This window comes from Brevibacterium sp. NPDC056726, from assembly GCF_042790515.1.
Lineage (GTDB): Bacteria > Actinomycetota > Actinomycetes > Actinomycetales > Brevibacteriaceae > Brevibacterium > Brevibacterium sanguinis.
The window spans coordinates 225,114-281,439 of record NZ_JBHTYZ010000007.1; the positions used below are offsets into that span (position 1 = coordinate 225,114).

General features: G+C 68.0%; 50 protein-coding genes, 1 other RNA gene and 1 pseudogene (2 of these 52 only partly in view). 24 read left to right on the top strand and 28 right to left on the bottom strand.

Annotated features, from left to right (window positions below; translation table 11 throughout):
• The 6 genes from ACFQ91_RS16015 to nrdH form a co-directional block, all read right to left on the bottom strand.
• Window positions 1-1,065, bottom strand: partial view of a multicopper oxidase family protein gene (locus ACFQ91_RS16015; protein WP_232623919.1) — the 5' portion only. Its footprint begins 474 nt before the window's first position; 1,065 of the gene's 1,539 nt are visible here — the first part of the coding sequence; its start codon is at window positions 1,063-1,065; its stop codon lies off the left edge, out of view.
• 395 nt (window positions 1,066-1,460) lie between these two features.
• Window positions 1,461-2,012: a hypothetical protein gene (locus ACFQ91_RS16020; protein WP_198499307.1), complete on the bottom strand. Its 552-nt coding sequence runs from the start codon at window positions 2,010-2,012 to the stop codon at window positions 1,461-1,463.
• A gap of 206 nt (window positions 2,013-2,218) precedes the next feature.
• Entirely contained in the window at window positions 2,219-3,190 is a 972-nt protein-coding gene (nrdF, locus tag ACFQ91_RS16025) for a class 1b ribonucleoside-diphosphate reductase subunit beta (protein WP_137826161.1), read from the bottom strand.
• A 90-nt stretch (window positions 3,191-3,280) separates the two neighbouring features.
• Window positions 3,281-5,407: a class 1b ribonucleoside-diphosphate reductase subunit alpha gene (gene nrdE, locus ACFQ91_RS16030; RefSeq protein WP_198501017.1), complete on the bottom strand. Its 2,127-nt coding sequence runs from the start codon at window positions 5,405-5,407 to the stop codon at window positions 3,281-3,283.
• Window positions 5,408-5,412: 5 nt separating this feature from the next.
• Window positions 5,413-5,826 (bottom strand): class Ib ribonucleoside-diphosphate reductase assembly flavoprotein NrdI, encoded by a 414-nt coding sequence (gene nrdI / locus ACFQ91_RS16035; protein ID WP_137826159.1) that lies wholly within the window; start codon window positions 5,824-5,826, stop codon window positions 5,413-5,415.
• Window position 5,827: 1 nt separating this feature from the next.
• Window positions 5,828-6,076, bottom strand: a complete 249-nt coding sequence (gene nrdH, locus ACFQ91_RS16040; protein WP_284710982.1) for a glutaredoxin-like protein NrdH — start codon at window positions 6,074-6,076, stop codon at window positions 5,828-5,830.
• A 618-nt stretch (window positions 6,077-6,694) separates the two neighbouring features.
• Here nrdH and ACFQ91_RS16045 point away from each other — a divergent pair.
• Genes ACFQ91_RS16045 through ACFQ91_RS16075 form a run of 7 tightly spaced genes read left to right on the top strand, consistent with a single transcriptional unit; the run spans window position 6,695 to window position 13,165 of the window.
• A complete protein-coding gene (locus tag ACFQ91_RS16045) occupies window positions 6,695-7,690 on the top strand; it encodes a MoxR family ATPase (protein ID WP_198499308.1) in 996 nt (331 codons plus the stop codon).
• Window positions 7,691-7,702: 12 nt separating this feature from the next.
• Window positions 7,703-8,587, top strand: coding sequence for a DUF58 domain-containing protein (locus ACFQ91_RS16050; protein ID WP_198499309.1), 885 nt, complete (start codon window positions 7,703-7,705; stop codon window positions 8,585-8,587).
• On the top strand, window positions 8,574-9,026 hold the full coding sequence (locus ACFQ91_RS16055) for a hypothetical protein (RefSeq protein WP_232623649.1): 453 nt from the start codon (window positions 8,574-8,576) through the stop codon (window positions 9,024-9,026). Before ACFQ91_RS16050 ends, ACFQ91_RS16055 begins: the two co-directional genes overlap by 14 nt.
• On the top strand, window positions 9,017-9,991 hold the full coding sequence (locus ACFQ91_RS16060) for a VWA domain-containing protein (protein WP_198499310.1): 975 nt from the start codon (window positions 9,017-9,019) through the stop codon (window positions 9,989-9,991). The genes ACFQ91_RS16055 and ACFQ91_RS16060 overlap by 10 nt, the downstream gene beginning before the upstream one ends.
• Window positions 9,988-11,232 (top strand): VWA domain-containing protein, encoded by a 1,245-nt coding sequence (locus ACFQ91_RS16065; RefSeq protein ID WP_198499311.1) that lies wholly within the window; start codon window positions 9,988-9,990, stop codon window positions 11,230-11,232. Before ACFQ91_RS16060 ends, ACFQ91_RS16065 begins: the two co-directional genes overlap by 4 nt.
• Window positions 11,229-12,035, top strand: a complete 807-nt coding sequence (locus tag ACFQ91_RS16070; RefSeq protein WP_198499312.1) for a tetratricopeptide repeat protein — start codon at window positions 11,229-11,231, stop codon at window positions 12,033-12,035. Before ACFQ91_RS16065 ends, ACFQ91_RS16070 begins: the two co-directional genes overlap by 4 nt.
• 20 nt (window positions 12,036-12,055) lie before the next feature.
• Window positions 12,056-13,165, top strand: coding sequence for a histidinol-phosphate transaminase (locus ACFQ91_RS16075; protein ID WP_198499313.1), 1,110 nt, complete (start codon window positions 12,056-12,058; stop codon window positions 13,163-13,165).
• A 57-nt stretch (window positions 13,166-13,222) separates the two neighbouring features.
• Here the strand turns inward: ACFQ91_RS16075 and ACFQ91_RS16080 are convergent, their stop codons facing one another.
• Complete coding sequence (locus tag ACFQ91_RS16080) at window positions 13,223-14,632, bottom strand: PucR family transcriptional regulator (protein WP_198499314.1); 1,410 nt, start codon at window positions 14,630-14,632, stop codon at window positions 13,223-13,225.
• Window positions 14,633-14,782: 150 nt separating this feature from the next.
• Between ACFQ91_RS16080 and speB the strand changes: the two genes are divergently transcribed.
• The 3 genes from speB to ACFQ91_RS16095 are packed head-to-tail and all read left to right on the top strand — an operon-like array spanning window position 14,783 to window position 18,989.
• The gene (gene speB / locus ACFQ91_RS16085; RefSeq protein ID WP_198499315.1) at window positions 14,783-15,793 is read left to right on the top strand and encodes an agmatinase; all 1,011 of its coding nucleotides are present in this window, start codon (window positions 14,783-14,785) and stop codon (window positions 15,791-15,793) included.
• Window positions 15,786-17,447, top strand: a complete 1,662-nt coding sequence (locus tag ACFQ91_RS16090) for a thiamine pyrophosphate-binding protein (RefSeq protein ID WP_198499316.1) — start codon at window positions 15,786-15,788, stop codon at window positions 17,445-17,447. Before speB ends, ACFQ91_RS16090 begins: the two co-directional genes overlap by 8 nt.
• A gap of 42 nt (window positions 17,448-17,489) precedes the next feature.
• Complete coding sequence (locus ACFQ91_RS16095; protein WP_232623650.1) at window positions 17,490-18,989, top strand: sodium:solute symporter; 1,500 nt, start codon at window positions 17,490-17,492, stop codon at window positions 18,987-18,989.
• A 16-nt stretch (window positions 18,990-19,005) separates the two neighbouring features.
• Here ACFQ91_RS16095 and ACFQ91_RS16100 read toward each other — a convergent pair whose 3' ends face one another.
• The 5 genes from ACFQ91_RS16100 to ACFQ91_RS16120 all read right to left on the bottom strand — a co-directional run bounded on the left by ACFQ91_RS16100 (window position 19,006) and on the right by ACFQ91_RS16120 (window position 22,950).
• Window positions 19,006-19,641 carry a signal peptidase I gene (locus ACFQ91_RS16100; protein WP_198499317.1) on the bottom strand — a complete coding sequence of 212 codons (636 nt, stop codon included), beginning with the start codon at window positions 19,639-19,641 and terminating at the stop codon, window positions 19,006-19,008.
• On the bottom strand, window positions 19,638-20,522 hold the full coding sequence (locus ACFQ91_RS16105; protein WP_198499318.1) for a hypothetical protein: 885 nt from the start codon (window positions 20,520-20,522) through the stop codon (window positions 19,638-19,640). The genes ACFQ91_RS16100 and ACFQ91_RS16105 overlap by 4 nt, the downstream gene beginning before the upstream one ends.
• A 56-nt stretch (window positions 20,523-20,578) precedes the next feature.
• Window positions 20,579-21,721, bottom strand: coding sequence for a hypothetical protein (locus tag ACFQ91_RS16110; protein WP_376871572.1), 1,143 nt, complete (start codon window positions 21,719-21,721; stop codon window positions 20,579-20,581).
• A gap of 8 nt (window positions 21,722-21,729) precedes the next feature.
• On the bottom strand, window positions 21,730-22,281 hold the full coding sequence (locus ACFQ91_RS16115; protein WP_198499320.1) for a hypothetical protein: 552 nt from the start codon (window positions 22,279-22,281) through the stop codon (window positions 21,730-21,732).
• 81 nt (window positions 22,282-22,362) lie between these two features.
• Complete coding sequence (locus ACFQ91_RS16120) at window positions 22,363-22,950, bottom strand: alternate-type signal peptide domain-containing protein (protein ID WP_198499321.1); 588 nt, start codon at window positions 22,948-22,950, stop codon at window positions 22,363-22,365.
• 749 nt (window positions 22,951-23,699) lie between these two features.
• On the opposite strand from ACFQ91_RS16120, the gene ACFQ91_RS16125 reads away from it, so the two are divergent.
• A complete protein-coding gene (locus tag ACFQ91_RS16125) occupies window positions 23,700-25,352 on the top strand; it encodes a thiamine pyrophosphate-binding protein (RefSeq protein WP_198499322.1) in 1,653 nt (550 codons plus the stop codon).
• 121 nt (window positions 25,353-25,473) lie between these two features.
• Here the strand turns inward: ACFQ91_RS16125 and ssrA are convergent.
• The 6 genes from ssrA to prfB all read right to left on the bottom strand — a co-directional run bounded on the left by ssrA (window position 25,474) and on the right by prfB (window position 30,755).
• Window positions 25,474-25,851, bottom strand: a transfer-messenger RNA (tmRNA) gene (gene ssrA, locus ACFQ91_RS16130).
• A 130-nt stretch (window positions 25,852-25,981) separates the two neighbouring features.
• Window positions 25,982-26,452 carry an SsrA-binding protein SmpB gene (smpB, locus tag ACFQ91_RS16135; RefSeq protein ID WP_137826747.1) on the bottom strand — a complete coding sequence of 157 codons (471 nt, stop codon included), beginning with the start codon at window positions 26,450-26,452 and terminating at the stop codon, window positions 25,982-25,984.
• Window positions 26,453-26,615: 163 nt separating this feature from the next.
• Entirely contained in the window at window positions 26,616-27,845 is a 1,230-nt protein-coding gene (locus tag ACFQ91_RS16140; RefSeq protein ID WP_198499323.1) for a M23 family metallopeptidase, read from the bottom strand.
• Between the two features lies 1 nt (window position 27,846).
• The gene (gene ftsX, locus ACFQ91_RS16145) at window positions 27,847-28,761 is read right to left on the bottom strand and encodes a permease-like cell division protein FtsX (RefSeq protein WP_198499324.1); all 915 of its coding nucleotides are present in this window, start codon (window positions 28,759-28,761) and stop codon (window positions 27,847-27,849) included.
• Window positions 28,758-29,447, bottom strand: coding sequence for a cell division ATP-binding protein FtsE (gene ftsE / locus ACFQ91_RS16150; RefSeq protein ID WP_137826750.1), 690 nt, complete (start codon window positions 29,445-29,447; stop codon window positions 28,758-28,760). Before ftsE ends, ftsX begins: the two co-directional genes overlap by 4 nt.
• A gap of 189 nt (window positions 29,448-29,636) precedes the next feature.
• Window positions 29,637-30,755, bottom strand: coding sequence for a peptide chain release factor 2 (gene prfB, locus ACFQ91_RS16155; RefSeq protein WP_198499325.1), 1,119 nt, complete (start codon window positions 30,753-30,755; stop codon window positions 29,637-29,639).
• A gap of 259 nt (window positions 30,756-31,014) precedes the next feature.
• On the opposite strand from prfB, the gene ACFQ91_RS16160 reads away from it, so the two are divergent.
• The 8 genes from ACFQ91_RS16160 to ACFQ91_RS16195 all read left to right on the top strand — a co-directional run bounded on the left by ACFQ91_RS16160 (window position 31,015) and on the right by ACFQ91_RS16195 (window position 39,709).
• Window positions 31,015-32,238 carry a CpaF family protein gene (locus ACFQ91_RS16160; protein ID WP_376871580.1) on the top strand — a complete coding sequence of 408 codons (1,224 nt, stop codon included), beginning with the start codon at window positions 31,015-31,017 and terminating at the stop codon, window positions 32,236-32,238.
• Window positions 32,235-33,161, top strand: a complete 927-nt coding sequence (locus ACFQ91_RS16165; protein WP_198499327.1) for a type II secretion system F family protein — start codon at window positions 32,235-32,237, stop codon at window positions 33,159-33,161. Before ACFQ91_RS16160 ends, ACFQ91_RS16165 begins: the two co-directional genes overlap by 4 nt.
• Window positions 33,161-34,090 carry a type II secretion system F family protein gene (locus ACFQ91_RS16170; RefSeq protein WP_198499328.1) on the top strand — a complete coding sequence of 310 codons (930 nt, stop codon included), beginning with the start codon at window positions 33,161-33,163 and terminating at the stop codon, window positions 34,088-34,090. The genes ACFQ91_RS16165 and ACFQ91_RS16170 overlap by 1 nt, the downstream gene beginning before the upstream one ends.
• Window positions 34,091-34,213: 123 nt before the next feature.
• Window positions 34,214-34,471: a hypothetical protein gene (locus ACFQ91_RS16175; RefSeq protein WP_198501020.1), complete on the top strand. Its 258-nt coding sequence runs from the start codon at window positions 34,214-34,216 to the stop codon at window positions 34,469-34,471.
• The gene (locus ACFQ91_RS16180) at window positions 34,468-35,007 is read left to right on the top strand and encodes a TadE/TadG family type IV pilus assembly protein (RefSeq protein ID WP_232623652.1); all 540 of its coding nucleotides are present in this window, start codon (window positions 34,468-34,470) and stop codon (window positions 35,005-35,007) included. Before ACFQ91_RS16175 ends, ACFQ91_RS16180 begins: the two co-directional genes overlap by 4 nt.
• Window positions 35,000-35,518: a hypothetical protein gene (locus ACFQ91_RS16185; RefSeq protein WP_232623653.1), complete on the top strand. Its 519-nt coding sequence runs from the start codon at window positions 35,000-35,002 to the stop codon at window positions 35,516-35,518. The genes ACFQ91_RS16180 and ACFQ91_RS16185 overlap by 8 nt, the downstream gene beginning before the upstream one ends.
• 7 nt (window positions 35,519-35,525) lie before the next feature.
• Window positions 35,526-35,981 (top strand): pilus assembly protein TadG-related protein, encoded by a 456-nt coding sequence (locus tag ACFQ91_RS16190; RefSeq protein ID WP_198499329.1) that lies wholly within the window; start codon window positions 35,526-35,528, stop codon window positions 35,979-35,981.
• Between the two features lie 134 nt (window positions 35,982-36,115).
• Complete coding sequence (locus ACFQ91_RS16195) at window positions 36,116-39,709, top strand: FtsK/SpoIIIE domain-containing protein (protein ID WP_198499330.1); 3,594 nt, start codon at window positions 36,116-36,118, stop codon at window positions 39,707-39,709.
• On the opposite strand, the gene ACFQ91_RS16200 is transcribed toward ACFQ91_RS16195, so the two are convergent.
• Window positions 39,670-40,698: a GNAT family N-acetyltransferase gene (locus tag ACFQ91_RS16200; RefSeq protein WP_198499331.1), complete on the bottom strand. Its 1,029-nt coding sequence runs from the start codon at window positions 40,696-40,698 to the stop codon at window positions 39,670-39,672. The two genes, ACFQ91_RS16195 and ACFQ91_RS16200, sit on opposite strands and share 40 nt — an antisense overlap.
• A 46-nt stretch (window positions 40,699-40,744) precedes the next feature.
• Between ACFQ91_RS16200 and ACFQ91_RS16205 the strand changes: the two genes are divergently transcribed.
• From ACFQ91_RS16205 to ACFQ91_RS16215, 3 genes are all read left to right on the top strand, one after another.
• Window positions 40,745-41,554: a purine-nucleoside phosphorylase gene (locus ACFQ91_RS16205; protein ID WP_198499332.1), complete on the top strand. Its 810-nt coding sequence runs from the start codon at window positions 40,745-40,747 to the stop codon at window positions 41,552-41,554.
• A 17-nt stretch (window positions 41,555-41,571) separates the two neighbouring features.
• Window positions 41,572-43,371, top strand: a complete 1,800-nt coding sequence (locus tag ACFQ91_RS16210; protein WP_198499333.1) for a phospho-sugar mutase — start codon at window positions 41,572-41,574, stop codon at window positions 43,369-43,371.
• A gap of 197 nt (window positions 43,372-43,568) precedes the next feature.
• The gene (locus ACFQ91_RS16215) at window positions 43,569-44,072 is read left to right on the top strand and encodes a helix-turn-helix domain-containing protein (protein ID WP_198499334.1); all 504 of its coding nucleotides are present in this window, start codon (window positions 43,569-43,571) and stop codon (window positions 44,070-44,072) included.
• Between the two features lie 233 nt (window positions 44,073-44,305).
• Here the strand turns inward: ACFQ91_RS16215 and ACFQ91_RS16220 are convergent, their stop codons facing one another.
• The 9 genes from ACFQ91_RS16220 to ACFQ91_RS16260 form a co-directional block, all read right to left on the bottom strand.
• Entirely contained in the window at window positions 44,306-44,707 is a 402-nt protein-coding gene (locus ACFQ91_RS16220) for a type II toxin-antitoxin system VapC family toxin (RefSeq protein WP_198499335.1), read from the bottom strand.
• Between the two features lie 5 nt (window positions 44,708-44,712).
• Complete coding sequence (locus ACFQ91_RS16225; protein WP_198499336.1) at window positions 44,713-44,943, bottom strand: hypothetical protein; 231 nt, start codon at window positions 44,941-44,943, stop codon at window positions 44,713-44,715.
• A gap of 245 nt (window positions 44,944-45,188) precedes the next feature.
• A complete protein-coding gene (gene deoC, locus ACFQ91_RS16230; RefSeq protein WP_198499337.1) occupies window positions 45,189-45,842 on the bottom strand; it encodes a deoxyribose-phosphate aldolase in 654 nt (217 codons plus the stop codon).
• Window positions 45,843-45,948: 106 nt separating this feature from the next.
• Window positions 45,949-47,238: a thymidine phosphorylase gene (locus ACFQ91_RS16235; RefSeq protein WP_376871995.1), complete on the bottom strand. Its 1,290-nt coding sequence runs from the start codon at window positions 47,236-47,238 to the stop codon at window positions 45,949-45,951.
• Between the two features lie 34 nt (window positions 47,239-47,272).
• A complete protein-coding gene (locus ACFQ91_RS16240) occupies window positions 47,273-47,758 on the bottom strand; it encodes a cytidine deaminase (protein ID WP_198499339.1) in 486 nt (161 codons plus the stop codon).
• 26 nt (window positions 47,759-47,784) lie between these two features.
• Window positions 47,785-49,071, bottom strand: coding sequence for an ABC transporter permease (locus tag ACFQ91_RS16245; protein ID WP_198499340.1), 1,287 nt, complete (start codon window positions 49,069-49,071; stop codon window positions 47,785-47,787).
• Between the two features lies 1 nt (window position 49,072).
• Window positions 49,073-50,305, bottom strand: a complete 1,233-nt coding sequence (locus ACFQ91_RS16250; protein WP_198499341.1) for an ABC transporter permease — start codon at window positions 50,303-50,305, stop codon at window positions 49,073-49,075.
• Window positions 50,302-51,915, bottom strand: a complete 1,614-nt coding sequence (locus ACFQ91_RS16255) for an ABC transporter ATP-binding protein (protein ID WP_198499342.1) — start codon at window positions 51,913-51,915, stop codon at window positions 50,302-50,304. Before ACFQ91_RS16255 ends, ACFQ91_RS16250 begins: the two co-directional genes overlap by 4 nt.
• Window positions 51,916-51,989: 74 nt before the next feature.
• Window positions 51,990-53,066 (bottom strand): BMP family protein, encoded by a 1,077-nt coding sequence (locus ACFQ91_RS16260; protein WP_232623654.1) that lies wholly within the window; start codon window positions 53,064-53,066, stop codon window positions 51,990-51,992.
• Window positions 53,067-53,353: 287 nt separating this feature from the next.
• Between ACFQ91_RS16260 and ACFQ91_RS16265 the strand changes: the two are divergent.
• Window positions 53,354-54,673, top strand: a pseudogene (locus ACFQ91_RS16265) (ABC-F family ATP-binding cassette domain-containing protein); the annotation flags it as partial.
• Between the two features lie 134 nt (window positions 54,674-54,807).
• Window positions 54,808-56,326 carry the 5' portion of an ABC-F family ATP-binding cassette domain-containing protein gene (locus tag ACFQ91_RS16270; protein ID WP_162229533.1) on the top strand. The gene runs 290 nt beyond the window's last position, so the window shows 1,519 of its 1,809 coding nt (coding positions 1-1,519); its start codon is at window positions 54,808-54,810; its stop codon lies beyond the right edge, outside the window.

Sequence of the window (56,326 nt, forward strand, 5' to 3'; positions counted from 1 at the left end):
GACGACGGCGTGGACGCGCTCCTGCTTGCCCTCCGCCTCGGCGACAAGAGCGAACACGCCGTCGCCCAGCGTCACGACTGCGTCATAGCGCTCCCCCATGCCGAGGAGGAGCGACTGCGTCTCGGCGGCCTTCCCGTCGACGGGGAAGCCGTCGGTGTGGGTGACCGTGAGCGAGTGCCCGGTCAGGGCGAGGCGGAACGCGGTGTCGCCACCGGCGTTGATGATCCGCAGCCTCACCTTCGCGCCCGGCTTGGCCTCGAAGGTCGCTGGGTCGTCGGCGGGCCGACCGTTGATGAGGTACGTGGGGTAGTAGACGTCGCCGGCGTCGCCGCCGAGGACGTCCGAGGCGGCGCCCATGAGCATGTTGCCCATCCGCATCGGCCCGCCCATGCCGCTGTGGTCCATCCCGCCCATGCCGCTCATGTCGCCTGAGTCTGAGCCGCCCATGTTCCCGTGGTCCATGCCGCCCATGTCGCCCGAACTGGAGCTCGAACCGCCCATGCCCTGCCGGAGTTCGGTGAGCACCTCGGCGGGAGTCGCGGTCACTCCGTCGAGCCAGTCGTCGAGGATGATCACCCACTCGTCGTCGTACTCGAGCTGTTCGTCGGGGTCGTCGACGATGAGCGCGCCATAGAGGCCGCGGTCGATCTGCGCGCCGACGTGCGGGTGGAACCAGTACGTGCCCGGGTCGGGGGCGATGAAGTCGTAGGTGAACGACTGACCGGGGGCGACGGGGTCCTGGGTGAGCATCGGCACGCCGTCCATGTCGTTGCGCAGCGCGAGACCGTGCCAGTGGATCGTCGTGTCCTCGGTGAGGTCGTTGGTGAGTGTGGCTTTGAGCCGGTCTCCCCGGCTCATCCGGATGACCGGGGCGGGGATCTCCCCGTAGCTCCACGTCTGTGCGGTGGTCGTGCCGAGCTTGAGCGCCGAGGCGGCCGCCGTGAGGGCGACCTCCACTGTCTTTCCCGTCGTCTCACGGTCGTCCTCGACGTCGGCGACGCGTTGGGAGTCGGGCATGAGGAAGGCTCCTTCTCCCCGCGGGGTGCATGCGGCCAGGGCGAGCACGCTCAGCGATCCGACGAGGAAGCTGCGGCGGCCGGGACGGCGTGACGGGCGTGCGGGGTGGACGTGCTCGGGGGTTGTCGGGGTCGCTTCCGTGAGCGATGGACTGGTCGGCAGTCCGTCGAAGCGGCGTTCGGTGGTGTTCTCTGATGAGTGGTTCACGGTGTGTGCTCTGCTTTCGTTCGCAAGCCCATTCCGCGCATGCCTTCGTTCCAGGAAAGAGCGTCTGAGGGCGCTCAGGTCCGTGGTGCCCAGCGGGGCGCAGGTTGCGCGCGCTCAGGTCAGCCGTGGTCGCAGTCGTGTGCGATCACGGTTTCGGCTGGTCGGGGACTGGCGCGAATGGGCCGAGTTCATCGGTCGGCTGATGCATCGAGAAGCCTCGATGCGGGGACGCCGGCCTACGTGCGACTGATGCAGAGGTCGGTGATACTCGGCGCGCGGGCGTGCCCAGGTGCCGGGTTCGGTACGAAGGGGGTGGCGCAGTGCCACAGGCCGGCGCGGGGAAGCAGAATCGCGGTGCGCCGCAGCATCCGCAGGGCGATGATGAGCAGGACGACGCCGACGATGCACATCGTCGCGAGTGCGCAGACCATCACACTGTCACCGCATCCCGAACCGGTGCACTGGCCGGAGGCGGCGTCGTCATCGGCCGCCACGCCGGGGTCACTGTCGGGGGCCTCGCCCGCGGGCGGTTCACCGTGGGCAGGCATGGCGTCCATCGCCATCGAGTCCGCGCTGTGGCCCATCGCCGCAGGTGACTCAGTGCCATCCCCGTTCGTCGACGAAGCGCCCATCGGGGATGCATGCGACATGCCCATCGAGGCACTGGGTTCCATGCTCATCCCCATGCTGATGGGGAGCACGACGATGCCGATGACAGCGGCGACCGCGGCGACGAGGTTGAGGATCGCTCCGGCGAGCTGAGGTCGGGTGCGTCGACGATCCTGCATCGCGCCCTCCTCCCGCCGATTGCCTGAATACCCTCTGAGGGTATCGTCTCGGATTCCGCCGGGCAACGTCGGCACGCCGTAGCCGGGACGCCCTGTCGACGGTGCCCGGCGCGGTCCGCGCAGCGACGCACTCCCTCGTGTGAATGCGGCAGCGGCCCGCCGCGAGCAGAGTCGCTCGCCACGGGCCGCCGGTGATGATCAGAGACTCAGAAGTCCCAGTCCTCGTCCTGGGTGTTCTCGGCCTTGCCGATGACGTAGGACGAACCCGAGCCGGAGAAGAAGTCGTGGTTCTCGTCGCTGTTAGGCGAGAGCGCCGCGAGGATCGCCGGGTTGACGTCCGTGACCTCCTTGGGGAACATCGCCTCGTAGCCGAGGTTCATCAGCGCCTTGTTGGCGTTGTAGTGGAGGAACTTCTTGCAGTCCTCGGCCAGCCCCACCGAGTCGTAGAGCTCGTGGGTGTAGGAGACCTCGTTCTCGTAGAGCTCGAAGAGGAGGTTCATCGTGTAGTCCTTGAGCTCCTGACGGCGCTCAGCGGACTCCTGCTCGAGACCCTTCTGGTACTTGTAGCCGATGTAGTAGCCGTGCACGGCCTCGTCGCGGATGATGAGGCGGATGAGGTCGGCGGTGTTCGTCAGCTTCGCGTGCGAGGACCAGTACATCGGCAGGTAGAAGCCGGAGTAGAAGAGGAACGACTCGAGCAGCGTCGAGGCGACCTTCCGCTTGAGCGGATCATCCCCGCGGTAGTAGCTGAGGATGATGTCGGCCTTCTGCTGCAGGTACGTGTTCTCCCGCGACCAGCGGAACGCCTCGTCGATCTGCTTCGTCGAGGTCAGGGTCGAGAAGATCGACGAGTACGACTTCGCATGCACGCTCTCCATGAACGCGATGTTCGTCAGCACCGCCTCCTCGTGCGGGGTGACCGCATCGGGGATGAGCGAGATCGCACCGACGGTGCCCTGGATGGTGTCGAGCAGGGTGAGACCGGTGAAGACGCGCATCGTCAGCGTCTTCTCCTCCTCGGTCAGCGTCGCCCACGAGGGGACGTCATTGCTCAGCGGCACCTTCTCGGGCAGCCAGAAATTGCCGGTGAGGCGATCCCAGACATCGTCATCGACCGGGTCGACGACGCGGTTCCAGTTGATGGCATCGACGTGCGAGGCCAGGGTCAGGTTTTCCAACGCGATCTTCTCTCTGTCTTCGAAAGGTGGTGCGAGGTGCCGCGGAGTCGGCGTCAGCCGACCCGCGGCACACCAGCGGATGTCACACGGTCACAGCATGCAGGAGACGCAGCCGTCGACCTCGGTGCCCTGCAGCGCGAGCTGGCGGAGGCGGATGTAGTAGATCGTCTTGATCCCCTTGCGCCACGCGTAGATCTGCGCCTTGTTGATGTCGCGCGTCGTCGCCGTGTCCATGAAGAACAGCGTCAGCGACAGGCCCTGATCGACGTGCTTCGTCGCCTCGGCATACGTGTCGATGATCTTCTCGTAGCCGATCTCGTACGCGTCCTGGTAGTACTCGAGGTTGTCGTTGTCCATGAAGGGCGCCGGGTAGTACACCCGCCCGATCTTGCCCTCCTTGCGGATCTCGATCTTCGAGGCCACCGGGTGGATCGACGAGGTCGAGTTGTTGATGTAGGAGATCGATCCCGTCGGGGGCACGGCCTGGAGGTTCTGGTTGTAGATCCCGTGCTCGGCGACCGCGGCCTTGAGCTCGCGCCAGTCGTCCTGCGTGGGAATGTGGACGCCCGCCTCGGCGAAGAGCTCGGCGACCCGCGCGGTGCGCGGCTGCCAGACCTCCTCGGTGTACTTGTCGAAGTACTCGCCCGTCGCGTACTTCGAGCGCTCGAAGCCGGCGAACGTGCGTCCGCGCTCCTTCGCGATCTCCATCGACGCCCGCACGCAGTGGTAGGCGACGGTGTAGAAGTACATGTTCGTGAAGTCGAGCCCCTCGTCCGATCCGTAGTAGACGTGCTCACGGGCGAGGTAGCCGTGGAGGTTCATCTGCCCCAGCCCGATTGCATGCGACATGTCGTTGCCGCGGGCGATCGACGGCACCGACTGGATATCGGAGGTCTCGGCGACGGCGGTGAGGCCGCGGATCGCGGTCTCGACGGTCCGGCCGAAGTCGTCGGAGTCCATCGTCAGGGCGATGTTGAGCGAGCCGAGGTTGCACGAGATGTCCTTGCCGACGACGTCGTAGCCCAGGTCCTCGTCGTACTGGCTCGGTTCGGAGACCTGGAGGATCTCCGAGCAGAGGTTGGACATGATGATCTTGCCGTCGATCGGGTTCGCCCGGTTCACCGTGTCCTCGAACATGATGTACGGGTAGCCGGACTCGAACTGGATCTCCGCGAGCGTCTGGAAGAACTCACGCGCGTTGATCTTCTTCTTCCGGATCGACGCGTTGTCGACCATCTCCTCGTACTTGTCGGTGACGTCGATGTCGGAGAACGGCACCCCATAGACGCGTTCGACGTCGTAGGGGCTGAAGAGGTACATGTCCTCGTTGCGCTTCGCGAGTTCGAACGTGATGTCGGGGATGACGACGCCGAGCGAGAGGGTCTTGATGCGGATCTTCTCGTCCGCGTTCTCCCGCTTCGTGTCGAGGAAGCTGTAGATGTCGGGGTGGTGCGCGTGGATGTAGACGGCACCGGCGCCCTGACGCGCACCGAGCTGGTTGGCGTAGGAGAAGGAGTCCTCGAGGAGCTTCATCACGGGGATGACGCCCGAGGACTGGTTCTCGATCTTCTTGATCGGCGCACCGGACTCGCGGATGTTCGTCAGGCTGAAGGCCACGCCGCCGCCGCGCTTGGACAGCTGCAGGGCGGAGTTGATCGAGCGGCCGATCGACTCCATGTTGTCCTCGATGCGCAGGAGGAAGCACGAGACGAGTTCGCCGCGCTGCTTCTTCCCGGCGTTGAGGAACGTCGGGGTCGCCGGCTGGAAGCGGCCGGTGATGATCTCGTCGACGAGCTGTTCGGCGAGCGTCTCGTCCCCGCGGGCGAGGAAGAGCGCGACCATGACGACGCGGTCCTCGAAGCGCTCGAGGTAGCGCTTGCCGTCGAAGGTCTTGAGCGTGTACGAGGTGTAGAACTTGAACGCGCCGAGGAACGTCTGGAAGCGGAACTTCTGCGCATACGCGCGCTTCGACAGGGCTTCGATGAACTCGAACGAGTACTGCTCGAGGACCTCGGGCTCGTAGTAGTCCTTCTCGACGAGGTAGTCGAGCTTCTCCTTGAGGTCGTGGAAGAAGACGGTGTTGTTGTTGACGTGCTGGAGGAAGTACTGGCGAGCGGCCTGCTTGTCGCGCTCGAACTGGATCCGCCCATCCACGTCATAGAGGTTCAGCATGGCGTTGAGCGCATGGTAGTCGAGATCCGTCTCTTCGCGGATGATGTCCTCTACATTGCGGTCTTCAGCGAGCTCACGCACAGTTTGTCCAATCCTTGATTCACAGCTGCGACGTCCTCGGGGGTCCCGAGGAGTTCGACCCGATAGAGCACGGGCACTTGGCATTTCACGGCGATCTTGTGCGCCGCGCGGCAGTATTCTGCGCCGAAGTTCGTGTTTCCGGCGCCGATCACGCCGACGAGGTGCCGGCGATTCGATTCGATATTGAGGAACTTGACCACCTGCTTGGGGACGGCCCCGCGGTTGGGACCGGCCCCGTAGGTGGGGGTGACGAGCACGAACGGCTCATCGACCAGCAGCGTCTCGTCCTTCGTCAGCAGGGGCAGACGGCGGGCGGGATGATCGAGTTTTCCGACGAAGCGGTGGGTGTACTCGGAGCTGCTGGAGTAGTAGACCAGGAGCATCTCAGGCCACGACGGTCGCCGTCGTCTGCTGGCCGGCCAGAGCGGCGATCTTGTCCGGACGGAATCCCGACCAGTGGTCGTTGTCGGTGACGACGACCGGAGCCTGCATGTAGCCCATGGCCTTGACGACGTCGAGGGCGTTCTCATCGACGCTGAGATCGACCGAGGTGTACTTCAGGCCCTTGGCATCGAGCGCGCGGTAGGTGGCGTTGCACTGGACACAAGCGGGCTTGGTGTACACGGTGATCATGATGACTCCTCGATTCTGTGCTGCGGCTTGGGTTTCCCACGGTCGGCCACGCCGTTTCCGCGGCCTCCCGACGTGGGAGGGATCACGGTGAAGGGGACCGGCTGTGACCACTAGATGTTGTGTTCGGGTAAAACCCTACCCCTATATCCAGTGTTACACCAGTGTCATTTACACCATCCACAAGGTGTGTTCTCAGCCCTCCACAGTCGTCCACAGGGTGTGAACGACACCTGTGTAGTTCGGTCACCTGCGCGGACACGGGCGACACCGCGGATTCCGCCGAGATCCCGACCGCGCCGGCCGGAGGTTATCCACCGTCGTCCACAGGAAAAATTCCTCCCTGTGGGCATGTCGTTCGGCGTGTCGGATCCGACCAGGGCGTGATCGGTTCCACCCCTCTGACCACCCCTTTCCGTGGTAGCCGACCACCGAGCCGACGCACCCTGCCAACCCGGCGACCGCCTCGGCGATTCCTCTGTTCCCACGTGTCCACACTATGTGTCGGTACTGACACGGATTCACCCAGTCACATGTCAGGGTCGGCCCATATCCTTGTGGAGACGGCCATCACAGCACCGGCCGCCGCACCACGACGACATCGAGAGGGCTATCAGACGCATGACGGCAACGGCAACGGCCAACACGCAGGAGATCGCGCACGCCAAATCCCTCCTCAGCGGACTCGAGTCCTATCTCGACCACTTCGTCGTCGGCCAGCAGCGACTGCGCGAATCCCTCCTCATCGGCCTCCTCTCCGGCGGGCACCTCCTCCTCGAGAGCGTCCCCGGACTCGCGAAGACGACCGCGGCGGCGGCTCTGGCCAACGCCGTGGACGGGAAGTTCTCCCGCATCCAGTGCACCCCCGACCTGCTGCCGGCCGACATCATCGGCTCGCAGATCTACAATGCCCGCGAAGGCTCGTTCAACACGGTGCTCGGACCGGTGCACGCCAACATCGTCCTCCTCGATGAGATCAACCGGTCCTCGGCGAAGACGCAGTCGGCGATGCTCGAGGCGATGCAGGAGCGGCAGACGACGATCGGCGGGCAGCGCTTCGACCTGCCCAGGCCCTTCCTCGTCATGGCCACGCAGAACCCCATCGAGCAGGAGGGCACGTACCAGCTGCCCGAAGCGCAGCTCGACCGCTTCATGATCAAGGACCTCCTCACCCATCCCAGCCCCAATGAAGAGGTCGAGATCCTCTCCCGGCTCGACTCCGGCGTCTTCGACAAGGACTCGGTGCCGGCGGCGAGCTGCACGCTCGAGGACGTGATGACGATGCAGCGCTACGCCCGCACCATCTACATCGACCCGTCGATCACCCGCTACCTCGTCGAACTCGTCCACGCGACGCGGAACACGCAGAAGTACCTCGGCCGGCTCGCCCCCTATATCGAGTACGGTGCCAGTCCGCGCGCCTCGATCGCGTTCACCAACGCCGGCCGGGCGCTCGCGATGATCCGGGGCCGCAACTACGTCATCCCCGAGGACATCAAGGACCTCGCCCACCGCGTCCTCGCCCACCGCATCCAGCTCAACTTCGAGGCCGCGGCGGAGAACATCACGAGCGCCCAGGTCGTCGATGCCCTCCTCATGGCCGTGCCGACCCCGTGACCCGGTGACGACATGACGGCTCTGCTCAATCGGATCAAGGCGCGGATGACCATCCACGCCCACCGGCGCACGCGCAGACTCCTCGACGGCGACTACTCGTCGGTCTTCCACGGCCACAGCCTCGACTTCGACGACCTGCGCGACTACATCCCCGGCGACGAGATCCGCGACATCGACTGGAAGGCCACCGCCCGCCACGCCGATCCGCTCGTCAAGCGCTACGTCGCCCACCGCCGCCACATCCTTGCCCTCGTCGTCGACTCCTCGCGCGGCTTCGACGCGATCACCTCGGCGGGCGCGGACAAACGGCACCTCGCGATCCTCATGGCGGGGATGACCGGCTACCTCGCAGTGCGCCACGGCGACGACGTCATGCTCATCCACGGCAACGCCGAGCAGACCATCGCCTCCCCCCGCAAGGGCAGCGAGGCCCACCTCGAGAACCTCCTCCAGCAGATCCTCGCCGAGTCCGGCACCCCTATCGACGGGTCGATCAACACCCAGCTGAAGTGGATCGCCGACCACATCACCCATCGCATGCTCGTCGTCGTCATCTCCGACCAGGCCCCGCTCGGACCTGAGGAGGAGGCGACGATCAAGCGCCTGCGCGCCCAGCACGAGATGCTGTGGATCACGATCACGGACGCCGATCTCGCGGAGCTCGCGACCGCCTCGGCGCCCTATGACGTCGCCCGCGCCGAGGTGGGCCTGCCGATCTCGGTGATGTCCGATCCGAAGGTGCGCGGGGAGTTCGTCGCCGCCGAGGCGGCCCGCCGGCGTCAGCGTCTCGACCTGCTCACGAAGCTCGGCATCTCCCACACCGAGGTCGCCGACCCCGAGCAGGCCCTCGGCAATCTGCACGCACTGCTCTGGAGGCATCGTCGTGGGTCCCGCTGAACTCATCGGTCCGCTGCAGATCTCGGTGTGGTGGTACGTCGCCGCCGCCGTCGTGCTGCTCGCGGCGCTCATCAACTTCTCCGCCCCGCTGCTGCGCGCGGCCTCGGGCGCCGGAGCCCAGAAGTCGTCGCGGATCCCCATCCCCGTGCGCAGCACGTACATGTCGCGGATCTCCGCCGTCGAATCCGACCTCGCCGCGGGAAGGACGGATGTGCGGGAGGGCGCGAAGGAGCTGGCGAAGATCGTCCGCGAGTTCGCCCGCGACGCGTGGGGCGTCAAAGCCGAGCACCTCACCTACCGTGACGCCGCGGTCGCCGGGCTCGACGACCTCGCCGACTCCCTCTGGGGCCTCTACGAAGCCGAGTTCGCCGAGGACGAGGCGACGGACCTCAGTCCGCAGATCGCCGAGGCGAGGAAGCTGGTGGCGCGATGGTCCTGATGCTCTGGTGGCTGGCGCTGGGCCTCCTCGTCCTCGCCGGCATCGCCGTCTTCGTCTTCCGCCGACCCCGGCGCACCGAGTCCTCCCTCGCCGTCGCCCACAGCGGCCGGATGACGCAGCTGCCCGGCTTCCGCCGGGCGATGCGCCGGAAGTTCCTCACCACGGCCGCGTTCCTCGGGGTCATCGCCATCACCGGACTCGGCGCGCTGGCCGGGGTGGCGCGTCCGGCGTGGGTCGAGACGGTCAACCCCGAGAAGAAGCTGCGCGACGTCATGCTCTGCCTCGACGTGTCCGGGTCGATGCTCGGCTACGACGCGGATCTGCTCGCCGCCTACCAGCAGCTCGTCGACCGCTTCGACGGCGAGCGCATCGGGATGACGGTGTTCAACGCGACCGCGGTCTCCGCGTTCCCGCTCACCGACGACTACGACATGGTGCAGAACTACCTCGAAGAGGCCGAAGAGGGCTTCCGGACCTGGGGGTCCGAGGGCACCGACTACTCGTGGTCGACCTCGCCGCCGAACATCGGCGGATCCTCGCTCATCGGCGACGGCCTCGTGTCCTGCATCGACAACTTCGACCGCAAGGACGAGGACCGGTCCCGCTCGATCGTCTTCGCCACCGACAACATGCTCGCCGGCGAACCCCTCTTCGAACTCGACGAGGCGACGACGATCGCCATCGACGCCGGCGTCCGCGTCTACAGCCTCTCCCCGCCCTCGATCCTCGCGACGACCCAGACCCAGGAGCTGCGCTCGGTCTCCGACCGGACCGGCGGCGAGCAGTTCGAGATGGGCTCGGCGACGACGATCGACAGGATCGTCTCGGAGATCCAGAGCCAGGAGGCGGAGAACACGCCGGGACGCTCGTACACGATCGTCCACGACATGCCCGCCGTGCCGCTGGCGATCGCCGTGTTCGGGCTCATCGGCGTCTTCGTCCTCGCCTGGAGGGTGCGCTCATGATCTTCGACCCGCTCTTCGGCTGGATCGGCGTCGGCGTCGTCGTCGCGATCCTCCTGGCACTGTGCATCATCCCGCTCGTGCGCGGGGACGGTCCGCGATGGAAGTGGGGCGCGCGCATCGGCGTCGTCGCCCTCCTCGGACTCGCCCTCGCCCGGCCCGGCTTCCCCGTCGAGTCGACGACCGAGGAGTACGAGGCCGCCGCCGACGCCTATTTCCTCGTCGACACGACGACGTCGATGGCTGCGGAGGACTACGACGGCGACGGCACTCGCCTCGACGGCGTCAAAGAGGACATGCTCGAACTCTCCGAGCAGCTGCCCGGTGCGCGCCTGAGCATCATCACCTTCGCCTCGACCGCCTCGACGGCGATGCCGCTGACCACCGACCATGCCGCGTTCGCCTCCGCCGTCGACGTCCTCTCCCCCGAGATGTCGCAGAACTCGAACGGGTCGTCGATCACCGAGGCCGGCGACGAGCTCGAGGAGCGGATGAGCGCGAACGCCGAGGACCGTCCCGACAACCAGACACTCGTCTTCTACTTCGGCGACGGCGAGCAGACCGCGCAGGGCAGCCCCGATTCGTGGTCGTCGTTCGCCTCCCGCATCGACAGCGGCGCCGTGTTCGGCTACGGCACGAGCCAGGGCGGTCGGATGAAGGAGACCCAGCCCTTCGGCTACGGACCCGGTGGCAGCGGCCACGACGGCACGGGTCAGGGCGGGGACCAGGGCGGCACCGAGGAGTACATCCGCGACGCCCAGGGCAATCCGGGGATCTCGCGGATCGACGAGGGCAACCTCCAGCAGATCGCCTCCGACCTCGGCCTGCCCTACCACCTGCGCGACGCCTCGACACCGCTGGCCTCGGCCTACACCGCTCCGACCTACGATCAGCGGCTCGTGCAGAAGGACGGCCGCCTCACCGTCGACGAGTACTTCTGGGTGCCGCTCATCCTCGTCTTCGCGTGGATCGCCGTCGAGATGGTCTTCGGCGTTCGTGAGCTCATCCGCGTCCGCTCGGTCATGCCCCCGCGCCGAGGCGGTCGCCGGGCTCACGCGGCACCGCCGTACCCGGGAGGTCCGGGGCCCGGCGGCACCGGCTGGGGCGGTCCCGGCGGCGCGGGTCCCGGCGGCGCGGGTCCCGGCGGCGCGGGTCCCGGCGGTCCCGGTGCCGGCGGCAGTCCCGGGTCCGGTGGCGCACCTGCCCGCACTCAGCCTGAGCCGGCGAACGGAGGACGGTCATGAACAGGATCACGGGTCTGTGGACGCGACGGCGCCTGGTGACGAAGGTCAATCTCATCATCGGCACCGTGCTCATCCTCGTCTTCGCCTACCTCGCGACCATCGTCTACTTCGGGGCCTCTTCCCAGGTCCGGTACGACTCGAACGACTTCCCCGGGGCTGAGCGGGCCGCGACGACGTTTCTCGCCCTCAGTCCGCTCGAGCGTCACATCGGCTACTTCAACCGCGGCACCGCGAAGGCCGCGGTCGGCAGCTTCGAACCGGCGCAGGAGGATCTCGAGACCGCCCTCGACCTCACGCCGCCGCGCGACGAGTGCGCGGTGCGCATCAACCTCTCCTACGTCTACGAGAAGCTCGCCGACCAGGTCGTCGACCAGGACGAGAAGAAGTCCGGCGAACTCTACGACCAGGCCCTGCAGACGCTCGCCGACGCGCCCGCCGAATGCCGCCCCGACAACAGCGAATCGCAGCAGAAGAGCGACGAGGCCACCGAACGCGTCCAGGACAAGAAGGACGGCGGCCAGTCGCAGGATCAGAACTCCGGCGGTGACGATTCGCAGGACTCGCAGGGCGATGACCAGCAGAACGAGGGTGACAGCTCGGACGGTCAGACCGACCAGGGCGATCAGGGTCAGAACGACCAGGACAGCGAGGACCAGTCGGAGAACAGCGACTCGGGCCAGCAGACCGAGGAGGAGCAGAAGCGCGACGAACTGCGGCAGCGCGGTGAGGATTCGAACCGCGAACAGCAGCAGCAGGGACCGTTCGGCAGCGGAGGACGGACGACGCCCGACAAGCCGTGGTGAGCGTGTGCCATCATGAGTCCATGACGACTCCCGAGCCCTCCGTCGAGCCTGCCCGCCTCCCGCATCTGCGGGCAGCCCTCGAGACCTTCCCGCCCTACATTCCCGGTCGCCAGCCGCAGCGGGTCCCGGGGCTCGCACCGCTCAAGCTCTCCTCGAACGAGAACCACCTCCCGCCGCTGCCGGCCGTCAGTCAGACGATCGCCGAGCACGTGTCCTCCCCCGCCTCCTACCCCGACGACGCGGCCACCGCACTGCGCGCGGGACTGGCCGACCGCCTCGGCGTGAGCGTCGACAACCTCATCGTCACCACCGGTGCCAGCGAACTCCTCGTCGCCCTCACGCAGATCACCTCCGATGCGACGACCGAGGCGATCTACCCGCGGCCGTCGTTCGAGATGTACCCGCAGACGACGGGGCTCGCCGGCGCCACCCGCATCGAGGTGCCGCTGCGACCCGACGGCACCCACGACCTCGCGGCGATGGCGCAGGCGATCACCGAGGCGACGACTCTGATCATCCTCTGCTCCCCGAACAATCCGACCGGGCCCGCCCTGCGCGAGACCGAGGTCCGGGAGTTCCTCACCCAGGTTCCCGATCGCGTGCTCGTCGCCCTCGACGAGGCGTACTGGGAGTTCGCGACCGCCGAGGGCGTCGTCGACGGGCTCGGCCTCGTCGCCGACTTCCCCAACGTCGTCCTGCTGCGCACCTTCTCCAAGGCCCACGGCCTCGCCGGGCTGCGCGTCGGATACGCGGTCGCCGCACCCGGCATCATCGCCGGCCTGCTCAAGGCCGTCATCCCGTTCGGCGTCACCGACCTCAGCCAGGCGGCGGCCCTGACCTCACTGCAGCACTGGGACGAGGTGATGGCCCGCGCTGCCGAGATCGCCGAACTCAGGGACTGGTTCGCCGCCGAGCTGCGCGGCCAGGGCTGGGACGTGCCGGAGGCGCAGGGCAACTTCGTCTGGCTGCCGCTCGGCGAGCTCTCCGACGCCTTCGAAGAGGCCAGCGTCGCCCGCGCGGTGGCCGTGCGCAACCTCGGCGACGGGGTGCGCATCAGCATCGGCGATCGCGCCGGTCTCGACCGGGTCCTCGAGATCACCGCGGACTTCCGCGCCGCGCACTTCGCCTGAGCGCTGCGGGTCCTGCGCCGCGGGATCGCGGCGCGGCGACCCACCGACACTACGGGCTCACAGCTCCGCGAGTTCGAGGGCGATCGCGACGGCATGGACCGTGTCGGGACGGGAGAGGTCGCGGCCGAGGAGCCGTTCGATCCGCTGCAGCCGCGCCCGCACCGTGTGCCGGTGGATCCCGAGCTCGGCGGCCACGGCATCACGGACTCCGCCGGAGGCGATGAACGACCGGAGGGTGACCAGCAGGTCCTGACCGTCCTGCGAGGCCAGCAGAGCACCGAGGACCTCCTCGACGAAGCGCACCGCCGCCGCCTCGTCGATCACCGACAGCAGGGCCCTGACATCGGAGTTCACCGTGTCGTTCTGGGTCCGCCACACCGTCCACGTGTGATGGACCTGCGTCAGCGGCAGCGACTTGACGAACAGCCGGTCGACCCCGGTCACCTCGGCGACCCGGGCGACGAGGGGATCACCGGAGTGGAGGACGCCGATCATCGACCCGGCCCGGGCGGTGAGCGTGCCGCCCCCGAGATCGCCGAAGAGCTGTTCGGCACCGTCCCCGCGGACGCCGCCGACGATCGTGAACTCGGCACGCGAGAGCGCCGGGGTGCCGGTGCGCAGCACCCATTCGGCGCGCGCCTCGGATGCCGACAGGGTGGTCGAGAACAGCGTCGACTCCCCGCGGCTCAAGGGCTGGTCGATCACCGAGAGGCCGAGGAGCGCGGCGGCGGTCGCGAGCAGCAGTCCCCGGGTGCGCGAGGCCACCGCCGCATCCCGCCCCGCGAGGATCCACCCGCTGACCCGGTCATCGCCGATCGGCACCGCCTCATAGCGACCGCCGGCGGCACGGAGCAGCCGCGGGGCGAGTGACGTCCCGACCGCCTCGGCGATGAGTTCGGCACGGACGTCAGCCGGGGCGTTCTGCCCGGTCAGACCCCTGCCGGTGGGGGAGACGAAATGGACCTCGGAGCCCAGGGCGGCGGAGAGCTCGGCGACGAGCGCGGCCGGACCCTGCCGCGCGAGCGCCGTGGCGAACCGCCGGCCCGCGCTCCCGGCCCGGCTGACCTCACGGTTCGACTCCTCCTCCCGCATCCGCGTGAACGCGTCGACGACGGCGACGAACGGCACGGGTTCGGGCACGCCGAAGAGCGCGAGGTCGTGAGCGCGGGCGTGGTCGACGAGCGAGGGCGGCAGCTCCACCGACGGCAGGTCGCGCCCCAGGCCGATGCCGAGGGCATGGACGCCCACCCGCTTGAGTCTCGCGATGTAGTCGCCGGCGGAGTCCGCGGTGAGATCCTGGCCGACGCCGATCGTCAGGAGCACCTCTCCCCCGGCCAGCCATTCGTCGACCTCCGGCAGCTCGGAGGAGTGGACGATCGTGACCTCCCGGGACCGGGCTCCGACCGGGTCGACGGCGATCTCGAGGGCGAGTTCGCGCCGCGCCCACAGCTGTCCCAAGGTGACCATGACGCCCAGTCTATCCACTGTGGACATCCGAGGTGTCGCTTCTGTCCAGACTGGATATCTGTGACCGGGATGACACGTCCTAGGCTGATGGCACATCAGTCCCGAACCGCGCCGGTCTCCCCGGCGTCGTGCCCGCTGCAAGGAGAGTCAATGCCGTCTCAGCCCCTCGGCCCCGCCGACTACAGCCAGACCCCGCGCTTCGCCGGCCCCCCGACCTTCGGACTCCTGCCGCGCCTCGACGAGGTCGAAGCCCAGCGGCCGGGCGAGAAGATCGACGTCAAGGTCGTCGGCATCCCCTTCGACGCCGGAGTCAGCTACCGGCCCGGCGCCCGCTTCGGACCGGCCCACATCCGCCAGTCCTCGAAGCTGCTGCGCCCCTACAACCAGGCCACCGGCATCCACCCGTTCACGTGGCAGCAGGTCGCCGACTGCGGTGACCTCGGCGTCAACCCCTTCGACATCGAAGAGGCGATCGCCACGGTCGAGGAGAATGCCGACGCCCTCCGCGCCGACGGCGCGAAGGTCCTCACCCTCGGCGGCGATCACACCCTGGCCCTGCCCAATCTGCGGTCGCTGCACAAGACCCACGGCAGGATCGCCGTCCTCCACTTCGATGCCCACCTCGACACGTGGGACACGTACTTCGGCGCCCCCTACACGCACGGCACCCCGTTCCGCCGCGCCAGCGAGGAGGGACTCATCGACCTCACCGCCTCGATGCACGTCGGCATCCGCGGGCCGCTCTACGGCAAGAAGGACCTCGAGGACGACGATGTGCTCGGCTTCCAGATCATCCGCAGCGACGACTACCAGTTCACCTCGGTCCAGGACGTCGTCGCCCGCATCCGCCGCCGCCTCGGCGACGCTCCCGTCTACCTCTCGATCGACATCGACGTCCTCGATCCGGCAGCCGCCCCCGGCACCGGCACCCCCGAGGCCGGCGGCATGACGAGCCGCGAGCTGCTCAACACGATCCGCGGCCTGCAGGGGCTCAACGTCGTCGGGGCGGAGATCGTCGAGGTCGCTCCCGCCTACGACCATGCGGAGATCACCGGCATCGCCGCCGCCCATGCCGGCTACGAGATCCTCTCCCTGTGGGCGGCCGACGCCAACGGGATGACGGAGCCCTCGGGTCCGAGCGGAGGAGTCCACAGTGCCTGAGGCCGATCGCTTCCGCAACGGCGGCAGAGCCGTCGTCGCCGCACTCGCCGCCCACGGTGTCGACACGATCTTCGGGATCCCCGGCACCCACAACCTCGAGTTCTACCGGCACCTGCCGGAGTTCGGGATCCGCGCAGTCACGCCCCGCCACGAGCAGGGCGCCGGCTACGGGGCCGACGGCTACTTCCTGCTCTCGGGCAAGCCCGGGGTCGTCATCACGACCTCGGGACCGGGGCTGACGAACGTCGTCACCGCGGCGGCGACCGCGTATGCGGAGTCCCGCCCGATGCTCATCCTCTCTCCCGGTGTGCCCACCGGGCTCGAACGCGCCGACATCGGGATGCTCCACGAGACGAAGGACTCCTCCGGGGCGCTGTCGCACCTGCTCGTGTCCTCCCAGCGCACCCGCACCGCCGAAGGTGCGGCCCAGGCCGTCGCCGAGGCGTTCGCGATGTTCGCGTCATCCCGTCCCGGTCCCGTCCACATCGAGGTCCCCCTCGACGTGCTCGAGGGCGACTGGCACGGCAGTGTGCCCGCGCCGATCCCGGCGCGGCGACCCGAACTCGACCGCCAGGCCGTCATCCGGGCCGTCGACGCGATCCGCAGCGCCGCCCGTCCGCTCATCGTCGCCGGCGGCGGTGCGCGCTCGGCTGCCGCTGAGGTCCAGGACCTCGCCGAGGCGATCGACGCTCCCGTCGTCACGACCGCCAATGGGAAGGGCATCGTCGCCGAGGACCATCCGCTCTCACTCGGATCGAACGTCCGCTTCCCGAGCGTCCAGGCCGAGTCGGCTGCCGCCGATGTGCTCATCGTCGTCGGCTCCGAACTCGCCGACTCCGATCTGTGGGGCGGGGTGATCGGCGCGCAGACGGCTCCCGGGGTTCGCGACGACCGGGCTGAGCAGGTCGTCATCCGCTGCGACATCGACCCCGACCAGTTGGGGAAGAACCTCCGCGGGGACATCCTCGTGTGCGCCGACGCCGGGGAGTTCCTCTCGGCTCTCATCGCCGCGCTCGACGACGCTCCCGAGACCGAGTCGGGAACCGCCTCGGCGGGGGAATCCGGGGCCGAGCGCACGGCTGCGCTCAGAGAATCCTCGGCCGATGATTTCGATGTCGAGTCGATCGGGGCACGGGTGACCCGCCTCGTCGCCGACGGCGCCGGATCCGATGTCGTCATCGCCGGGGACTCGTCCCAGGTCACCTACGACGGGACGGTCCACGCGCTCGAAGCGCACACCCCCGACCAGCTCCTCTACATGCCGGGATTCGCCACCCTCGGGTACGGGATTCCCGCCGCGATCGGGGCGAAGCTCGCCGCACCGGACCGACCGGTCGTCTGCCTCCTCGGCGACGGGGCGGCGATGTTCTCCATCCAGGAGATCATGACGGCGACCGAGCTCGGCCTCGGGATCCCCTTCGTCATCGTCGACAACGGCGGGTACGCCGAGATCGAGGCGCAGATGGTCGACCGGGACATGACGCCCTTCGCCGTCGAACTCGCCCGCCCCGACTTCGCGAAGCTCGGGGAGTCGATGGGCGGAGTCGGGGTGACGATGGCCGAGTCGCAGATGCCCGCCGAACTGCCCGACGCCGTCGCCGCGGCACTGTCCCGCACCGTTCCCACGATCATCCACATCACCGTCGGCACCTGAGCCTGCGGCACTGAAGAACCCACACGGAAAGAAGGAGTCACCGTGGACTCACTCGTAGTCATCGTCTACCTGGCCGCAATGGTCGGCTTCGGCATCTGGGGCCGTTTCAAGGCGAAGAACCAGGACGACTTCCTCGTCGCCGGCCGCCGGCTGGGCGGACTGCTCTACACGGGCACGATGTCCGCCGTCGTCCTCGGCGGGGCCTCGACGATCGGCGGGGTGGGCCTCGGCTACACCGCGGGCCTGTCGGGGATGTGGCTCGTCTTCAGCATCGGCCTGGGCATCATCCTGCTCTCGCTGCTCTTCGCCCCGAAGATCCAGAAGCTCGAGATCTACACGGTCTCGCAGATGCTCGAACTGCGCTACGGCAAGGGCTCGCGGCTCGTGTCGGGGGCGATCATGACCGCGTACGGGCTGATGATCTCGACGACGTCGACGGTGGCGTACGCGACGATCTTCCACGCGCTCTTCGACCTCGACAGGTTCTGGTCGGTCATCATCGGCGGCGGCATCGTCATCACGTACTCGATGCTCGGCGGCATGTGGTCGATCACGCTCACCGACTTCGTCCAGTTCCTCATCCAGACCGTCGGCATCTTCCTCATCATGCTTCCGCTCGTCCTGCAGCGGGCCGGCGGCCTCGGCGAGCTGTTCTCCGTGCTCCCGCCCGAGCAGACGTCCCCGGTGGGCATCGGCTGGCAGGCGATCCTCGGCTATATCCTCATCTACACGCTCGGCCTCCTCATCGGCCAGGACATCTGGCAGCGCGTGTTCACCGCCCGAACCCCGGCCGTCGCCCGCTGGGGCGGGCTGTCGGCAGGCGTGTACTGCCTGCTCTACGCCGTCGCCGGTGCGCTCATCGGCATGGCCGCGCTGCGGATCGTGCCCGGCATCGCAGTGCCCGACGATGTCTTCGTCGCCGTCGTCGATGCCTCGATGTCCCCGGTCGTCGCCGGCTTCGTCCTCGCCGCGGCGCTCGCGGCGATGATGTCGACGGCATCGGGGTCGCTGCTGGCCGCGTCGACCGTGTGCCGACAGGACATCGTCGAGCCGCTGCTCGCGAAGCGGCAGATCGTGCCGGTCGCGCAGTCCGCGGAGGGGACGGGCGGTGCCGATGCTGCGGCCGCTGCCGGGACGACGCGCACGATCGCCCGGTCGCTCGTCCGCGAGACCGGTGACGAGGTGCGCGATTCGCGCATCTACCTCATCGGACTCGGCATCGTCACCCTGGCGCTCGCGCTCATCATGCCGAGCGTCGTCGAAGCCCTCACCGTCGCCTACAACCTGCTCGTGGCCGGGCTCTTCGTGCCGATCCTCGGCGGACTCGTCTTCCGCCGCGGCACCATCGTCGGCGTCATGGCCGGAATGATCCTCGGCTCCGTGACGACGGTCGTCATCATGATCACCGTCGACATCTACGCCAACGAGGCGATCTACTTCGGCCTGCTCGCCTCGCTGCTCGGCTACCTCGTCGGCTCGCTCGTCTCGAAGCCGACGTCGCCGGAGATCATGGCCGCATGGCGGGAGCGCCTCAGCCGGTAAGGGGCTGGGTCGGTGCTCAGTGCCGGCCGGAGCCCTTCCGCTTCGGCCGGCAGACCTCCCACACCGCGTAGGCGATGAGGAGGCCGGCGACGATCCAGATGCCCGTGCGCTTCTGGTCGGGAGTCGTCAGCTGGGCGACGTAGCCGACGAGCGGGACGTGGTAGCGGACGACGCCGCGCACCTGCACACTGCGCACCGGGTCGGGGTCGGGAGCGTTGTTCGCGTCGCCCTGCGTGCGGTAGACGGTCTCCCCGTCCACCTCGGCGACGTCGATGATCCGGTGGGTGATCATGTCGTCCGTGCCCGGCTTGCGCAGGTACGTGATGATCTGCCCCTTCGCGAGCCCCTGGGTCTGCTCCGGCCGCAGGGGTTTGACGACGACCTGCGACCCCGGCGGGATCGTCGGCTCCATCGACCCGGTGAGCACCGTGAGCGGCACCCATCCCATGGCGAGCGGCACGACGACGGAGGCGAGGAGCACCCCGATGATCGCGGCGAGCAGCACCCCGCACAGCCAGGAGATGACGGTCCGCAGGCGGCGTTTGGGTCGGGGCCGCCTCTCCACCGGGTCAGCATCAGGGTGAGCGGGGGCGGCGCCGAGGCGGTCGGCACGTCCGTCAGCGTGCGCGACGTCGGTCGGTTTCACGGTCATGTCGTCGTCTCTCCCTTCTCGGCGCGGCGTCGGCGGGCGCCGGCGATGAGGACGGCACCGAGTCCGATCGCGATGCCCGCGAGCGCGACGAGTCCGGCGCTCTCGAGACCGGTTCGCGGCAGCGCCCCTCCCCCGTCGCTCGTGCTCGTCGCCGAGGCGTCATTGGCCGAGGCTGCCTGCGCCGAGGTGGTTCCGCCGGCGGCGGCGTCAGCGTCGGTTCCGTCGGCATCGGCTGCGGCACCGGCGGTGTCGTCGGCGTTGGCCGTATCGTCAGCATCGGCATCGGCGGTGTCGTCTGCGCCGGAATCGGAATCGGCCGAGGACGCTGCATCCGCTCGGTCATCGGCCTGCGCATCGTCGTCTGCGCATTCGCCGCCGGCGCCGACCCCGAGGGTGAAACGCAGCGGCCACGTGCGCTTCTGCGTGTCGTTGTCCCGCTCCTCGACGGCCGGCAGCGCGACGTCGACGGCAAGGGTCTCGCGGGCGCCGGGAGCGAGGGCGCCGAGGTCGATGCTCGTTCCGACGATGTCGCGGTAGGTTCCCTCGGCGACGGTGCGACCGGCCCACGTGATCGTCACCCGGAGATCGCGGTCGGGGTTCTCCACCGGCGTCGTCTCCGGTGCGATTCTGAGCATCGCGGTCACCGGCACCTCGGCGATCGAGCGGATGGCCAGCGCATCGTCAGCGCCCGCACCGGGGGCGAGCAGCTCGGGCACATCGGGGAAGGCCCGGGCGAGATCGCCGGGCGCGGTCTCCTCGCCGCCGTCGGTCTCGGACACCCGGATCGCGTCATCGATCGAGGACGGACAGGCAGCCGCCGAGGCGGGGGCGGGGACCAGGGCGAGCGCCCCGGCGACGGCCAGCGCGATGAGCATGGTCACCGTCCTGCGCAGCGCCCTCGCGGCGGAAAGGACATCGCTGATGTGCCGAACTCCTCTCATAGCGACGCCAGACTGACGCTGCAGGTGGGGAAGAGGCTCAAGGGCTCGCGCTTCATCGACAGGGTGTACACCGGCGACTGGGTGGCTCGTTCGCCGTTCGGGCCGGGCACATGGCTCCCGGCTCCCCCGGTTCCGCGGATGACGAAGGTGAACGTCAGGTCGTAGCCCTCTCCGAGTTCGAAAGGCTGGCGGACGACCTCGACGCTGGTGCCGGTGAATCCGGACCCCACATCGGGAATCGGCGCGTAGGATCCGTAGTTGCCCGGGTTCGAGCCCTGCAGCTCCCGGGCCGTCTTCGCGAGTCCGCTGTAGGCCGCCAGCGTCGACGTGTTCACCGAAAACGTGTGGGAGAGGTCGAAGTTGTCGGTCACACTGCAGGCACCTGTGGTGTTCGATCCGGTCGCCACCGTGACCACGGGTCGCTTCACCGTCGCGGCGACGCCACGGCACTCCTGCGCTGCGGTGGCTCCGGCCGGACATGCCGCCCTGTCGCCGGGATTCGGGCCGAGGGCACCGTGGGGATAGAGCTCGGCGCTCTCTGCGCTCGAGAGTCCGTCGACGCTCCAGTTCACAGCGAAGCGGAAGTCGAACTTCGCTCCCGCGGCACCGACGAGGCGCTGATAGAGGAGCTGAGTCGAGTTCGATTCGACGCCGACGACGATCTTCTGGCTGGCTCCCGGCGCGAGCGTCCAGCTGAGGTTCGCCTCGGGGAGCTGGGTCGTCGTCCGTGTCGTCGTCACGCTCGAGGCGATCTGCTGCTTCGCACCGGTCCGGTCGACGACGTAGGCCCGCGCTTTCCCTGACGCCTGACCGGTGTTCGATCCCGTGAGCGCCACGGATCCGATGGCGACGGTGGCGACCATCGACGTCGGCGATGAGTTCGTCACCGTCAGCGAGGTCTCGTTGGTCTGTCGGTCGAACCAGTTCCAGTCGCCGTAGTCAGGCGTGATGACACCGGCGGTCGTCGCCGCAATCTGCTGTGAGGACAGGGTCGATCCCGAGGAGTCACCGGCCTCGTCGAAGAACCGCGCGAACGTGGCACCGCTGGGCACGAGCGCGACGGCGACGACCGCGGCGACGAGGGCGAGCACGCACACGGCGGCGAGCACGCGGGCCCTCGGGCGCTGCCTGTCCGGCATCTGCGATCTCAACGGTCCTCCTGAATGGCTTGCACTGCGATGTCGGGAACCGTGACGTCGCCGAAGGCCCCGGCCCAGTCTCCGGCGCCGACGGGTCCGGAGAACTCGAGTGTGCGCTCGACTGTCACGGTCTGCGCACCGGTGAGCACACCGCCCGGTGTCACCGTGTCCTCACTCGTCCAGCCTGGTGAGGGGGTCTGCTGCAGCGGCGTCACCGTGATCGCATACCGCAGATTCGTCCCGCTCGCCGTGACGTCGAACCGGGATTCCACGGTCAGCCGGTCCCCCCGCATGAAGCGGAAGTCGCGGACCTGGGCAGCATTCGCCTCGGCGCAGTGCGCAAAGCCCTGCGGAGCGGTGCACGCGGTCAGTCCCTCGAAGCGGGTGTCGGTCGGGTACCTGCCGAGGACCCGATAGGAGACGTCGCTCGAGGCGATGCCGAGTTCGCCGGAGTTCACCGTGATCGGATCGTCGGCGAAGCGCAGCTCCTCATACCATCTGGCACTCGTGCCGAGCCCGCTCGAGAGCAGCACCAAGGCGGCCGCAAGGGCCACGATCACGCGCACTCTCATCCGACAGCTCTCATCCGGTCACCGACGACAACGCTGTCCTCCGGCCGCTGCGGGCCGGAGGACTGTCCGTCAGCGGTCGTACTGCACCAGCTGCAGCTTGATGTCGCCGGTGTTGAAGGAGTAGTCCGTGTTCTGGTTCTCCTCGCCCCACCACTGTGCGGTGTCGGTGCCGGGGTTGTCCCGGTTGAGGGAGTTGTCCACGGAGTCCTTGAACTCCTTGAAGTAGATGGAGAAGCCGACGTCGAAGGTGTCGCCGTCGTTGGCGGCGGTGAGGACGATCGGGTCACTGCTGCCGTTGACGGTCGCCTTGAGCACGGCGAAGTCGTCGTCGACGAGCTGCGCGAGGGCTCCGGTGGGCACTGCGGTGAGCGTGGCCTGCAGGTTCTTGCCCTTGATGTTCGTCACGACCTGCGAGCTGCCGGTGCACTCCATGGTGTCGCCGGGCACGACGAGGTCACCGGGGGCGACGTTGTCGCCGCCGTTGGCCCACTGGCAGGAGAGGTTGTCGATGGAGAAGTTGAGCTCACCGGACTGGACATTGGCCGCCTCGTTGCCCAGGGATGCTTCGTCGTACCAGCGTGCGAAGGTGAGGCCGCCTCCGATGAGGAGGACCGCGGCGGCACCGCCGGCGAGGACGGCTTTCTTGTTGACATTCATCGATGTGTCGCTTTCCGGCAGAGGATATTGCCAATAAAGGGTGTTGGAATGAGAGGGAGGGTGCGGGCACTGCGTTCTCGATAACGCATACCTGTCACAATGAGATTAACATTCATTTCAGTTAGCGAGAAACTGTCGTTATCGTTTCGTAACATTCAATGACGATTTCATTGCGTGAATCACACCTGCAATGGCAATGTTGTCAAACAATTCATTTGTCAGAACAGCTGAACGGGTACCATGCCTGGTCACAAGGCCACTGACCATCCGACGCGGCCTCGTCAGCGCGCCGTCCGCACGGCCTCGACACGCCCGAAGATTGCCGCGCGACCGACATCCGAAGAGCGGCCCGGGATATTTCGACAAGGCACCTGGAAGTGCGGCGACGCACCGCTGATTCCCGCTGAGCGCACTGCCTCGCTGACGATCAAAGCGCTTTTCAGGCGGACTGATCAGGAGTTCTGCACGGTAATTGAAATATCTATCACAGACTTTATCAGTGCGATTTCATGATGCCGTTCAACGAGAATTCGCGCGTCAATTGCGCACCTGATCGGTGCACATTCATTCACCTCGGTTCGCCTCCCCGGACTTGGCGCAGACGACTGCTTCGCCCTATATTCGTACCTGTCAGGTCCCCTGCGCTGCGCCTCAGTCAGCGTCCCGGGGGCCGGTGCTCGAAAAAGGAGCGCGAAGCCTCACGCGAGACACATATGGACTGCTCTCCATATCTCTCGAAAGGCCCTCTCTTGGCGCACACCTCGGCGCACGTCGCGCACACGCTCTCCCGGCACATCGACGACGTCTTCGGACTCATGGGCAACGGCAACGCCCACTTCCTCGATGCCCTCCTCACCTCCACCTCGGCGACCTACACCGCCGTCCGGCACGAAGCCGGCGCCGTCGTCGCCGCCGATGCCCACTTCCGCACCTCGGGTCGCCTCGCTGCGGCGACGACGACGTACGGTGCCGGGTTCACCAACACGCTGACCGCGCTCGCCGAAGCCGCGCAGGCCCGCGTGCCGCTCGTCCTCGTCGTCGGCGACGAGCCGACCTCGGGTCCCCGCCCATGGGACGTCGATCAGATCGCGATGGCGTCAGCGGTCGGGGTGCGCACGTACACGGTCGGACGGGTCGATGCCGCTGCCGCGACCGTGACGGCCATCGAGCATGCTCTGACCTACCGGGTGCCCGTCGTCCTCGCGATCCCCTACGACGTCGCGACGCTCGAGATCGGTGAGATCCCCGAGGTGCCGGGTCCGGGCAGGCCGAGTCCGCTCGCGCCCAGCGGTGAGTCCGCCGACGCCGCCCTCGACCGTCTCGCGGCGGCCCTGGCCTCAGCGCAGCGTCCGCTCGTGCTCGCCGGTCGGGGCGCGTGGCTCTCCGGGGCCGGTGCCGCCCTCGGGGACCTCGCCGAGGCGGCCGGTGCGCTGACCGTGACGACGGCCCTGGGCCGCAATATCTTTCCTGCCGCCGAACACGACCTCGGTGTAGCCGGGGGCTTCGGGGCGCCTGCGGCGATGGCCCGCGTCCGCGAGGCCGACGTCGCCGTCGTCATCGGCGCCTCGCTCAATCAGTTCACGATGCGGTTCGGGGAGCTCTTCGGCCCGACCACCTCGGTGTGGCAGGTCGACGTCGACGACCGGGCGACGCACGCCCGCGTCGGAGGTTTCATCCGCGGTGACGCACGGCTGGCGGCGGAAGCGCTGACGGAGCGGGTGCGGGGACTGACCGGTCCGACGGACACGTGGCGGGGCCGGGTCGACACCGCCGCCGATCGGGTCTATGACCAGGGCGGTGAGTTCGGATCCGACGGCCGACTCGATCCGCGGGCCGCTGCCGCCCGCCTCGGCGAGCTCATGCCTGCCGATCGGGTCGTCGTCTCCGACGGCGGGCACTTCATCGCGTGGGCGAACATGTTCTGGGAGCCTGCCGCACCGGAGCGGATCGCCATGGTCGGCACGGCCTTCCAGTCGATCGGGCTCGGCTGGCACAGCGTTGCCGGCGCTGCCCGGGCGAACCCGGAGGCGACGATCGTGCTCACCACCGGCGACGGCGGTGGGGTGATGGCGCTGTCGGACCTCGACACGGCGATCCGCTCGGCCGGCGGCCGGGGCATGGCCGTCGTCTTCAACGACGCCGCCTACAGCGCCGAAGTGCACCTCTACGGGCGCAAGGGCCTCGCTACTCCCCCGATGCTCATCGACGAGATCGACTTCGCGGCGCTCGCGACCGCGGCCGGCGCCCGCGGTGTCGTCGTGCGCTCGCTCGCCGACCTCGACGTCGTCGCCGAGTGGGCGGCCGCACCGGTCGAGCAGCGACAGTTCCTCGTCCTCGACCTGCGCGTCTCGGGCACCGTCGTCGCGCCGTACCAGGAGGAGATCATCCGCGTGAACTCGTGACGGCCCGGGGTCGACCGATCTTGCCTGTCCGGGTCGACGAACGCACCCCGTCCGCGGCGCATGATGGGACGACAACGGCCCCGGCAGCTCGGATTCAACCGAGCTGCCGGGGCCGTGACATGAGTGGAGATGGCGGGAATCGAACCCGCGTCCGTCGGCAGATTGTCAGGACTTCTCCGGGCGCAGTTCGTGAGGCAGTTTCTTAGGTTCTGGTCATCGCACGAACACGTAGACCAACGAACGGAGTTGGGTAAGAGTCCCTCAGATGCCCCCAACGTGCATCTGAAGCAGTGGCCTCTTAAGCGACGCCAGGATCTAGAGCAGAGGCAACTCTAGGCTGACGGATTCGCAGCTCGCGCTCTATCAGGCAGCGAGGGCGAAATCGGTGCGGTTTTCAGATTTAGCACCTATTGTTTTGCAGAGGACATTAACGAGATGACTCTGCATTCTCGGCCCGCTTCTCCCGACGCAGTGTCCAACGTCGAAACCGATCATCCCCATATTCTGTTGCCAATCCCGCTCACCGACATCACCTGGACGAACAGGCTCTGCCGCCGGGCAGGAACACCAGCATACTCTTTCAACACCACCCGGGCCAATTGCATTCCCGGGTGGGTCCGGTGAAGGACTCAGAGATACTGCTTGGACTTCATCGCCCGCTCAGCCTCGCGCTTGTCCTGGGCTTCGCGCAGCGACTGCCGCTTGTCCCAGTCGCGCTTGCCGCGGGCCAGAGCGATCTCGACCTTGACCCGGGACCCCTCGAAGTAGAGTTCGAGCGGGATGAGGGTGCGCCCCGATTCCTTGACCTTCTGCGAGATCTTGAGGATCTCCTCGCGGTGGAGCAGCAGCTTGCGCCGACGCCTGGCGGCATGGTTCGTCCACGTGCCCTGGAGGTACTCGGGGATGTAGACGTTCTCCAGCCACGCTTCGTTCTGGAAGATGAGCGCGAACCCGTCCGTCAGCGACGCCCTGCCCTCACGCAGCGACTTCACCTCGGTGCCGGTGAGGACGAGGCCGGCCTCCCAGGTGTCCTCGATGTGGTAGTCGTGGCGTGCCTTGCGGTTCCTCGCGATGACCTTCTTCCCGGTGTCCTTCGGCATGACCGGCCTCCTCTCTCCTCTTGTCCGATGCTCTCGTGCAATGCTCGTGTCCGACGTGCACAGCCGGCGGTCCGGCGACCGCCGCCGACCTGCACACGCAGACCCACCAGTCTATCCCATCGGCAGTTCCGGCGCACTCGCCCTGACTGCCCGACGGTGCGGACTACGAGATGAACGGCATCGCGTTGACGTAGCCGCCGTTCTCCATGATCTCGAAGTGGAGGTGGCAGCCGGTCGAGGCGCCGGTCGTGCCCGACTGGGAGATGACGTCGCCCTTCTTCACCTTCTGCCCGGCCTTCACGCTCAGGCTCGTGTTGTGGTTGTACGTCGAGGCGATCGACTTGCCGCCGATCTTGCCGTGGGAGATGACGACGCGGTTGCCGTAGCCGCCGGCCCAGCCGGCGCTGACGACGACGCCGTCACCGGCCGCCCGGATCGACGTTCCGCAGGGCACACCGAAGTCGGTGCCGGTGTGGAGCTTCCGGTTGCCCGTGATCGGGTGGATGCGGTAGCCGAACTGCGAGGTGATCGGGAAGCCCTCGGCGGGATTGGCGAGGACACCGTCGCCGTAGACGAAGTTGCCCTTCGCCTCCTGTTCCTTCTCCCACTCGCGGACCTCCTTCGCGAGCCGATCCTGTTCCGCCTTCTCATCGGCGAGCTGCTGCTCGGTCTTGTCCTTGTTGTCCGAGATCGTCTGCTCGGCGTCGTCCTTGGCGGAGATGAGGTTGTTGAGGTCGTCGGCCTTCTTCTTCGCGTCGGCCTGGGCGGCCTCCTTCGCGATGACCGCCTCGGCGGCCTCATCCTTGAGATCGGAGATCTCATCGGTGACCCCGGAGAGGCGCTCCTCGTTGTTCTCGTTGAGCGCGCGCTGCTCGGAGAGGTCATCGATCGTGCGCTGCTGGGAGCGCACCGCGGAGTCGACGCGGCCGATGCCGCCGTCGGCGCTCGTGCCCTCGGCCATCTGCAGCAGCATCGCGAGGTCGGAGGTGATGCCGGAGTTCTGGTACGCCTGCCGGCCGATCCGCGCCGCGGCCGTGCGGTTCTGCTCGATCTCGTCCGTGCCCTGCTGGATCTCGTCCTTGAGGTCGGACTGCGCGTTCTCCGCCGAGGTCAGACGGGCGGCGAGGTCCTCGTCCTTCTGCACCGCCTCGGCGAGGGCGTCGTCGGCCTTCTGGGACGCCTCCTCCGCAGCGGGCAGGGCCTCCTGGGCTTCGTCGCGTTCGGCGATGACCCGGGCGAGGTCCTCGTCGAGGCCCTCGAACTCCTGCTGGAGCTCCTTGACGCGTTCGTCGACCTTGTTCTTGTCGTCGCGCGGGTTCGCCGTCGCCGAGGTGACCGGCATGACGACGGCGAGCACAGCAGCCGTGACGAGAAGGGGAAGCCTGCGTTTCATCTCAGACCTTCGTGTACTTGTTGAGTGTGATGAGCGACGAGGCACCGGCCATGACGATGCCGATGACGAGGAGGATCGGGGCGACGATGAGGACGTCGACGCCGGAGATGAGACTGAACCCGGTCGCCTGATCCTGCAGCCAGCCGCTCACCCCGAAGTGGACGAGCAGGCCCAGGGAGCCGGCGGCAAGCCCCGCGCCGATCGCTGCGGCGATGACGCCTTCGAGGAGGAACGGGAGCTGGATGAAGGAGTTCGAGGCGCCGACGAGGCGCATGATCCCCGTCTCCCGGCGTCTGGCGAACGCGGAGAGGCGGATCGTCGTGGCGATGAGCAGCATCGCGCACAGGAGCATGATGCCGGCGATGGCGATCGCGACGACGGTGGCGACGTTGAGGACCCCGAAGAGGCGGTCGAGGAGCTGATTCTGGTCGACGACCTCTTCGACGCCCTGGGTCGAGGAGAAGTACTCGTTGATGATCTGGTACTGCTCGGCGTCCTTGAGCTTGACCCGGAAGGACTCGTTCATGTCCTCCTCGGGCACGGTGCCCTCGAGGCTCGTGCCGGCGAACTGGTCCTGGAAGCGCTGATAGGCCTCGGCCTTGTCCTCGAAGTAGACGGTGTCGACGTACGGGGAGAGATCGGAGCTGGCGAGCGCATCCTCGATGTTCTTCTTCTGCGTGTCGGTGACCTCGCCGTCGACGCAGTTCGTCGCCTCGGAATCCGGCGGGCAGAGGAAGATCGAGACCTGGACGCGGTCGTACCAGTAGTCCTTCATCTGCCCGACCTGCATCTGCAGGAGGATCGCGGCGCCGACGAAGAGGAGGGAGACGAAGGTGACGAGGACGACGGAGAGGACCATCGAGAAGTTCTTCTTCAGGCCCGATCCGACCTCGGAGAGGATGAAGCCGGCCCTCATGAGGCGACTCCGTACGTGCCGTGCTCGACGTCGCGGACGATGCGGCCCTCTTTGAGTTCGATGACGCGCTTGGCCATCCGGTTGACGATCTCCCCGTCGTGGGTGGCCATGAGCACGGTGGTGCCGTTGCGGTTGATCTTCTCGAGCACCGACATGATGTCAGCGCTGGTCACGGGGTCGAGGTTGCCCGTCGGCTCGTCGGCGAGGAGGATCCCGGGCTTGTTGACGACGGCGCGGGCGATCGCGACGCGCTGCTGCTCACCGCCGGAGAGCTCATACGGGTAGCGCTTCTCCTTGCCGGCCAGGCCCACGGTCTCGAGGACGTCGGGCACGAGCGTCGACATCGATGCCCGTGACTTGCCGATGACCTGGAGGGCGAAGGCGACATTGGCGAAGACCGTCTTGTTCGGCAGCAGCCGGAAGTCCTGGAACACCGTGCCGATGCCGCGGCGCAGGTAGGGGACCCGCCAGGAGGGCATCTTCACCACGGACTTCCCCGCCACGGAGATCCGCCCCTTCGTCGGCACCTCTTCGCGGAGGATGAGGCGGATGACCGTCGACTTGCCCGATCCCGAGGCTCCGACGAGGAACACGAATTCCCCGCGGTCAGCCTCGAACGAGATGGAGTCGAGGGCCGCCCGGGTGCGGGTGTCGTAGGACTTCGAAACGGAGTCGAATGTGATCAAGAGGGTCTTCAATCATGTCGCGGATGGCTCGGCCGCTTCCACTGTACGTAACAGTTCCGTGATGTGCGCGGAGGCGGCGGGGCGTGTGTTGCGCATCTGATGAAGTTCACAGTCCCACCACGATGCGTTCACCCGCGCCGAGGCGGCGGTGCCGTGGGGTCGGAGCGCCGAGGCGGTGGTGCGGCGGCGTCACTCCTCCTCGGCGTTCTCCTGCTGCTTGCGCCAGCGGATGCCCGCTTCGATGAGTCCGTCGAGGTCACCGTCGAACACGGCCTGGGGATTGTTGACCTCGTACCCGGTGCGCAGATCCTTGACCATCTGGTAGGGGTGCGTGACGTACGAGCGCATCTGATCTCCCCAGCTGGCCTTGATATCGCCGGCGAGCTCCTTCTTCTGCGCGGCCTCCTCCTGGCGCTTGCGCTCGAGGAGCCGCGACTGGAGGACCCGCATTGCGGCCTCCTTGTTCTGGATCTGCGACTTCTCGTTCTGCATGCTCACGACGACGCCGGTCGGAAGGTGCGTGATGCGCACGGCGGAGTCGGTCGTGTTGACGGATTGGCCGCCGGGTCCCGAGGACCGGTAGACGTCGATGCGCAGGTCGTTCTCGTCGACCTCGATGTGGTCGGTCGACTCGATGAGCGGGACGACCTCGACGGCGGCGAAGGAGGTCTGGCGGCGGCCCTGGTTGTCGAAGGGGCTGATGCGCACGAGGCGATGCGTGCCGGCCTCGACCGACAGCGTGCCGTAGGCGTAGGGGGCGTTGACCTGGATCGTCGCGGACTTGATGCCGGCGCCTTCGGCGTAGGAGGTGTCGAGCTCCTGGACGTTGTAGCCGCAGCCCTCGGCCCAGCGGATGTACATGCGGATGAGCATCTGCGCCCAGTCCGTCGCGTCGTCGCCGCCGGCACCGGAGCGGACCGTGACGACCGCAGAGCGCTCATCGTATTCGCCGGAGAGCAGGGTCGAGATCTCGAGTTCGCCGAGCTGATCCTTGAGCTTGGCGATGTCGCGTTCGGCCTCGACGAGCGAATCCGAGTCGCCTTCGGCTTCGGACATCTCGATGAGGAGTTCGGCGTCGTCGATGCGCTCCCCGAACTTCTCGAGCTTCTCGAGCGTGCCCTGCTTGTGCGAGAGCTTCGCCGAGGTCTTCTGCGCCGAATCGGGGTCGTCCCAGAACGTCGGGGCCGATGCTTCCTCGGTGAGCTCGGCGACCTCGTCACGCAGAGTCGGCAGGTCGGAGACGTCGAGGATCGCCTGATAGGTGCTGCGGAGGTTGGCGATTTCGGAAGCGTGATCAGTCGTGGCCATAATGCCTCGATTCTAGTCCATGGGGCACAGCCCCTCGGAACCGCCGAGCCGACGGACGCGGACGGCGGACGGATCAGGCCGGATAAAACCTCACCGAATCGCCTCCTTAACTACATCTATGACATTTATCCGATGTCACCAGAAGTTATCCACAGATTGTGAGAAAGTCTGGATAAATGGGAATTTCGCGGATACATTGACAACCTATTGCCCGCCGCTCACACCGACGGACTCGCCGATCGCCACCGAGGGATTCACTGTGGAAGCCACCGAGGTCATCACGAGCGAGGTCCACAAGAGGATCCGAGACCTCGACGTGGATCCCCGCACCGATGTCCAGCGTTCCCGCGAAGTCATCCGCTCGGTGATCTCCGAATACGACGAGCGCAGTCTCACCGCGGACCTTCCGCCGCTGACGGACAAAGAGGCGACGTTCCGATTCATCGACAATCAGCTCTCCGGCTACGGCGCCCTTCAGGACTACTTCGAGGACCCCCGCGTCGAGGAGATATGGATCAACTCGCCGAGCGAGGTGTTCATCGCCGTCGACGGTGTCCACCAGCTCACGACGACGAAGCTGACCAGCGCCGAACTCGACGACCTCATCGAGCGGATGCTGCGCACGTCGGGTCGCCGGGTCGACCTCTCACAGCCCTTCGTCGACGCCATGCTTCCCGACGGCTCCCGGCTCCACGTCGTCCTCCCCGACATCACACGCTCCTCCCCGGCAGTGAACATCCGCAAATTCATCCAGCGGCCCCGCAACCTCGCCGCCCTCGTCGCCCAGGGCTCACTGACTCCCCCAGCGGCCCGCTTCCTCGACGCCGCCGTGAGCTGCGGTGCGAACATCCTCGTCTCCGGCGCCACCCAGGCGGGAAAGACGACGATGCTCAACGCTCTGGCCGGGTCGATCCCCGCCCGCGAACGCATCGTCAGCTGCGAGGAGGTCTTCGAACTCAACCTCCCCAGCCGCGACTGGGTTCCGATGCAGTGCCGCCAGCCCTCGCTCGAAGGCACCGGCGCTGTGACCCTCCGCGCACTCGTCAAAGAGGCCCTGCGGATGCGCCCGACGCGGATCATCGTCGGGGAGGTCAGGGAAGCCGAGAGCCTCGACCTCCTCGTCGCCCTGAATTCGGGGCTGCCCGGCATGGGCACGATCCATGCGAACTCCGCGCGTGCGGCGATCACGAAGATCTCGACCCTGCCGCTGCTCGCCGGAGCGAACATCTCGTCGTCGTTCGTCGTCCCGACGGTGGCGGTGAGCATCGACGTCGTCGTCCACCTGCGACGCGACAACAGCGGGGTCCGCCACGTCAACGAGATCTGCGCGGTGCCCGGCGGAGTCGAAGGCGACGTCATCGAACTCGACACCCTCTTCCATTCCCCGCACGGGACGCTGGTGCGCGGACAGGGGTTCGGCCACCTCGGCGAGCGCTTCTCCGCGATCGGCAAGGACCTCCACCAGATCTTGGAAGCGGCATGAGCTACTCGCAGCTGAGCCTGCTCGTGGGAGCCTGCCTCGGCGCGGGACTGCTGCTCATCTGGATGTCCCTGTGGGAACAGACGGCGAGGCGCCGGCAGCAGCGCCGGTGGATCCGCGAACTCGACGACATGCTCACCGGTGCGGGATTCCCGCGCCTGCGCCCCCTCCACCTGCTCCTGCTGACGATCGCCGTCTTCCTCACCGTCACCGCCGTCGCCACCGTGCTCACCCGCTCGTGGGCGATCGCCCTGTGCTTCGGCCTCTTCGCCTCGTGGCTGCCCTACCGGTACCTGCAGCACCGTGCGCGCTCGAAGCAGGTGCTGCGTCGCGAACTCTGGCCCGAGACCCTCGACCATCTCAATTCCGGTGTGCGGGCGGGACTCTCACTGCCCGAAGCGCTGAGTTCGCTCGCCCACCGCGGACCCGAGCCGCTGCGGCCGCTCTTCGAGGTCTTCGCCGAGGAGTATCGCGCAAGCGGCTCCTTCGCGATCGCCCTCGAACGCTTCCGCCAGGTCAGCGCTGATCCTGTCGCCGACCGCATCGTCGCGGCCCTGAGCGTGACCCGGCAGGTCGGCGGCAGCGACCTGGGCACGATGCTGCGGGCTCTGGCCCAGTTCGTCCGCGACGACGCCCGCACCCGCAACGAACTCTCCGCCCGCCAGCAGTGGACCGTCAACGGCGCCCGCTTGGCCGTCGCCGCCCCCTGGGTCGTCCTCGCGTTCCTCTCGACCCGCCCCGAGACCGCTGCGGCCTACAACTCACAGGCCGGGCTCATCCTCCTGGCCGCGGGCTTCGTCGTCTCCCTCCTCGCCTACCAGGCGATGAAGCGGATCGGCCGCCTTCCGCAGGAACCGCGCGTCATCGAGGGCTCCTCCCTGGCCCGGTCCCCGTTCCACCGCAGCGCCGAGGCGGGTGAGGCCTGATGACCGACCCGCTCACTCTCCTGCTCCTCGGCGCATTCAACGGCGTCGCCCTCACCGTGTTCGTCCTCGCCCTGCCTCCGCTGCGGCGTCCGACCCTGTCGTCGCGCATCGCACCGTACCTGCGCGATCAGGAGGCGCTCGTCGACGTCTACGCCCCGCCGACACCCCGGAAGGAGGGCGTTCTCGGGGCGCTCCGGCAGGCGGCCCTGACGGCGACGACATGGGTGACCTCGCGCATCACCACCGATGCGACCCTCAACCTGCGCATCGGCCGCCTCGGTGGGAGAGCGACGATCGAGAGGTTCCGGACGAATCAGATCCTCAGCATCCTCGTCGGCATGATCGCCGGCGGGGGCCTCGCCGGACTCATCAGCGCGCAGCGCGGGTTCTCCCCCATCGTCGTCATCGTCCTCGTCGTCAGCGGCGGGGTCGCCGGCCACATCGTCAACGACTGGCGTCTCAGCCAGGCGATCGCGCGTCACGAATCCCGCATCCTCGCCGAGTTCCCCACCGTCGCAGAACTCCTCGCCCTCTCGATCACCGCAGGTGAGGGAATCGTCGAAGCACTCGAACGGGTGTGCCGGACCTGTTCGGGCGACCTCGTCGACGAACTGCGCACCGCGCTGTCGGCGACCCGGACCGGCACTCCCCTCGTCGAGGCCCTCGACCAGATGGCCACGCGCATCGCGATTCCGGAGATCGTCCAGTTCGTCGACGGACTCGCCGTCTCGATGACTCGCGGCACCCCACTCGCCGAGGTGCTGCGCTCCCAGGCCGCCGACGTCCGCGAGCAGTCGCGGCGGCACCTCCTCGAACTCTCCGGACGCAAGGAGATCGGCATGCTCGTGCCCGTCGTCGTCTTCGTCCTGCCCGTCACCGTGATCTTCGCCGTCTTCCCCTCCCTCGCCGTCCTCGACCTCAGCCCCTGACCGAGACGCCCAGCCGCTTTCCGCTCCCCTGTCCTCATCCGCCCCGACGCCCTTGCTCCCTCACCCGACCTCCCCAGCCATCGACCGACGCAACGAAGAAGTCGCAACGAAGAAGGAGACATGATGTTCCACCGGTTCATGACACATCTGACCCTGCTCACCCTCGGGTGGATCGACGACGACACCTCTCCACCGGCTACCCGGCACGGCGCCGGTGACGACGGGCATCGCGGCGACCGTCCCGATCGCGGCGATGTGCCCGGCTGGGTGCTCATCACATTGATGACCGCAGGACTCGTCGTCGCCCTCTGGGCGCTCGCCGGCGAAGCCTTCACCTCGATGTTCGAGGACGCGATGAACAAGGTCCGAGGTGCCGGGTGAGCCGAGCACTGCGCGGCGACGCCCCTGCTGCTGCGTCCCCGCCGACAGGGGGCGCGGCCGGTGACAGCGCGGCCGGCAGCGGTGCGGTCGACAGCGGTGCGGTCGACGGTGACGCGGCCGATGTGGGTGCGCGCTCCGAGGACGGTGCGGTCAGCGGCGCGGACACCGGATCCGCGATCGCCGAGTTCGCCCTCGTCGCGTCTCTGCTCGCCCTCGTTCTCGCCGGCGCCCTGCAGATCGGTCTGGTCATCCACGTCCGCAACACCGTCATCGACTCGGCCATCGCCGGTGCCCGGCAGGCGGGACTCGCCGATCAGACGGCCGGCGACGGCAGGCGGCTGACCGCGCAGCTCATCACGGCCTCGCTCGGCGAACGGTACGCCGAGGCGATCTCCGTCGACACCGAGAGCAACGGGAACGTCGAGATCGTCGAAGTCCGGGTCCGCACTCCACTGCCCGTGCTCGGACTCTGGGGACCCGCCGAGGTGTGGGACCTGCGGGGACGCTCGATCGTCGAGGACATCGACCGTGACTGAACCCGCCGGCCTCCCGTGCGTCGACCCCGCCGGCCGACCCGCCGGCCCTGCCGACCCACCCGTCGCTTCGGACGCCGAGACGCAGGCCAGGTTCGCTCTCCCCGATGCGGGGACCGCGGTCATCGAGTTCATCTTCGCCGCGGTCATCCTCCTCATCCCCGTCGTCTACCTCATGCTCGCGCTCTCCCAGCTGCAGGCGGCCGGCTACGCGACGACCTCGGCGGCGGTGTCGGCCTCCCGGATCGCCGCCCGCGACGCGAACCCCTCGCAGCAGCGCGCCGAGGATGTCGCCGCCATGCATTTCGCCGACTTCGGTCTCCGCGATGTTCCCATCACCATCACCTACTCATGTTCAGGACCCTGTGGACGCGCGGGCTCTCTCGTCACCGCTGACGTCGAAACGCGGGTTCCGCTGCCGGGGATCCCCCTGATCTTCGGTTCGGAGAACTCCCCGCACATCACCATGCGGGCCTCGCATTCCGATGTCGTCGCGACCACCGGAAACGGGTGAGTCGACGATGTCCCTGACGACGAGGTCCACCGCTCCCGGTCCCCGCCCGGCCGACGAGGGGTCGATCACTCCCCTGGCGATCGGCTTCGTCGTCATCGCGCTCCTGCTGGCGTTCCTCATCGCCGCCCTCACGGACCTGCACATGGCCCGTCGCGAGCTCCAGGCGATGGCCGATTCGGCAGCCCTCGCGGCCTCCGACTCGTTCGAACCCGCCCCGGACGGAGAACCCGGACTCGTGTTCTCGCCGCCCGCGGCGCAGCGGGCGGCGGCGCGCTACGTCTCGGCCGTCCCCTCGCCCGAGGGCCTCGACAACGTCGGCATCCGCGCCGACGTCGACGGCGAGGCCTCGGTCGTCATCCGTCTGCGCGCCGACTACACCCCGGCGCTGCTCTCCCCCTTCGTTCCCGGACTCATCGAACTCAGTGCCACCGCCTCGGCGCGAGGGTCACTGCGGATCTCATGACAGCGGACTCGCGTGCCCGAACCTGTGGACATCGGACCGACTCGCGTGCTGTGAGCCTGTGAACGCCCAGCGCTCGTCCACAGGGGGCGGATGAGGGCTTGCCGACTGGCACCGGTTCACCAGACTCTGATGCGATGAAGGTCAGCGGAGTCGTCCAGCGAGTCGAGGTCAGCGGTGCCGTTCGCACGGACGTCCTCGACGCCGACGGCGAGCAGCCCGTCCTCGATGTGCTCCGCTCGGTCATCGATGATCCTGTCACCGTCGACGATCTCCTCGCCTCCAACCCGGGCTCGCCTCCACCGCCCGATGATCCAGCGGCCTGGGTTGAGTCGATGACGTGGGGCCAATGGCGCGGACTCCACCCGGTCACCCTCCTCGGGGCCAGTGCCTTCGAGCGCGGCAGCGGCAGCACGACGGTGACGGTGCTCGCCGGCCCCGATTCGGGATTCACCCTCGCCATCGACCCACGCCAGACCCTCATCGGTCGTGTTCCGTCTCCCGACAGCCTCCTCATCGCCGACCCCTGCCTCTCGCGCGCTCCGGTCAGACTCCGCCTCGCTCCCGCGGGACTGCGCACGCAGAGCCTCGTCGGATCCACCGTGTTCCTCCCCGAGCTCGACCGCGATCAGCTGCCTGAGACACCGACCGGCGGGATACTGAGCACCGCCGGCAGCGAGACGATCCATGTCGCACCGCACGCGGTCGACGAACCGCGCGCGGCCCGTCCGCCGCAGTGGTGGGCATTCCTCATCCCCATCGGCATCGGCATCGCCCTCGCGCTGCTCACCGGCATGTGGTGGTTTCTCCTCTTCAGCCTCTCGGCGCCCCTGTCGGGATACATCGCCCACCTCGTCGAGAAGCGCCGTTATGCCCGTGACGTGGAGACGCACCGGATCGAGCGCGCACACGCGATCGACGACGCCTCGACGAGAGCCCTCCGACTCGTCGCGCAGCGACAGCGCACGGCACGCGCCTCACCGGGCCTGTGTCTGGGGTTCGGTGCGATCCTCAGTCGCATCTCACTGGCACCCGAGATCGACGACCGCGTCGATCGCTTCGACGACCATGCCGTCGTCAGCGATGTCCCCATCTGCATCGACCCGCGATCGACCGCGGTGGTCGTCACCGGTGTACGCGCGCACCTGCTGCCGATGATGCTCGCCTGGCTGGCCGACCGCCGGTGGGAGTGGGCACCATCGGCCGACGTGCAGGAGCTGCCGGAACTCGTCGGCGCGCTCGAGCAGGACGAGCCCGCCACAGCGGCGACTCGCCCCTCGGAGCGCATCAGCGTCGATCTGCGGACCGAGGGCACTGTGACCACCCTCCGCCTCGGGGCGCCCCAGCCGAAGAGCACCGTCTCCCTCGTTCTCGGCGATCTCGCTCAAGCGCGGACGACGACGTCGACGGCACCGGAGGGCCCGGTGCCCGGCCGTGCGTTCACGGCGACCCTGATGCCGCCGGCCCGATTCCTCACGCTCGTGCGCACCGGGATGCCGTCGGCCGGTGCCGACTCGTTCCCCTGCCACGGCCTCGGCGAGCACTGCGATGATGACCCCGAACGCACCGCGAACCGCTGGCGGCAGACTCATCCGGGGGCCGTCCCCGTCGGCCGAGGACCTCTCAGGACGGTCGGCATCGATCTCTTCGGCGACGGCCCGCACGCTCTCGTGGCCGGAACCACCGGCAGCGGCAAGTCGATGCTCCTCCAGTCGTGGCTGCTGTCCCTGGCCCTGCACCATCCACCCGAGCGGTTGACCTTCGTCCTCATCGACTTCAAGGGCGGAGCGACGTTCGCACCCCTGTCACGGCTGCCGCACACCGACTGCGTCCTCGACGACTTCGACTCGGCTGCGGCGTTCCGGGCGCTCGTCGCCGTCCGTGCGGAGATCACGCGGCGCGAACGGCTGCTCGCCGACCGCGGATGCGCCGACATCCTCGACCTCGACGTCCCTCCCCCACGGCTCGTCGTCGTCATCGACGAGTTCCACGCCCTCATGACCGCGCATCCCCGGGCCGCGGAACTGCTCGAGCATCTTGCCGCCCTCGGCCGGTCTCTGGGCGTCCATCTCATCCTCGCGACCCAACGGCCGCTGGGCATCGTCACCGGGCACATGAAGGCGAACATCAGCATTCGGATCTGCCTGCGCGTACGCGACGACGCCGACTCCTCCGATGTCATCGGCGTCGCCGATGCCGCGCGTCTTCCGCCGGACCGTCCCGGGGCCGCTCTCCTCGACGCGGGGTCCGCGCTCGTTCGCTTCCGCGTCGCCGTTCCCCTCACCGAGGAGCCGCCTGAGCCGACCGCTCAGCGTCCCCGACTGCGACCGTGGCAACCCGGTCGTGCCGTGCAGACGAGCGTCGCCCTCGCCGGAATCCGCATCGACAATCTCCTCACCGCAGCGCACGCGCACACCGGCGATGCGCCGCGATCCGTCGTGCCCCCGCCGCTGCCGACGGTTGATGACGTCCCCGGCACTGCGACGAGCGCGTCGTCCCGGCCGCCTGTCACCGGGATCATCGACCTCCCCGCCGCACAGCGGCAGATCGACTGGTCCTATGATCCGGCGCAGGACGGGTCGACCATCGTCGTCACCGACGACGACCCCACTGCCGTGCTCGTGACGCTGGCGGCGTCGGCAGCCGTCACCCACCGCATCGTCGCGCTCGGCCGGATCGCCGAGGTCATCGACCAGGCGGCGATCTCCTGCGGGATGCATGCCGGGTGGCGCCTGCATGCGATCCTCGACCATCTGGGTCGCCCACCGAGTTCGGGTTCGGCCGGCAGTGCGCGGGCTCGACCGCCGACACTCGTCGTGTGCGGGAACTGGGGTGAGCTCGTCGATTCCCTCGACCATCACACGGCGGCGGCGCTGGAGGGCCTCCTCTCCCATTCCCGCGATCTCGGTCTCACGCTCCTCCTTGCCGGATGCCGGTCGGGGCTGCGCATCTCCTCCCAGTTCCGCTCTCACCTCATCTTCCCGCCGAGCGCCGGCGGGGACGGTCTCAGCGTCGGTCTCTCCCGCCACCGGTTCCTCGGAACGTGGCCGCGTCTGCGCGCCGTGCTCGTCGGCCCGCGCACCGCTGAGTGCGGCGGTGACGGCGCCGACGTCCAGCTCCTCCCCTCTCGTGGCGGTGCAGGCCCGTCGGCCTTCTCACCGAGGTGGCGGGGACTCGACGAACCGGGTGACGTGAGCTCAGCGTCGCCGAGGCGGAGGGAGGACGGAACGATTCCGCTCGGCATCGACGCCTTCGGGGAACCCGTGTCCTGGGACCCGGCACGGGACGGTTCGGTGCTCACAGTGCGCGGGTCGGCGCAGAGCGGGAAATCGTCTCTGGCCCGGGCGCTCAGCGGGTGCGAGCAGGCGGAGCTGACGATCCACGACGACGCGCATCGCGAGGAACCTGCGATACTCGACGTCACGGGCGGAGGCCTCCACGTGGTGACGATGCCGCTGCGCTTCACTCCCGGCTACGGCTCGCCGCTGGCCAGCGCCCAGACGCTCGGACCCACCCTCGTCCTCGGCAGTCACACTGCTCAGGACCTCGCAGCTCTCGGATTCACCCGCCTGCCGCCCCTCGACGGCACAGCGGCGACAGGCTGGTTCGTCACCGACTCCCGAGCCCGAGCGATCAGGGTCGTCGGGTCACCGAAGCGGGGCGAATCAACCGACTCCGGGATCGACTCGACTCACTGCGTGTCCGCGGGAGGTCCCGAGAGAGTCTCATAGCGGTAGAGTTCGCTCGCCTGACCGGCGGCGAGGAGACGGTCGGCGAGCGCCGAGACCACGGGCATGCCGCTGGTGACCTCGATGACGACATCGGCGTCGACCGACAGCCTGGCCAGCAGCAGCTCGGCATCGGCGACGGCCGCCTCGAACTGCTCAGGAGAGGCGTCGGCGACGTCCTCACGGGTCTCGAACATCGAGCCGAGGATGAGCTCGGTCGCCGGCTCCTCCTCGGCGGTCCCGGGCAGGTTCGCCGCGGCGTCCTGGGCCCCGCCGACCGAAGCCGGGTCGGCCTCCCTGGCGTAGGAGACAGCGAAGGCGCTCAGCCCGCTGCCCGACCCCGAGTCACCGGAATCAGTCGCCACGGAGTCGCTCATGAGCATCGCCGCACCATGGGCACCGGCCGCCTCGGAGAGGAACGCACTGCTCACCTGACCGATCGTCAGCGGCGCGACCGCATCGTCGCGGTTGACCGCGGTGTACCACTCGAGGAACGCCTTCGTCAGCTTGACCGACCCGGTCGAGACGATCTCGAGGTCCTCGGCGCGACCACCGCCACTGGGCGGCAGGGCCCCGGCGGGAACCTTGATGACCCGTGTCGTCGTCAGCGGGGTGAAGCCGAGCGCCTCGGCGAACTTCTCCCCCACGCTGCCTGCCTCGACCCGAGCCCGCAGGTCAAGACCCTCAAGCGGGGTGCCTGCGGTCTCCGCCGACACCGCCTCGAAGAGCTCACGACCGAGACCGTGGCCGCGCTCCTCGGCGGCGACCTCGACGTTGACCCACGCGCGGTACGGGTGGAGCGGGGACTCCGCGATCGCGGCCGCGCCGACGGGAACCTCGGGGACCACCTCGGCGATGACCGACCGCAGCAGCGGGGACTCCGCGGCCGGACGGAACAGGGACCGGGCCATGTGACCGGCCGGAGTCGTCGCGTCGGAGAACACCTCGTTCAGTCGCAGATCGTCGCCGTCGGCAAGTGGTCTGATCGGCATGGTGAGCGCTCCTTGCGGCATGTCAGATGTTGATAATCTTGGCGTCATGACTGACTTAAGCGATCCTACCGCCGCCGCGCAGGCAGCGGCCACGACCATCAACTCCGCCGCTGGGATCGAGTCCCACGACATCGCCCTCGTCCTCGGATCGGGATGGGGCGGAGCGGCCGAGCTGCTGGGCGAGACGATCAGCGAAGTCCCCGCAGCCGAGGTCCCCGGATTCCACGCCCCGGCCGTCGCCGGCCACGTCCCCACGCTGCGCACCGTGCGCATCGCCTCGAGCGGGAAGCACGCCCTCGTCCTCGGATCGCGCACCCACTACTACGAAGGCAAGGGCGTGCGCGCCGTCGCCCACGGTGTGCGCACGGCTGCCGCCGCCGGCTGCACCAGCCTCGTGCTCACCAACGGCTGCGGTGGACTCAACCGCAATTGGGCCCCGGGCACCCCGGTCCTCATCTCCGACCACATCAACCTCACCGGCACCTCCCCCATCGAAGGTGCGAACTTCGTCGACCTCACCGACCTCTACTCGCCGCGGATGCGGGCGATCGCCAAGGAGATCGATCCGACACTCGACGAAGGCGTCTACGCCCAGTTCCGCGGCCCCCACTACGAGACCCCGGCCGAGGTGCAGATGGCAGGCATCCTCGGCGCCGACCTCGTCGGCATGTCGACGACGCTCGAGGCCATCGCCGCCCGGCAGGCCGGGCTCGAGCTCATGGGCATCTCGCTCGTGACGAACCTCGCCGCCGGCATCCAGGAGACCCCGCTCTCCCACGCCGAGGTCATCGAGGCCGGAGCCGCCGCAGCCCCGCGGATCTCCCAGCTGCTCGCCGACATCGTCGGAAAGCTCTGAGGCCGGTGAGCGAATCGATGAGCGAATCGAACAGCAGCAGCACCGAGAATCCGGTCCGGGTCGCCGACCGCTTCACGACGGGCTTCGACGCCGACATCGTCCGCGCGTGGATCGCCGATGACCCCGATGCGCAGACGGCGACGTCGCTGACGGCGATCCTCGCCGAGGCGGAGGCCGGTGACGCAGCCGCGCGAGCTGACCTTTCAGATCGGTTCTCCGGTCCCCTCGTCTTCGGCACCGCGGGCCTGCGCGGGGAGATCGCGGCCGGGCCCAACCGGATGAACCGCTCCGTCGTCATCCGCGCCGCTGCCGGACTCTCGGCGTTCCTCAACGAGACCGTCGGCCCCGGCTTCCGCGTCGTCATCGGCTGCGATGCCCGGTACAAGTCCTCCGACTTCGCCCGCGACACCGCGGCCGTCGTCACCGCCGCCGGCGGGGTCGCCATCCAACTGCCCGAACAGCTGCCGACTCCGCTGACGGCGTTCGCGCTCACCCACCTCGGCGCCGATGCCGCCGTCATGGTCACCGCGAGCCACAACCCGCCCGCCGACAACGGCTACAAGGTCTACCTCGGGGAGCGGCCGCTGCTCGCGATCGAACCGGACCCGCTCACTGCTCGTGCGGGCGCGGGCGCGCAGATCGTTCCCCCCGCCGACGCACTCATCGCCGAGAGGATCGCCGCCGTCCCGTCCGTCGCGTCGGTGCCGCGCGCCGAATCGGGCTGGGAGCACCTCGATGACTCGATCATCGAGGCCTACCTCGAGAGCATCGAGGCCCTGGGTGTGCGCGCGAGCGCGGACCTGTCGATCGTGCTCACCTCGCTCCACGGCGTCGGGGCGACCGTCGCCGAGGCGGCACTGGCGCTCACCGGGTTCGAGAACCTCCACCCGGTGGCCGTTCAGCAGAAGCCGGACCCCGACTTCCCGACCGTCGCCTTCCCCAACCCCGAAGAGGCCGGCGCCCTCGACGAGGCGTATGCCCTGGCCAGCGAGGTCGGCGCCGATCTCATCATCGCCAACGACCCCGACGCGGACCGGTTCTCCGCGGCGATCCCCGATCCTTCTGCCCCCACCGGGTACCGTCAGCTCACCGGCGACGAGGTGGGACTCCTCCTCGGCGAGGACATCGCCTCCAGACTTGCGGCGTCCGCTGCGTCGGACGGGACCGACGCTGTCGCGACCGCCTCCGACACCGCCGGGCCCGTCTTCGCGAATTCGATCGTCTCTTCGCGCGGGCTCGCCGCCGCTGTACGCGCCCACGGTTTCCCCGCAGTACAGACGCTCACCGGCTTCAAGTGGATCTCCCGGGTGCCCGGTCTCGTCTTCGGCTACGAGGAGGCGCTCGGCTACTGCGTCGACCCGACCGTCGTCCGCGACAAGGACGGAATCTCCGCGGCCGTGACCTTCGCCGCGCTGGCGTCTCGCCTCAAGCGGGACGGATCGACGATCGATGCCGAACTCGACCGCATCCGCACCCGCGACGGCGTCTTCGCGACGGCACCGCTGAGCTTCCGCCTCGACGACGTCTCCCTCATCGCCTCGGCGATGGAGAAGCTGCGGCAGGCTCCGCCGACCGCGCTGGCCGGGTCGCCCGTCACCGAGGTCCATGATCTCTCGTCCGGGTACGACGGCTTGCCGCCGACCGACGGCATCCTCCTGCTCTCGGAGGCGAACTCGCGGGTCATCGTCCGGCCTTCGGGCACCGAGCCGAAGCTCAAGTGCTATCTCGAGGTCGTCGGCGCCCCATCGCTAGGACCGTCGTTGCAGGAGAGACTGAGCACGATCACGACCGAGCTCAAGGCCTACTTCGGACTCTGAGGTCGGCACGGGGCGTCAGCACGGGGGCTATGAGAGCGCTGGCGCACCTCGATCAAGCGCGGGAGCGGATCGAGGGCCGTGCACGCGCCCGCATCCGCTCTGCCGCTTGATCGAGCATCACGGTCCTCGGCACCTGTGTGTCCCTTCGTCAGACACCATCCGTTGTGTTTATGGCGTTTGGGAGCCATTCTGAATGCATGGACGCACAGTGGATGTCGACAGGTGAAGTCGCCAAGATTCTCGGCGTCTCACGTCAGCACATCGTGGATCTCTGTGAGCGCGGCGAACTGCCGTTCACGAAGGTGGGCACCCATCGTCGCATCCGACGGGCCGATCTCAATGGCCTGTTCAGAACTCACCTCGACGAAGGCCAGCTGCGGTCGCTCTGGCTGCACAGGGCCGTCCTCGGTGAGCTCGTGGCCAATCCCTCCGACGTCGTCGCTACAGCACGCGACAATGTCAGACGGTGGCGGCGCGTCCATCGACCAGACGGCATGTCGGCGCACTACCTTGACCACTGGGATCGGGTGCTCGACGGAGACATCGACGATATTGCGCGAGTTCTCGTCGGCACCGACGAACTCTCGACAGAGCTTCGCCAGAACAGCCCGTTCGCCGGAGTCCTGAGCCCAGCGAGGCGAAATCAAGTGCTTGCCGCCTTTCGGGCGCACGGCCGTCCACGGCGACAAGAAGCCTCATGAATCGATTGCAATTGGCACACATTCTCCGGGCAGCCTCCTCCGTGTCCAATTGGCGCGGATCGAAGGCCGTGCACGCGCCCGCATCCGCACTTCAGCTTGATCGAGCGTCACTGCTCTCGGTGTATTGCACCGTGACATTCGTTGTCGATCGACGGCGAGGTGGCATTCCAACGAGGCGTCGTCATAGCCCCATGGCATCGACGCGGCCACCCGTTCGCAGCTCCGCTTCCGCCTCAGGAGATGACCTGGACCGGGCAACGGGCGACTCCCGAGCGTGCGATGCGAACATCTGCTGTCACGAGCGTCAGGTCGTGCGATTCAGCGACGGCGACATACCCGGCATCGTATGTGCTCAGATTGGCTCTGAGTTCCCACATCCTCGCAATGTGCGGGCCGGTGGGAGCGGTCATCACGACCAGCTGAGCCACCCAGTCAACCGCACGCTCGGCGTCAGCGGCGTCGAGTTTTCCTCCCAGCGTCAGTCCTCTGATCACCGAGAGCACCTCGGTACGCCAATGCTCGGGAACCATCCACGCCGGATCACCGCGCAGAATCTCGATGGCCGAGGTCCGTCGGGGTTCGGTCTCCGGATCCGCGAACATCAGCGCCACTGCCGACGCGTCTGGAACGATCATGACCGTCAGGCCGACCGACCGGTATCAATGACATCGAGAACATCGTCGACGCTGAAGTTCCGCTGCCCCTCCCAGGTCGAGATCTCGTCGATGACACGCGCATTGTCGGCGAACCGTGCTTCCCGGATGATGACGTCGCGGAGGTACGAGCTCAGACTCTGGCCCTTCTCGCGCGCACGAGCGGCCAGCTGATCGCGAATCTCGGGCGGAACGTCGCGAATCTGAATGGCAGTCATGACACGATCATACGCGCCCTGCATGCAGGTTGCATGCACAGTGCATCAGCATCGGCGGCCCAGACGTATCCGAGGGTGCCGGATCATGCTCGATCAAGCGTTAGTGCGGATCTGGGGCCGTGCACGCGCCCGCATCCGCACTAACACTTGATCGAGCGGCCGCCGGGGCGCTGGCGCGCGGCATGCGCCAGTACGCGTCAGGCGGAGCACCGGGGCGCGTCAGGTGCAGCGCCGGGGCGTGCCAGTCAGTCGGAGAGTCCCGCGAGGATCGCGGCGGACCCCGACAGGCCGAGGCGCGAGGCACCGGCGGCGATCATCTCCTCGGCCGCCTCGACGGTGCGGATCCCACCGGAGGCTTTGACGCCGAGGCGGTCGCCGACGGTCTCGCGCATGAGCGCCACCGCGTGCGCACTGGCCCCGCCGGCCGGGTGGAAACCGGTCGAGGTCTTGACGAAGTCGGCTCCGGCTGCCTCGGCGCGCCGGCTGACCTCGACGATCTGCTCATCGGTCAGTGCCGCGGATTCGATGATCACCTTGACGAGCGCGTCCCCGCTGGCCTCGACGACACCGCGGATGTCGGCCTCGACGGCGTCGAAGTCCCCGGCGATCGCCTGCCCGATGTTGATGACCATGTCGACCTCAGCGGCGCCGTCGGCGACGGCCCGCTCGGTCTCGGCGGCCTTGATCTCCGGCTTCACCTGACCGCTGGGGAACCCGACGACGGTCGCGACAACGAGGTCACCGGTGTCGGTGAGCGGCAGCATCGACGGCGAGACGCACACGGCGAGGACGCCGAGGTCTCTCGCCTCGGCGACGAGCGCATCGACATCGGCCCGCGTCGCCTCCGGCTTGAGCAGGGTGTGGTCGATCATAGCGGCGACGTCGGAGCGGCTGGTCATGGTGTCCTCCAATGGATGTGTATGGGAGTGCTGTGTGCGGTGATGGAAGGGCGGGGCCGGTGGCAGGTCACGCCGGTGACAGCCCCCAGCGGCAACGGGCGCAAGCCTACGTGATCGTCTCGAGGACGATCGAGTCCGGCACCGCGGCGGCATCGCCGCCGATCTCGTAGGCCCCGACGAGAGACTCGAGGGCGCGCTCGAAGCGCTCAGGCGTGTCGGTGTGCAGGGTGAGCAGCGGGTCACCGGCGGCGACAGTGTCACCGGGCTTGGCGTGGAGTTCGATGCCGGCGACCGCCTGCACCGGATCCTCCTTGCGCGCGCGTCCGGCGCCGAGCCGCCACGAGGCGACCCCGACGGAGAGCGCATCGAGCTTCGTCAGCACCCCGGATTCGGGGGCGAAGACGACCTCGGTGTTCGCAGCCACGGGCAGCGGGGCGTCCGGATCGCCGTTCTGGGCGCGGATCATCGCCTTCCACTTGTCCATCGCCCGACCGTCGGAGAGCGCGGCCCGGACGTCGACGTCGGTTCGTCCCGCCAGCCGCAGCATCTCCTCGGCGAGAGCCACGGTGAGGTCGACGACATCGGCGGGCCCGCCTCCGGCGAGGACCTCGACGGACTCGCGGACCTCGAGGGCATTGCCGACGGTGAGCCCGAGCGGCGTCGACATGTCTGTGAGCAGCGCCGAGGTCTTCACTCCGGCGGCCTTCCCGAGCCCGACCATGGTCTCGGCGAGCCGGCGTGCCTTCCCGATGTCCTTCATGAACGCCCCGGACCCGACCTTGACGTCGAGGACGAGGCCGGCGGTGCCCTCGGCGATCTTCTTCGACATGATCGATGAGGCGATGAGCGGAACGCAGTCGACGGTGGCGGTCGTGTCCCGCAGGGCGTAGAGCTTCTTGTCCGCCGGGGCGAGCCCGGAACCGGCGGCGCAGATGACTGCCCCGATGTCCTCGAGCTGCGTGAGGATCTCCTCGTTCGACAGGTTCGCCTGCCAGCCGGGGATCGCTTCGAGCTTGTCGAGCGTGCCACCCGTGTGTCCGAGGCCGCGCCCGGACAGCTGCGGGACGGCGACGTCGAAGACCGCGACGAGGGGCGCGAGCGGCAGGGTGATCTTGTCCCCGACACCGCCCGTCGAGTGCTTGTCCGAGGTGGTGCGCGTCAGCGAGGAGAAGTCCATCCGCGCCCCCGAGGCGATCATCGCCTGCGTCCAGTCGGCGATCTCGTCGGGCCCCATGTCGTTGAGGAAGATCGCCATCGCGAGCGCCGCCATCTGCTCGTCGGCGACGACCCCGCGGGTGTAGGCGTCGATGACCCAGTCGATCTGGTCCTTGGACAGCGCCCGGCCATCGCGCTTGGCGGCGATGACGTCGACGGCGTCGAATGCCTCTACGGTCACAGTGGGTGAACCTCCGGTGGTGGGTGGGAAGTGGTCAGTGCTTCGGGTGCCCGGTGCCCTCGCCGAGGTCGTCGGGACCGAAGGCGTCGGGCAGGACCTCGGCCATCGTCTTGCGTCCCGAGGGCATGTTGAGGACGAGCTCGGCTCCCCCGTGTTCGAAGAGCAGCTGACGGCAGCGCCCGCACGGGGCAAGCGTGGTGCCGTGACCGTCGACGCAGTCGAAGGCGACGAGCCGGCCGCCGCCGCTCATGAACAGATCGGAGACGAGCGAGCACTCGGCGCACAGGGTCACCCCATACGAACTGTTCTCGACATTGCAGCCGGCCACGATCCGCCCGTCGTCGACGAGGGCCGCGGCCCCGACGGGATACCGCGAATACGGGGCGTAGGCCCTGCCCATGGCGGCGACCGCGGAGGCGCGCAGCAGCTCCCAGGACTCCTCGGTCACCTCGGCGGGGATCACCTTCGCCACCGGCTCACACCAGGTGGGATCGTCCCCGAACGCATGTGCTGTCGTCATCGCATCCTCCGATCTCCGTCACACTGTCATGACTTCACGTAGGGCACACCCTCGGCGGCCGGCGGACGGACCCGTCCGACGAATCCGGCGACGGCGAGGATCGTGACGATGTAGGGCAGCATGAGCAGCAGTTCGTTGGGCACGGGCGTGCCGATCGACTGCAGCGTGTTGCCGAGGCTCTTCGAGAAGCCGAAGAGCAGCGCGGCGAAGAGCGCGCCCTTCGGGTTCCACTTGCCGAGGATCATCGCGGCCAGCGCGATGTAGCCCTGTCCGGCCGACATCTCCTTGCCGAAGGCGAGTCCGGAGCCGACGGTGAAGAACGCGCCGCCGAGGCCGGCGATCGCCCCGGCCATGATCGTGTTGCGCACCCGCGTGAAGTTGACCTTGATGCCGACGGTGTCCGCGGCCTTCGGGTGCTCGCCGACCGCCCGCATCCGCAGTCCCCACTTCGAGCGGAAGACGAAGATCTGCAGGGCGATGACGACGACGTACATGATGTAGACGAGGATGTTCTGATCGAAGAGCACCCGCCCGAGGATCGGGATGTCCGAGAGCAGCGGGATCGGCAGGTTGGGCAGCTTCTGCCGGGAGTTCCACAGCTCGGGGTTCTCGGTGAGCACCGTCGAGTAGAGGAAGTTCGTCAGGCCGACGACGAGGACGTTGAGGACGACGCCGATGATGATCTGGTTGACCCAGTACTTCACGGCGAAGAAGGTGAGCACCACGGCGACGAGGGCACCGGCGATCGGGGCGGCGAGCAGCCCGGCGTAGGGGTTCTTCACCACCGAGGCGACGACCGCGGCGAGGAACGCACCGGCGAGCAGCTGACCCTCGATCGCGATGTTGATGATGCCCGAGCGCTCACCGATGAGACCGCACATCGCACCGAAGATCAGCGGCACCGACAGGGCCAGGGCGCCGGCGAGCAGGGTGGTCAGCGGGATGACGCCGCCGCTGCCGCCGCCGGCCCACGCGAGGAACGAGAGCACGAAGACGATGCCGAAGGTGACGGGGAACCACGAGCCGAGGTCGTCCCTGCGGGTCGCGAACCAGATGCTCACGGCCGCCATGACGACGAGGATGAGCGAGAGCACGAGGCCGGTGGCCTTCGCGGACACGACGAGGTCGGGGATGGCGAAGAAGTCACCGCCGGTGGCGATCCGGAAGGTCGTATCCCCTGCCCGGCCGATGAGGCCGAAGAAGATCAGCGCGATGAGTGCGAGCACCGAGTAGACGATCGGGTACTTCCACGCGATCGGCGCGACTACCTTCGTGTGCGCACCGGTCGGGGTGTCAAGAGTCTGTGCGCTCATATCAGGACTCCTTCCGCTTGAGCACCGGTGCGGGCAGGTGGAAGATCGTCCTCACGAGCGGCGGGGCGGCGATGAGGAGGACGATGACCGACTGGACGACGAGGACGATGTCGATCGGCGTGCCGGTCTGCGACTGCATGAGGTAGCCGCCGGCCTTGAACGCGCCGAAGAGGAGCCCGGCGAAGAACGTCCCCAGCGGCTTCGACCGTCCCAGCAGCGCCACGGTGATCGCGTCGAAGCCGATGGACCCGGCGATCCCGCCGGTGAGCTTGTCCTCCGTGCCGAGCACCTGCGTGGCCCCGGCGAGACCAGCGAGGCCACCGGCGATGACCATGACGAGGACGGTGACCTTGGCCACCGAGATGCCGGCGGTGCGCGCGGCATGCGGGTTCGCGCCGACGGCCTTGAACTCGAAGCCGATCGTCGAGCGCTCGAGCAGCCACCACACGAAGATCGTCGCGAGGATCGCGAGGATGAACCCGAAGTTGAGGCGGAAGGGCAGCGGCAGGAGGAGGAACATCTGCGCCGATTCGTCGATCGTGCGCGACTGCGGGTTCGCCGACTGCGTGTGCGTGAACCACGACTGCTTGAGCAGGTAGCCGAGGAGGTAGCCGGCGATCGAGTTGAGCATGATCGTCACGATCACCTCGTTCGCCCCGGTCCGCGCCTTGAGCACGCCGGCGATGCCCGCCCAGATCGCCCCGCCGATGATGCCGCCGGCCGCGGCGATGAGCATGTGGACGACGGGCGGGAGGCTGAGCGCGTAGCCGAGGAAGCCGGCGACGGTGGCGCCGAGGATGACCTGGCCCTGGCCGCCGATGTTGAACAGTCCCGAGCGGAAAGCCAGGGCGATGCCGAGGCCGGTGAGGATGAGCGGGGTGCCGTTGACGAGCGATTCGGTCAGCGGGCGGATCGCGCGCTCAGGGGTGCGGGCGTTCCAGTCGAAGATCGCCCCGCGGAAGAGCGCGGAGTAGGCGTCGCCGACAGTCGAGAAGACCGTGGAGAAGAACGCGCCGGGAGCGGAGAAGAAGTTCCTCGCCGCAGCGATGACCTCGGCGTTGGCGAAGGCGATGAGGACACCGCCGACGAGGAGGGCGAGCACGATGGCGAGCACCGTGACCAGCCACGATCCTGAGAGGATCTCCTGGATGAGAGTCTGCTGCCGCCCGGGCTTCGCCTCGGCGGTCGGCGGCGGGGCCGGGGACGGCGCGGCCGGTGAGATGTCAGTCGTCATTCGCTCTCCTCCGCCGAGGTGGTCGCTGAGTCTGGGGTCGCGCCCGTCGCGGTGCCGGCGTCGGACGGGGCACCATCCTCGGGTGCGGTGCCTGCGGAGGCCAGCGCCTCCTCGGCGGGGACACCGGCCATCATGAGGCCGAGCGCCTCACGCGAGGTCTCGGGTCCGACGATGCCGACGATCCGACCGGAGTACATCACGGCGATGCGGTCGGCGAGCCCGTAGACCTCGTCGAGTTCGGTCGAGACGATGATGCACGGGGTGCCGGTGTCGCGTTCGGCGATGACGCGCTTGTGGACGAATTCGATCGATCCGACGTCGAGGCCGCGGGTCGGCTGGCTGGCGATGAAGAGGCGCAGCTCCCGGCCGAGCTCGCGGGAGAGCACGACCTTCTGCTGGTTGCCGCCGGACAGGGTGGAGATCGGGTCGGCGATGCTGCCGAGGCGGATGTCGAACTCATCGACCTTCTTCTTCGCCTCGGCGGTGATGACCGAGGAGCGGAGGTTGGGGCCCTTCGCGTACGGCGGGCGATCGTAGACGTCGAGGATCATGTTCTCGCGGATCGAGAACTCGGCAATGATGCCGTCGGTCGACCGGTCCTCGGGCACGAAGCCGATGCCGTCGCCCAACCGGTCCTTGACGGACGTGCCGACGAGGTTCTTCCCGTCGAGGGTGATCGTGCCCAGGCGCGGTTCGCTCAGCCCGATGATCGTCTCGGCGAGCTCGGTCTGGCCGTTGCCCTGGACACCGGCGATCGCGAGGATCTCGCCGCGACGGACATCGAAGCTGACATCGTCGACGACGACGTTCTCGGCCCGGTCGACGACGGTGAGACCGCGCACCTGGAACGTCGCCTCACCCGGGTCGGCAGGGCTCTTGTCCGTCGTCAGGGACACGTTGCGTCCGACCATCTGGCTGGCGAGCTCCGCCTCGGTGGAATCCGGGGAGGCCTCCCCGACAATCTTGCCGCGGCGGATGACGGTGATCGAATCCGCGATCGCGCGGACCTCGCGGAGCTTGTGGGTGATGAAGACGATCGACGTGCCCTGCTCCTTGAGCTGGCGCATGATCGAGATAAGCTCGTCGGTCTCCTGCGGGGTGAGCACGGCAGTGGGCTCGTCGAGGATGAGGATCTCCGCGTCGCGGGAGAGTGCCTTGATGATCTCGACCCGCTGCTGCGCGCCGACCGGCAGATCCTCGATGAGGGCGTCGGGGTCGATGTTGAACCCGAACCGCGCGGAGATCTCCGTGACCTTCCTCCGCGCCTCGGCGACGTCGATGAGGCCGAGACCCTTCGTCGGTTCGTAGCCGAGCGCGACGGATTCGGCGACGGTGAAGACCGGCACGAGCATGAAGTGCTGGTGGACCATGCCGATGCCGGCGGCCACGGCATCGCCGGGTCCGGCGAAGCTCACCGGCTTGTCGTCGATGAGGATCTCTCCCCCATCGGGGTCGTAGAGGCCGTAGAGGACGTTCATCATCGTCGACTTGCCGGCGCCGTTCTCACCGAGAAGGGCGTGGATCTCGCCCGGTTCGACGGTGAGATCGATGTGGTCGTTGGCGACGAATGATCCGAACACCTTCGTCAACCCGCGAAGCTCGAGTTTCACTGCTCGCAGCACTCCTCACAAACTTGAAAACTGCAGGGCCGAAAGACTTCGACCCTGCAGTTTAACCCAGGTGATTATTTGGGCGAGTTCTCCGACTCGACCGTGATGGTGCCGTCGATGATCTGCTTCTTGAGCTCCTCGACCTTCGTCTTGACGTCCTCGGGGACCTCGCCGTCGAAGTCGTGGTAGGGAGCCAGTCCCACACCTTCGTTCTCGAGCGTGCCGACGTAGGGCTCGGAGGTGAAGTTGCCGTCGACGCCCTGCTTGACGGTGTCCTCGACGGCGTTGGCGATCTCCTTGACCACCGAGGTGAGGATGATGTCACCGTATTCGGTCGAGTTGTAGCCGTCGGTGTCGACCCAGACGAGCTTGACGTCGCCGGCTTCCTTCGCCGCGGCTGCGGCACCGAGGCCGACGGGACCGGCGACGGGCATGACGACGTCGGCGCCCTGGGAGATCAGCTGCTTCGTCAGCTCCTGGCCCTGACCCTGGTTCTCGAAGTCACCGGAGAACGATCCCTGCTGGCTGTCCTTGTTCCAGCCGAGGAGTTCGACGTTCTTGCCGTTGTCGTCGTTGAACTTCTGCACGCCGTCGGCGAAGCCGTCCATGAAGACGGTGACCGACGGGATCTGGATGCCGCCGAACGTGCCGACCTTGCCGGACTTCGACATCGCTGCGGAGACGTAGCCGGCGAGGTACGCGGCCTCGGCGGTGTTGAAGACGAGCGGCTTCGCGTTGTCGATCTCGACCGGGTTGCCGTCGGGGTCGGAGAACGTCGAGTCGATGAGGGCGAAGTTGAGGTCGGGGTTGGCCTCAGCGGCGGTCTGGATCGCATCCTCGAGGAGGAAGCCGACGCCGAAGGTGAGGTTGCAGCCCTGCTGGACCATGTTGTCGACGTTCGGGGTGAAGTCCGCGTCGCCCTGGGATTCGGCGACCTGCTGCTGAACGCCGAGATTCTCCGTTGCCGCGTCGAGACCGGCACGGCCCGACTGGTTGAACGACTGGTCGTCCCAGCCGCCGGAGTCGGAGACCATGCAGGTGAGGTAGTCCCCGCCGGCACTGGAGTCGCTGCCGCTGCCGCCGGAGCCGCAGGCGGAGAGCACGAGGGCGGATGCGGCGATCATCGACACCGCTGATGCGAGCTTTTTCAAGGTCTACTCTTTTCTCGAAGGACCAACACTGGCGTCGGCGGTGGACCGCCGGCCGACTCATCGCGAAACTGTGAGACGACTGGGCGATCGGTCACATTTCGATGAGTTTTCGGCCAGTCTAATGCACGTGAGCCACGTCTCCCGCGCGCGTAGCACGCGAATCCGCGACACCGATATGAAAACGCAATCAACAGTCACAGTTGCAGTGCGTCCGACAGGGGCCGCTGTGCCGCCTCACGGGCCGATCACGGTGGGGCGTGCCGCGGTGCTCTAGGCTGGTGGGCGTTATGGCACATCTTCTCGGGGCCGAAGCCCTGCACCTCGAATTTCCCACGCGCATCGTCTTCGATTCGGTCACCCTCGGCGTCGACACCGGGGACATGATCGGCATCGTCGGGCGCAACGGCGACGGCAAATCCTCGCTGCTCGGGATGCTCGCCGGCACGATCACCCCCGACTCCGGACGCGTCACCTACCGCGGGGGCCTGCGGCTCGGCATGCTCACCCAGCGCGACGAGCTCGACGACGAGGCGACCGTGGGATTCTCCGTCGTCGGCGACAAGGCCGACTACGAGTGGGCCGGGGACGCGAAGATCCGCGACATCATCTCAGGCCTCATCGCCGACCTGCCCTGGGAGGCGCGGATCGGCAGCCTCTCCGGCGGCCAGCGGCGGCGCGTGGCTCTCGCGGCCCTCCTCGTCGAGGACTGGGACCTCATCATCCTCGACGAGCCGACGAACCACCTCGACGTCGACGGCATCGCCTGGCTGGCACGGCACCTGAGGAACCGGTGGCCGAAGAACTCCGGTGCCCTTCTCCTCGTCACCCACGATCGATGGTTCCTCGACGAGGTGTGCACGAAGACGTGGGAGGTTCACGACCGGATCGTCGAGCCCTTCGAAGGCGGGTACGCCGCCTACGTGCTCCAGCGCGTCGAACGCGACCGGATCGCCGCGGCCACCGAGGCGAAGCGGCAGAACCTCATGCGCAAGGAGCTCGCGTGGCTGCGCCGCGGAGCTCCCGCCCGGACGTCGAAGCCGAAGTTCCGCATCGAGGCGGCCAATCAGCTCATCGCCGATGTGCCCGAGGTCCGCAATCCCATCGAACTGAAGAAGATGGCCACGGCCAGGCTCGGCAAGGACGTCGTCGACCTCGAGGACGTGTCCGTCCACTTCGGTGACCGTGACGTCCTCGACGACGTCACGTGGCGCATCGGTCCCGGCGAACGCACGGGCATCCTCGGTCCCAACGGCGCCGGGAAGTCGACGCTGCTCGGGCTCGTCGCCGGCACGCTCGAACCGACCGCGGGGCGGGTCAAACGCGGCAAGACCGTCAAGGTCGGCGTCCTCGATCAGCAGTTCGCCGATCTCGCCCGGATCGGCGGCAGGCGGGTGCGCGAGGTCCTCGCCGAGGCGAAGACGACGTTCACGATCGAGGGCAGGGACTTCACCCCGGCACAGCTGCTCGAGCGCTTGGGGTTCGCCACGGAGCACCTCTCGGCCCGAGTCGACGACCTCTCCGGGGGCCAGAAGCGACGTCTCCAGCTCCTCATGCTCCTGATGTCCGAACCCAATGTCATCATCCTCGACGAACCCAACAATTCGATGGGTTGTTCGTTCCGGACACCTCGATTCTACCGTCGTGGCAGGGCGACGTCACGCCCTGATACTCGACGTCGGGCCCGTGGGAGGCGGTCTGTCGTGCCGTGTCGCACCGTGCCGGTCGGGAGAGGTGGTCGCTGATGGCTACACCGCTGCTGGGGGCCGAAGGGCTGCACTTGGAGTACCCGACGCGGGTGGTCTTCGACTCGCTCTCGGTCGGGATCGAGGAGGGCGACCGGATCGGGATCGTCGGTCGCAACGGCGACGGCAAATCGAGCCTGCTGGGGATGCTCTCGGGGCAGATCGAGCCGCAGGCCGGCCGGGTCACCCGGCGCGGCGGCGTGCGGTTCGGCGTGCTCGGTCAGAGTGACGACCTCGATCCGGAGGCCACGGTCGGGTACTCGATCGTCGGCGACGCTCCGGAGCATGAGTGGGCCAGCGATGCCCGCATCCGCGACGTGATCGGCGGGCTGGTCTCGGACATCTCCTGGGATGCGGTGATCGGCCGGCTCAGCGGAGGTCAGCGGCGCCGCGTAGCCCTCGCCGCCTTGCTGGTGGGTGACTACGAGCTCATCGCGCTAGATGAGCCTACGAACCATCTTGATGTGGAGGGCATCGCTTGGCTGGCTGAGCACATGAAGCGACGCTGGCCCAAGAACAGCGGCGGGCTGCTGGTCATCACGCACGATCGCTGGTTCCTCGATGAGGTCTGCACCGAGACCTGGGAGGTGCACGACGGCACGGTCGAGCCGTTCGAGGGCGGCTATGCCGCGTACGTGCTCCAGCGGGTCGAGCGGGACCGGATGGCGGCGGCGGCCGAGAGCAAGCGGCAGAACCTCATGCGCAAGGAGCTGGCCTGGCTGCGGCGGGGTGCTCCGGCGCGGACGTCGAAGCCGAAGTTCCGGATCGACGCGGCCAACGAGCTGATCGCTGACGTGCCGCCGGTGCGCAACCCCATCGAGCTGCAGCGCGTCGCGGTGGCCCGGTTGGGCAAGCAGGTCGTGGATCTGGAAGACGTGAGCGTGACCTTCGGGGATCGGAAGGTTCTCGATGACGTGACCTGGCGGATCGCTCCAGGTGAGCGAACCGGCGTCCTCGGCGCGAACGGTGCGGGCAAGTCCACGCTGCTCGGGCTGATCTGCGGCACGCTGGAGCCGACCGAGGGCCGGGTCAAGCGGGGTAAGACGGTGCAGGTCGGTATCCTCGATCAGCAGTTCTCCCAGCTCGCTGATATCGGCGGTGACCGGGTGCGCGAGGTCCTGGCCCGCACCAAGACCACGTTCCAGATCGACGGCAAGGACCTCACCCCGGCGCAGCTGCTGGAACGGCTCGGCTTCGCCCGCGAACACCTCTCGGCACGGGTCGATGACCTCTCCGGCGGTCAGAAGCGGCGGCTGCAGCTGCTGATGCTGTTGCTCAGCGAGCCGAACCTGCTGCTTCTCGATGAGCCGACGAACGATGTTGATGCGGACATGCTCGCGGCGCTGGAGGACCTGCTGGACTCCTGGCCGGGCACGTTGATAGTGGTCTCGCACGACCGCTACCTGCTGGAGCGGGTCACGGATCAGCAGTACGCGATCCTCGATGGCGGGCTGCGGCATGTGCCGGGCGGGGTGGATGAGTACCTGCGGCTGCGAGCCGCGCAGGAGCAGCAGGCCG

What these genes read in the sequence shown, in the direction of transcription:
- ACFQ91_RS16020 (WP_198499307.1), bottom strand. Translation starts at nt 2,012, where the DNA reads ATGCAGGATCGTCGACGCACCCGACCTCAGCTCGCCGGAGCGATCCTC.
- nrdI (WP_137826159.1), bottom strand. Translation starts at nt 5,826, where the DNA reads ATGCTCCTGGTCTACTACTCCAGCAGCTCCGAGTACACCCACCGCTTC.
- nrdH (WP_284710982.1), bottom strand. Translation starts at nt 6,076, where the DNA reads ATGATCACCGTGTACACCAAGCCCGCTTGTGTCCAGTGCAACGCCACC.
- ACFQ91_RS16045 (WP_198499308.1), top strand. Translation starts at nt 6,695, where the DNA reads ATGACGGCAACGGCAACGGCCAACACGCAGGAGATCGCGCACGCCAAA.
- ACFQ91_RS16050 (WP_198499309.1), top strand. Translation starts at nt 7,703, where the DNA reads ATGACGGCTCTGCTCAATCGGATCAAGGCGCGGATGACCATCCACGCC.
- ACFQ91_RS16060 (WP_198499310.1), top strand. Translation starts at nt 9,017, where the DNA reads ATGGTCCTGATGCTCTGGTGGCTGGCGCTGGGCCTCCTCGTCCTCGCC.
- ACFQ91_RS16065 (WP_198499311.1), top strand. Translation starts at nt 9,988, where the DNA reads ATGATCTTCGACCCGCTCTTCGGCTGGATCGGCGTCGGCGTCGTCGTC.
- ACFQ91_RS16070 (WP_198499312.1), top strand. Translation starts at nt 11,229, where the DNA reads ATGAACAGGATCACGGGTCTGTGGACGCGACGGCGCCTGGTGACGAAG.
- ACFQ91_RS16075 (WP_198499313.1), top strand. Translation starts at nt 12,056, where the DNA reads ATGACGACTCCCGAGCCCTCCGTCGAGCCTGCCCGCCTCCCGCATCTG.
- ACFQ91_RS16080 (WP_198499314.1), bottom strand. Translation starts at nt 14,632, where the DNA reads ATGGTCACCTTGGGACAGCTGTGGGCGCGGCGCGAACTCGCCCTCGAG.
- speB (WP_198499315.1), top strand. Translation starts at nt 14,783, where the DNA reads ATGCCGTCTCAGCCCCTCGGCCCCGCCGACTACAGCCAGACCCCGCGC.
- ACFQ91_RS16100 (WP_198499317.1), bottom strand. Translation starts at nt 19,641, where the DNA reads ATGACCGTGAAACCGACCGACGTCGCGCACGCTGACGGACGTGCCGAC.
- ACFQ91_RS16110 (WP_376871572.1), bottom strand. Translation starts at nt 21,721, where the DNA reads ATGCCGGACAGGCAGCGCCCGAGGGCCCGCGTGCTCGCCGCCGTGTGC.
- ACFQ91_RS16120 (WP_198499321.1), bottom strand. Translation starts at nt 22,950, where the DNA reads ATGAATGTCAACAAGAAAGCCGTCCTCGCCGGCGGTGCCGCCGCGGTC.
- smpB (WP_137826747.1), bottom strand. Translation starts at nt 26,452, where the DNA reads ATGCCGAAGGACACCGGGAAGAAGGTCATCGCGAGGAACCGCAAGGCA.
- ACFQ91_RS16140 (WP_198499323.1), bottom strand. Translation starts at nt 27,845, where the DNA reads ATGAAACGCAGGCTTCCCCTTCTCGTCACGGCTGCTGTGCTCGCCGTC.
- ftsX (WP_198499324.1), bottom strand. Translation starts at nt 28,761, where the DNA reads ATGAGGGCCGGCTTCATCCTCTCCGAGGTCGGATCGGGCCTGAAGAAG.
- prfB (WP_198499325.1), bottom strand. Translation starts at nt 30,755, where the DNA reads ATGGCCACGACTGATCACGCTTCCGAAATCGCCAACCTCCGCAGCACC.
- ACFQ91_RS16165 (WP_198499327.1), top strand. Translation starts at nt 32,235, where the DNA reads ATGAGCTACTCGCAGCTGAGCCTGCTCGTGGGAGCCTGCCTCGGCGCG.
- ACFQ91_RS16170 (WP_198499328.1), top strand. Translation starts at nt 33,161, where the DNA reads ATGACCGACCCGCTCACTCTCCTGCTCCTCGGCGCATTCAACGGCGTC.
- ACFQ91_RS16175 (WP_198501020.1), top strand. Translation starts at nt 34,214, where the DNA reads ATGTTCCACCGGTTCATGACACATCTGACCCTGCTCACCCTCGGGTGG.
- ACFQ91_RS16190 (WP_198499329.1), top strand. Translation starts at nt 35,526, where the DNA reads ATGTCCCTGACGACGAGGTCCACCGCTCCCGGTCCCCGCCCGGCCGAC.
- ACFQ91_RS16195 (WP_198499330.1), top strand. Translation starts at nt 36,116, where the DNA reads ATGAAGGTCAGCGGAGTCGTCCAGCGAGTCGAGGTCAGCGGTGCCGTT.
- ACFQ91_RS16200 (WP_198499331.1), bottom strand. Translation starts at nt 40,698, where the DNA reads ATGCCGATCAGACCACTTGCCGACGGCGACGATCTGCGACTGAACGAG.
- ACFQ91_RS16205 (WP_198499332.1), top strand. Translation starts at nt 40,745, where the DNA reads ATGACTGACTTAAGCGATCCTACCGCCGCCGCGCAGGCAGCGGCCACG.
- ACFQ91_RS16210 (WP_198499333.1), top strand. Translation starts at nt 41,572, where the DNA reads ATGAGCGAATCGAACAGCAGCAGCACCGAGAATCCGGTCCGGGTCGCC.
- ACFQ91_RS16215 (WP_198499334.1), top strand. Translation starts at nt 43,569, where the DNA reads ATGGACGCACAGTGGATGTCGACAGGTGAAGTCGCCAAGATTCTCGGC.
- ACFQ91_RS16220 (WP_198499335.1), bottom strand. Translation starts at nt 44,707, where the DNA reads ATGATCGTTCCAGACGCGTCGGCAGTGGCGCTGATGTTCGCGGATCCG.
- ACFQ91_RS16225 (WP_198499336.1), bottom strand. Translation starts at nt 44,943, where the DNA reads ATGACTGCCATTCAGATTCGCGACGTTCCGCCCGAGATTCGCGATCAG.
- deoC (WP_198499337.1), bottom strand. Translation starts at nt 45,842, where the DNA reads ATGACCAGCCGCTCCGACGTCGCCGCTATGATCGACCACACCCTGCTC.
- ACFQ91_RS16240 (WP_198499339.1), bottom strand. Translation starts at nt 47,758, where the DNA reads ATGACGACAGCACATGCGTTCGGGGACGATCCCACCTGGTGTGAGCCG.
- ACFQ91_RS16245 (WP_198499340.1), bottom strand. Translation starts at nt 49,071, where the DNA reads ATGAGCGCACAGACTCTTGACACCCCGACCGGTGCGCACACGAAGGTA.
- ACFQ91_RS16250 (WP_198499341.1), bottom strand. Translation starts at nt 50,305, where the DNA reads ATGACGACTGACATCTCACCGGCCGCGCCGTCCCCGGCCCCGCCGCCG.